Here is a 57,671-nt window from a genome sequence, read left to right as displayed (position 1 = left end):
AGCCAAATTCACGCTATGCCTTAAGCGAGCAGCAACAGACGGAGGTTGGAAGCGATGTGCGGAAGATATACGCTCACAATAACGATAGAAGAGCTAATGGTGCGGTATATGGTAGACGAGACGGGCATTCCGTTCCATCGTCCCAAATATAACGTAGCCCCAAGCCAGCAAGTGCTCGCAGTCATTAACGATGGGAGCGCCAATCGGCTCGGCGAGCTGAAGTGGGGTCTCGTTCCGCCATGGGCCGATGATCCGAAGGTCGGCTTCATGATGATTAACGCGCGAGCAGAGACGGCAGCCGCGAAGGCTGCGTTCAAGAAGCCGCTTCGCAGCAAGCGCTGCCTCATTCCCGCGGACGGATTCTACGAGTGGAAGAAGCTAAGCGGCGGCGGCAAGCAGCCGATGCGGATTACGTTGAAGAACCGCGGGATATTCAGCATGGCGGGTCTGTACGAAACTTGGATCTCTCCCGATGGCGCCAAAATAAACAGCTGTACCATCCTTACGACAGAACCCAATCCGTTAATGGCTCCTATCCACGATCGAATGCCGGTCATTTTAAAGCCAGAGAACGAAGCGTTATGGCTTGATCGCAAGACGCAGGACGTAGAAGCCATTCTGCCGCTCTTGCGCCCATATGACGAGCGCGACATGGTCGCTTACGCCGTCTCTTCCGCTGTAGGCAACGTGCGCAACGACTCCCCCGAATTAGTTGAGCAAATGATGGTGGACGAGCAGTTGCGGCTGTTCTAAGCGAGGGCGTTCACGCATCATCTAGTCCATTTTTAATGCAAGCCAAGCTTGCCCCACAACAAAAAAAATCGCCGACCGGATAGGTCAGCGAAACATGCCCCAAAGCTTGAGCAAATGAAACGTATTGTTCGGATCAATCTTTTGTCCCAGAACGAAGGCGACGATTTGATCCTCCTGCACATCGGTGAGCGGCTCCTGTAAAATAACGGCAGCAGCTTTCACCAGCCTGCGCACCTTCGGACGTTCCTGCAAATCATATTTCGTTACATTGCCCAGCAGCTCTCGAATCCGATCCTTCGTAACCGGATTTTTCAACTTATATTTGACGCGCTCGACCAACTGCGGCTTAATGCCGTACTTTTGGTAACTCACAGTCTAGACACCTCCAACCGGCAGTGTTAACGGTTAACTATATGCCGGAATTAAGGAATTATTGCCTAGTCCAATTGCTCCCCTTGAAAAATTTGATCCTTCTGCAGCAGCGCGCGCAACCTTGCATAGGATGTATTGGTCCAAAAATCGTCTTGTCCCGTGATCTCGCCCGCGTCATCGCGCGCCTCTTCCAGCGTCTCGTAATCAGCCACCATGTCGGCCAGCCTGAACTCGGGAAGCCCGCTCTGCTTCGTCCCGAAGAAGTCGCCCGGTCCGCGAAGCTCCAGGTCTCGCCGCGATACTTCGAAGCCGTCATCGGTATCCGTCATGACCTTCATCCGCTCGCGTCCGGTCTCCGACTTCGGATCGGCGACGAGAATGCAATGCGACTGATGCTCGCCGCGCCCAACGCGTCCGCGAAGCTGATGGAGCTGCGACAGGCCGAAGCGCTCCGCATCCATAATGACCATTAACGTCGAATTCGGCACGTCGACGCCGACCTCGACGACGGTCGTCGCGACGAGCACCTGCGTCTCGTTCGCACCGAAGGCGCTCATGACGGCATCCTTATCGGCTGCCGTCAGCCGCCCGTGAAGAAGCGCAACCTTATACTGCGGGAACGCTTGCTGCATTTGGATATGCAGATCGATCGCGTTCTGCACGTCAAGCTTCTCCGACTCCTCGATAAGCGGACAAATAATGTACGCCTGGCGCCCTTGATCCACTTCCTTGCGAATGAATTCCAGCACGCGGTCCATCATGCTGTGCTTCACCCAATACGTCTTGATCGGCTTGCGCCCATGAGGCCGATCGCGAAGCGTTGACACGTCCATATCCCCGAACGCCGTAATGGCAAGCGTTCGCGGAATCGGCGTAGCCGTCATCGTCAGCACGTCCGGATTCATGCCCTTGCGCCGCAGCACGCTGCGCTGATTAACGCCGAACCGATGCTGCTCATCGGTCACGACAAGACCAAGACTGCGGAAGAATACGTCGTCTTGAATAAGCGCGTGTGTGCCAACCGCGATATCGATCATCCCCATCTGCAAGCCGGCAAGCACGTCGCGGCGCTTCCGCTCCGTCAAGCTGCCCGTCAGCAAGCCGACCTCGATCCCCATCCCGCTGAACAGCTTCTGCAGGGAGCGCATATGCTGATCGGCCAATATTTCCGTCGGCACCATGAGCGCGCCTTGATGGCCGGTCTTGACGGCCCCATAGAGCGCAATAGCAGCAACGACCGTTTTGCCCGAGCCGACATCGCCCTGCAGCAGCCGGTTCATGCTCGATGGACGGCGCATATCCATCAATATTTCGTTGACGACCTTCTTCTGCGCATCGGTGAGCTCGAATGGCAGCGTTGCCGCGAACTGCCGTATCCATTCGCTCTCCACACGCATCGCCAAGCCGTCGCCGCGCTTGCGATTCAGCGCGCGATAAGCTTGCAGCTTGAGCTGGAACAGGAACAGCTCCTCGTACACAAGCCGCCGCCTCGCAGCTTGTCCTTCCTTCGCGTCCTCCGGCAGATGAATATGGCGTACAGCGTCGCGCCTCGCCATAAGCTGATGTCGCTGCACCAGCTCATGCGGCAGCACTTCCTCAATCATCGTCTCGTATTGCGTCAGCGCTTGGCGAATCGTCTTGCGCATCCACGGCTGCGTAATGCTGCCGCCTACAGAATAGACGGGTTGAAGCGTACCGCTCTTAGCCGCCTTGCCTCCTGTAGCCGTGCTGCCGCCATCCTGAAACTCCGAATCGGATACCGTCATCTGCAGCCGATGCTGCTCCCACTTGCCCGTCAGCATCACTTCACGCCCCAGCGTAAGCTGCTCCTGCAAGTAATGCCGATTGAACCAGACGGCCGTCACAAGCCATCCGTCAACCTCGATCTTGCACGTCAGCCGCGACTTCCCTTTACCGTATCGTTGAAGCAGCGGATTACCTCGGATATGGCCAAGCACTGTCACTTTCTCGCCATCCTTGGCATCCGCCAAATTGCGAATGCGATAGTCCTCGTACCGGTATGGAAAATAGTCGAGCAGATCGGCGACGGTTTGAATGCCAAAGGCGTGAAGCTCCTGTTCCTTAGGAGCGCTCACGCCTTTAATTTGTTTAACGGAAACTTGATCTAAACTAATCATCATTCACTCACACCTTGTACATAAATACGGCCGATAGCCCCGGTCCCGTATGCGTTCCGATAACCGCTCCGATTGTCGTGAAGCCTATATGCCGAATATTGAAATGGCCCTTCAAGTATTCACACAGCTCCATAGCCGTGTCTTGACCTGAAGACCAAGCGATCGTCATCGACACGGGCTCCTGCGCATCGAAGCGCTGCTTCAACATCTCAAGCACGCGCGCCATCGCTTTTTTCGTTCCGCGCACCTTATCGACCGGATAGACCGTTCCGTCTGGGTCCAGCGACAGAATCGGCTTAATATTAAGAATCGAACCTATAAGTGCCGAAGCTTTGCCGATCCTTCCGCCCTTCTGCAAATATTCAAGCGAATCCACCAAAAAATAAATTTGCATCTCGCCTTCGAGACGCTGCAGCTCGGCCAGGATGGCATCCTTCGATTCACCGGCCAGCGCCATCTCGGCCGCCCGAATGGCACGCATGCCGAAGCCGTACGAAGCCGACTTGGAATCAATGATCGTAATATCGCCGGCGTCCTCCAGCATCGACTGCGCAATAACCGCCGATTGATACGTTCCGCTCAGCGCTGCCGATAAGTGCAACGAAATAATCGGCCCTTCCGGATCCTCGGCGAGCAGTTTCTCGTACATCTCGGAGAACTCGTTCGGCGACGGCTGCGAGGTCGTCGGCAGAACGGACGACGAGGTCAGCTTCGCGTAGAACTCCTCATTCTGGATCGTCACGCCGTCCAAATACGTTTCTTCCCCGAACAGAACCTTGAGCGGCACCATCGAAATACCCAGCTTCTCTCTTACCTCGAGCGGAATATCAGCGGTACTATCCGTTACAATTCGAACCTTCCCCATAGGAATCCCCTCCCGGACATAATAACGATTGCCAATTATTCAACGGCGAACAAATAAGGGTAAAGAGGCTGACCGCCTTCTTGGACCTCGGTCTCAAGCTCTGGGTACTGCTCGGCAATCCATTCGCACAACGCCGCGGTTACGCTCGGGTCGGCATCCTCGCCTGTTAGCACGGTTACGAGATCGCCGCCGTCCGCCAGCATGCTGGCTAGCAGCGACTGGCACGCGCCCAGTACAGCCGGATCAGAAACAACAATCGTCTTTTCCTTAATGCCGATATATTCGCCTTCGCGAATCGAGACCCCTTCGATCGTCGTATCCCGAACGGCCTTCGTTACTTGGCCGGAAACGACCTGTTCAGCCGCATTCCGCATCCAGTCCGTATTGCGCTCCATCGATTCATCCTCTTTGAAGGCGAGCACAGCCGCCAGCCCCTGAGGAATCGTACGTGTAGCAATAACCGTTACACTGCGTTCGCTAAGCTCGGCAGCTTGTTCGGCAGCAAGAATGATATTGCCGTTATTCGGCAGCAAATAAATATGCTCGGCAGAGAGCGCCTCGATTGCCTTCACGAAATCTTCCGTGCTCGGATTCATCGTTTGTCCGCCGGACAATACGGTATCCACATCATTTTCGAGGAATATGTCGGCAATACCGTCGCCAAGCGCTACTGCGATGATGCCGTAAGGAGCGCGTTCGTATACTTGTCCAGGCGCTACCGCCGCACCCGGCACTTGCCCCGCCAGCAATTCCGCTGCAGCTAAGCTTGCAGTCGCATAATTGGATGTTTCATGCTCCTGCTCCAACAGCTCGCGGTGCTGCTCTCTCATGTTTAAAATATGAATATCGGTCAACTCGCCGTAAGGCAGAGATAAGTTAAGCACATCGCCAGGCTTGCGCGAATGGACATGCACTTTAATAATGTCGTCGTCCGTAATGACGAGGATGGAGTCTCCGTCCTTCTCGAGCGCACGTTTGTAAGCGGATTCATCAAAAAACGCCGCTTTATTGCCGATCAGCTTGCGATTGATAAAAAATTCCATGTCGTATAAAAACTCAATGGCATCCGTCGACAGTCTCGCTTGCGCAGAGCTTGGCTCCTGCTTGCGAATGCTTGGCGCTGAGCCGGGAACGGCCACTTCCTCTGGAGGCGCGGCTTCAGAAGGCAATGTGTAGCCTTCTTGCTCTACGATTCCGGTACCGGCGTTCAAGCTATGCACGAATCCTTCATAAATAAATACGAGCCCTTGCCCGCCGGAATCGACTACGCCGACCTGCTTCAGGACAGGCAGCAGATCAGGCGTGCGCTGCAGCGCTTCATGCGCCTTCGCGTGCACTTCACGCATCAGATCAGCAACATCATTCGTTCTGCGCGCGTACTGAACCGCATGTTTGGCTGCTTCTCTGGCAACCGTAAGTATTGTTCCTTCGACCGGCTTAACAACCGCCTTATAGGCCATGTCTACACCGTGCTGAAGCGCGTTCGCAAGCTGGAGCACTCCCGCTTCTTCCACCCCGCTCAGCGACTTCGAGAAGCCGCGGAACAGCTGCGATAGAATAACGCCGGAATTGCCGCGCGCGCCCATGAGCAGCCCTTTCGAAAGAGCTTCTGCCGCTTTGCCCACCCCTGCGGACGGTTTACTGCGCAGCTCGCGAATACCGGAGGTCATCGTTAAATTCATGTTAGTTCCCGTATCGCCATCCGGCACAGGAAACACATTCAAAGCATTAACATGTTCGGCGTTACGCTGTAAATATTCTGCACCTAGCAGTGCCATTGCGGCAAAATCAGATCCGTTAATAAAGCGCTTACTCAAAGAAAATTCCCCTTCCGCTACCTGGATACCCTCACGTCTTGAACAAATATATGGACTTGTTCCACTTGTAGATCGAATACATTGTTAAGTACATATTTCACTTTTGATTGAATATTATGGGCAACCTCGGAAATCTTCGTGCCGTAGCTCACGACAATATGAAGATCGATATGCAGCTTCTCTTGCTCCCGCCGCACTTCTACCCCGCGCGTATAATTGTCTCTTCCCAATAGCTCGGCGATACCGTCCTTCAGTTGCTTTCTCGAAGCCATTCCGACAAGTCCATAACAATCCAAAGCTGCGGAGCCAGCAATAACGGCAATGCAGTGATCTGTAACGTGAATGGAACCAAGCTCGGTGCTAAGCTGCAGAGGCATAGAACTACACTCCCTTACTGTAAGTATTATGGACTATGTATCATTGTACTATAAACAGCGCCTTTATAGAAGTGTACACGTCAAATACGGTCATAATCAAGCAAAATGCTTAATTATTCATTATATTTTACACGCTGGATCCTTTAGAATTGGGTTGAACAGAAACTTAGTTTATGATACGATGTTCAAGTGTGTTCAAATGCGTTCTAATGAATATCCGCTAACGAACTTAAGTTTTTGCATACGCAAATCTTGAAGGAGGTGTAGTCATGTCCCGCAAATGTTTTCTTACAGGTAAAGCACCGGGCAAAGGGAACAACGTATCCCACGCCAACAACAAAACGCGTCGTACTTGGGGCGTAAACGTTCAAAAGGTTCGCATCCTTGTTGATGGTAAACCGAAACGTGTTTATGTCAGTGCTCGCGCACTGAAATCCGGCAAAGTTACACGCGTATAATCATGGCTTTGGCCATAGATAAAAGCACCTGAGACCTCAGGTGCTTTTTGTTATCCCTTTACGCGATCGCGGTCGTAAGGCGGCAGCCAGGAACACTATTAGCTTTTTTGGAAGGTATTCAATATCGCCTTTACGAAACCGCCCAAAAATTTCGGCAGTTTGATCGTGTAAAATTTCATGCCTCATCCCTCCTCAGACACGCTCATCGAATTGTACCGTGACCAGAACATACGCTTATGTAACCATCCTATGCGTCCCTGGTCTGTCCTATTCCATCGTGAGCATGCTCTGAAAGGGCTGTTATACGTTGTTTATCAAATCCGGATTATCGCGCATATACGTGACGATTGAGACGATGATCGCGACCACGAGATAAAAAAGGATCGCAACAACGAAGAAAGCGATTCGCAGGCCGATGCTATCGTACTTGCGGAAGAAGCGGATGCCTATATATAAGGCCAAGAGCGAGAACAAGTATTTCACAAAACCGGGTGTAAAACTGAACGCAGCCAGCAGTGCCCCAGCCGCGAACGAATAAAGAATCATCCATACAATCGACTTGAATCTATCGTTCATCTTATATCCCCTATCTAAGAGCCGCAATCGCCGCGGCGCGATCGTTCTCGGCGAACACCGCGTTACCCGCCACAAGCACGTTAGCGCCCGCTTCACGGATAAGCGGAGCCGTCTCGCGATTAACGCCCCCGTCCACTTGCACATGCACCCCGTCCAACCCGCGCTCATTCAGAGCCGCTCGCAGCTGGCGCAGCTTGACGAGCGAATACGGAATGAACGATTGACCGCCGAAGCCCGGATTCACTGTCATAATCAACACCAGATCGAGATCCTGTAGAATCGGCTCCAATATGGACACCGGCGTAGCGGGATTAAGAGCAACGCCAACCGGCAATCCTTTTTCTTTAATAAAGTGAACCGTACGGTGAAGATGAACGCACGCTTCCGCATGTACGGTAATTCGATCCGCACCTGCGGCAATATAATCGGATAGCGACAGCTCAGGACGCTCAATCATGAGATGAACGTCGAAAGGCAGCTTCGTTGCGCTGCGAACCGCGGCAATAACCGGCGGGCCGAAGGTTAGGTTCGGAACAAAATGTCCGTCCATGACGTCCACGTGAATCCAATCAGCCCCTGCTCTCTCCGCATCCTTAATCTCGTCGCCAAGCTTGGCGAAGTTGGCCGACAATATAGAAGGCGCAATAATAGTCATAATAGGTTAGTACCTCCGTTTCTTGTCGTTCAATTCATTCATGAACAATACATAGTTGTCATATCTGCTCCGCTCGATCTCGCCTTTATCCACCGCGGCAAGCACCGCGCAGCCCGGCTCATGCAGATGCGTGCAGCCGCGGAACTTGCAGTCGGATGCAAGATGACGCATCTCTACGAAACAGTAGCTTAAATCCTCAATACCCAGCTCAGCAAAGTCTAGCTGGCTGAAGCCCGGCGTATCCGCCACATAACCTCCGCCAATCGCGATCAGTTCAACATGACGCGTCGTATGTTTGCCGCGGCCAAGTCTGTTGCTGATCTCATTCGTCTCGAGCGTAAGGCCAGGTACGATTGCGTTCAGCAGCGACGACTTCCCAACGCCTGATTGACCTGCGAAGACGGCTAAGTGGCCTTTGAGGCGCTCATGCAGCGCTTCGATGCCTTCGCCCTTGCGCGAGCTTGTACCGAATACCTCATAACCGATAGAACGGTAAATACGGTTAACGGAGGAGGCCGCTAGTTGCGCCTCCTCCGTCTCCATACCGTCATTTTCAAGATCTTGCTTGCTTAAGCATAGAACGGGCTCGATGCCCGCATGCTCGATATGGACTAGAAATTTATCCAGAAGCTGCAAGTTAAGCGCTGGCTCCGTCACTGAGAACACGAGAATGGCAAGATCGATATTAGCTACCGGGGGCCGAATGAGCTCCGTGCTGCGAGGCATCACTTCCTCAACCGTTCCTTCGCCGTTATCCGTCATGCTGTAGAGCACCTCGTCTCCGACAAGCGGGGAAATCCCCCGCTTCTTGAATACGCCGCGCGCACGGCATTGGACCGGCGCTGTATCGGTGGAGACTCCCTCCGCGCGAACATAATAGTATCCGCTAAGCGCTTTGACGATCGTGCCTCTCAGCTTATCTGTGCCATTACTATTGTTATTGTTGGTCTTGCTGCTCTTGCTGTTGTTGTTCTTCTTGCTTTGGCTGCTCATTGCCTTCGCCTACCTCCGCTTGGGTCGGCTCCTCGGATGGAGGCGCCTCGTTGCCCGGAATCGTCACGTTCGATGAGGTTGACCCTCCCGCAACTTCATCATACGTAATCGTCATCGTTTCGACGAATTGATTATCGCGGATGATCGTTACTCTCGCTTCGGTATCCGGCGCGACGACAACCGTTACCGCGAATGTCCGCGTGCTGTCAATTTGCCGCGGTTTGTCCCATTCCAAATCTTCGCCGCGCGCATCGGAGTACATGATTCGTATTTGGCTTGTCTTGCCCGCTTCAGCAGGCGAGATAATGAAATTGAACTTATGCTCCTTCGCATCAGCCGGCGGTCCCGAACTTACGGTAATCGAAATTTCCGCACCCTTGGCGACCTTCTGATTCGGTTGATATGGCTCTTGCTTAATAACGTAGCCTTTCTGATGCAGATAGCTCGGCTCATAGAGGATGTCATCATTGTTCAGAACGAGCTCGCTCGCTTTCAACAGATCCTTCGCTTCATCTAGCGATCGATCGATCAGATTCGGCATCGAAACCTCTTCCTTGCCTTTGCTGACCATGAACGTAATCTCCACTTGCTCCGGATCGAAGTCCGTGCCGGCTTCCGGTGTTTGCTTCAGAATCGTACCCTCGGGTTCTTCGCTGAACACAGGATCGGTCTTAATCTGCCCCTCCTCGACACCAAGCGCAGCAAGCGCGTCCTTGGCATCCTGAAGCAGCTGGTCAACGTAATTATCCAGTTTCTCCATCTCAGGTCCGTCACTAACCCACAGCTCGATAAGCGAGCCTTCCTTGACTTTCATATTCGCCTTCGACTGCTGGAATACCTGATCCTTCGGAATATCCTTCTTGAACTCCCGAGTAACCGGATCCTGCACTTTCAGGCCAGCCGCTTCGATCTCCGCCTTGGCGACCTCAAATGTTTTGTCTACGACATAAGGCACTTGTACCTCTGGAACATCAAGTCGGCCGAGCAGTGCTATGAAGCCCCAGATAATGAGCGCCAGCACGACGAGCGTAACGCCAACAATCGTAACCGGCTTCTTCCAGCCCTTCTCTTTGGCCGATAAGCCCTTCTCGTTCCATTGCGTATCCGTATTCGCATTTGCTGCCGCGGCGGATTGCTCCGACCGCTCGCTGCCCCCGATCGGCTTCGACACCTGCATGTCGCGAATCGCGGGCATGACTCTCGTTTCTTCCATATCGCTGTCGCTGTTAAACGTAATTTTCTTCTCTTTAAGCCGATCCGGACGCAAGCATGTATCCAGATCAAGCAGCATTTCGCGAGCCGAGCTATAGCGCTCGCTTTGGTTTTTGCGCATAGCTTTGAGGATGATATTCTCCACGCTTTGCGGAATATGCGGGTTAGCCACGCGCGGCTCCTCGAAGTTGTCCTGAAGATGCTTAAGAGCTACGCTAATCGGGCTTTCCCCAAGAAACGGCAGTCTTGCCGTCAGCATCTGGTACAGAACGATACCCAGCGAATAGATATCCGATTTCTCGCCGGTATTGATGCCCTTGGCATGCTCCGGAGAGAAATAGTGGACGGAGCCGATAACCGAACCCGTCTGCGTAATCGTCGACGAGGTTACTGCGCGGGCAATGCCGAAATCGGTTACCTTAACGCGGCCGTTCTTGCCGATCAATATGTTATGAGGCTTAATATCGCGATGAATAATATGGTTCTGGTGAGCGTGATCAAGCGCATCGCAAATTTGCATGGCAATGCGCACCGCTTCATCAGCTTGCAGCGGCGCTCGCTCTTGAATGACTTCGTTCAGATTATTGCCTTCCACGTATTCCATGACGATGTAATGCGTATCGTCCTCTTGCCCAACATCATAGATGCTTACGACGTTTGGATGAGATAGCGCCGCAGCCGATTGCGCTTCGCGGCGAAAACGGCGGATAAACTCTTCGTCGTGCACGAACTGCTGCCGCAGCACTTTAACGGCCACCTTGCGGTTCAGAAGCACGTCATGCGCCTTATATACGAGCGCCATGCCGCCGCCGCCGATTCTAGTCAGTATCTCATACCGTCCGCCTAGATCATGTCCGATCATCCAACTCGCTCCTCTCGATTCGCGCCAGCCGCATCCTGTAGAAGAACAATCGTAATATTGTCGTCTCCACCTGCATGCAGCGCCAGCGAAATGAGATGCTCCGCCTTCGCGTCCAGCTCTAAATGCTCATTCATTACTGTCTCCAGCATTTGCTGATCGGTAACCATATTCGTGAGACCGTCGCTGCATAGCAGCAATACGTCTCCTTGCAACAAATCAACCGTTTGAATATCAATATCTACATGGGAATCCGTTCCCACTGCGCGCGTCAGCACGTTGCGGCGCGGATGATGAGCCGCTTCCTCGGCGCTTAGCTGTCCCGACTTGACCAACTCATTGACAAGCGTATGATCGACCGTCAATTGCGTGATGTCACCTTCGGCAATCTTATAGGCCCGGCTGTCGCCGACATAGCCGATGATCGCATTGTCGCTCTTCACAAGCGCCGCTACGATCGTCGTGCCCATATTGGAATATTGCTCGTTGCGGGAGGCCAAGTCATAGACAGCCTCGTTCGCAGACGAAATCGCCTGTCGAATAAGCATCTTGCCCTCCTGCAGCGATAGATCGGGTTTGGCTGCGCCATGCTCGACCGTGCTGCGGAAGGCGTCAACCGCCTTCTGACTGGCAACGTCGCCCGCTTTGTGTCCTCCCATGCCGTCGGCCACAATGGCAAGCGTAACTCCGTTATTGAATTGGCTCACCCATGAATAATCTTCATTAACCTGCCGAACTCGTCCAATATCGCTGCGATTTGCAGTCAACAATCGATCTTCACCTACCTCGCTTGGGACTCCATATGTTTGGCTCTTAATTGGCCGCATGCGGCCGCAATATCATGGCCTTGCTCTCTGCGGATCGTCGCGTTAATTTTATTGCGCTCCAAGATGCGTTGGAATTCGAATATATCCTCGCGCGGTGTCCGCACGTAATTGCGCTCCGGCACGTGGTTGACCGGAATTAGATTGACATGACACAACATGCCTTGAAGCACGTCTGCCAGCTCTTGCGCATGCTCAGGACGATCGTTGACGCCGCCGATCAAAGCGTATTCGAACGTAATCCGGCGTCCCGTCTTCGCAATATAGTAATGGCAAGCGGCCATTACGTCTTCGAACGGGAAGCGGCGGTTAACCGGCATCAGCTTCGAGCGAAGCGTATCGTTCGGCGCGTGGATCGAGAGCGCCAGATTGATCTGCGTGTTCTCGTCCGCGAACTTGTACATGCTAGGCACGATGCCGCTCGTGGAGACGGTAATATGGCGTTGGCCAATATTGAGTCCCTTCTCATGAATCATATTACGAAGGAACGTCATTGTTGCTTCATAATTCTCGAACGGCTCGCCAGAGCCCATAATAACGATACTCGATACGCGGTCTCCTGTTGCGTCGAGCATCTGCTGCGCAGTAACAACCTGTGCGATAATCTCGCCTGCAGTCAGATTGCGCTTCAGTCCGCCGAGCGTAGATGCGCAGAACGTACAGCCGATACGGCAGCCAACCTGTGTCGTTACACATACGCTGTTGCCGTAATTATGTCTCATAATTACAGTCTCGATTGCATGGTTGTCATGAAGGCCGAACAGAAACTTAACGGTGCCGTCCTTCGATTCGAACTTCGTAATCTCCGTCAGCGTCACGAATTGGAATTGATCCTCCAGCTTATCGCGAAGCTGCTTCGGCAAGTTGGTCATATCTTCGAAGCTCTTGACCCGCTTCACGTAGAGCCAGTCAAACAGTTGTCCCGCGCGGAACGCAGGCTCACTATTTTCCTTCACCCATTCTTGAAGCTGCTCGAGCGTATAGTCATAAATGAACGGTTTCATCTCATCACACCTGTACCTTAAAGTAGGGCGGCTTCGAACTATTGCGAGCCGCCATCGATTTATTTTACCACAAACGCCCATATTCAGCCATAATCGTCCTAAGCGCGCCGAATCATCCTCGCAATGAAAAATCCGTCACTGCCAAAATGATGCGGAAGAAGCTGTGCCTGCCCGTCAAAATCTTCGCCGATTGCGCGCGCCTCCCGCAGGCTGTCCACGATAGCTTCATTCCAGCCGGCCGCATCGATCTCGAATTCCGGATGACGCTGCAAAAATGCCGCAACCTGCTCCTCGTTCTCTTCCGCCTCCATCGTGCACGTGCTATAGACGAATACGCCGCCTATGCGTACAAGCCCGCATACCGCATCGAGCAGCTTATACTGCACCGCTGCAATCTCTGCTACATCTCCCGCCGTCTTCGTCCACCGGATCTCCGGCTTTCTTCGAATGACGCCGAACCCGGAGCAAGGCGCGTCCAGCAGCACCGCATCCATCGACCCCGGCGCGAACCGCTCGGACAGCTTCGTTGCATCCTCCGTAATCGCTTCGACGTTGCGCAGCTTCAGGCGCTCCGTCTGCGATACGATCAGCTCGCGCTTGTGTTCGTGCAGATCATTCGCCCATACTTTGCCCTTGCCGCCCATAAGCTCAGCAAGATGCGTGCTCTTGCCTCCCGGCGCTGCGCAGCAATCGAGCACCTTCATGCCCGCTTCAGGAGCAACAACTTCGGCGACGAGCATGGAGCTCTCGTCCTGCACCGACCATAATCCGTCACGGAATTCGATCGTATCGGCCAGATTGCCGCCCTTGCCCACGTTAATGCCGGACGGAGCAAGCTTGGACGCTTCGGCGTCGTAACCGCTCTCGCGCAGCAGTTCAAGCGCCGCTTCGCGGGTAGACCGAAGCGTATTGACGCGTATGCTGGAATGCGGCTGTTCATTGCCTGCCGCACATATCGCTTCCGTCGTCTCTGCGCCGTATGAAGCCAGCCACCGTCTAACGAGCCATTCCGGGTACGAATGGCGAAGCGACAGCTGCACAGCCGGATCATCATGCTTAATATGGTCAGGCGTAAGGTCGCTTTTGCCGCGATCCATGCTTCTTAAGACGCCGTTCACCATGCCGGAGATCCCCATATGTCCGCGTTTCTTCGCAATCGTAACCGCTTCGTTCACCGCTGCATGCGGCGGAATCCGGTCTAGATAAAGAAGCTGATAAGCGCTCAGGCGAAGCAGCTGATGCACCCACGGCTGCAGCTTGCGCACGCCTTTGGCTACGAACTTGTCGAGCCAATAATCGAGCGTCAGCTGGCGCTGGATCGTACCGTAGACAAGCTCGGTAACAAGTCCGGCGTCAGCTCGTTCCAGCCTCGCATCCTGCAGCGTACGATTAAGCTGCAGATTGCTGTAAGCGCCGGTTTCGGCTACTTTGACTAGAACGTCCATCGCCAATTCACGCGGCGACTTCGCCTTGCGGGATTGCGTTTGCGGAGCCGCTGATGAAGAGACAGCCGCTCCTTGCGGAGCCTTCCGAGGCGAATGGCCGCCACCTTGCCGTCTGCCTTGCGGCTTGCCGTTCTTTGCACCGGTCATTGCGCACCTCCATCATCAAAGCTGCTGCCAGCCTCGATGCGGGCTCCCTTCAGCCACTCTGCGGCAGCCATAGCCTTCTTGCCTGCTGGCTGGATGTCCGTAAGTAGCAGCTGGCCTTGTCCCGTCTGAACGGTAATTCCCGTATTATCGGTACGAATAATCGTTCCCGGCGTTGCTCCAGCCTTATCCCCGTTCGCTGCGGGCGAGCAAGTCCAAACTTTGAACACCTCGCCGCCCAAATAAGTGAAAGCACCCGCCATCGGCGAGAGTCCGCGCACTTGATTGTATATCGCTCGAGCTGATTTGCTCCAATCTATACGTTCGTCGTCGCGGGTCAAATTGGGGGCGTAGGTCGCTTCTTCGTTATTTTGCGGTACGGCAACTGCCGTACCGTCCACGATGGAAGGCAGCGTTCTGCCCAGCAGCTCTGCTCCTGCCGCGCTTAGCTTCTCGAATAAAGTACCCGAAGTGTCCTGTTCTTCGATAGCTACCTCTACCGAGCTGATCATATCGCCGGTGTCCAGCCCTTCAGCCATATACATGATCGTAACGCCGGTTTTGTCCTCGCCGTTAATGATCGAACGCTGAATCGGCGCTCCTCCGCGGTATTTCGGAAGCAGCGAGCCGTGCACGTTAATGCAGCCGAGACGCGGAACATCAAGCACGGCCTTCGGCAGTATTTGCCCATAAGCCGCCGTAACGATCAGATCAGGCGCCAGCTCGGCAATCGCAGCTGCCGCTTCTGCGCTGCGCATCCTCTCCGGCTGCAGCACAGGCAGTCCAAGCGACAACGCCGCTTCCTTCACAGGCGGCGGCGTAGGCGTTTTTTTGCGGCCCTTCGGCCGGTCTGGCTGCGATACGACAGCAACAACCTCGTAGTTCTGCTCCAGCAGAAGCTTCAAGGAGGGAACGGCAAACTCGGGCGTTCCCATGAATACGATACGCATGAATCTATTCGCCGCCTTTTCTTGGTCTCTCCGAAATGTCGTAAATGCTCTCGGCAAGATCGGTGAACAATATGCCGTTCAGATGGTCGACCTCATGCTGGAAGGCGCGTGACAAGTAGCCGCTGGCTTCTACGGTAAAGTACTCGCCGTCGGAGTTTTGCCCTTTCACGACAATGCGATCGGCGCGCATAACCTCGCCGTTCAAATTCGGGATACTTAGGCAGCCCTCAGGTCCAAGCTGTTCGCCCTCTTGCTCGACGATTACCGGGTTAACCATCTCGATCAGACCCGTCTCATCGCCTATATCTACAACGATTACGCGCTTCGAAATGCCGATCTGCGGCGCAGCAAGGCCAACGCCTTCCGCATCGTACATCGTCTCCGCCATATCCTTGAGCAATTTTTTCAAGTTCGGATTAAACTTCGTTACTTCCTTTGCCTCTTCCCGCAATACAGGATCTGGGTCCTTCACAATGATACGGATACTCATGGTATTCCCTTCCTTTACTCATGTTAATAGTGAGAATATAACGTCTATATGGTATGGACGTAAATCTTGAACATGCTTATGTTTATAAAATAACTTGCGGATCCACATCGACGCTGAATTGCACCTGACGCTGGGGCGGACCGTCGCTAAACGGTGCGAGCGCCTCCTTAATAAGCGCGGAAGCGTCAATGCTACCACGATATTTTATCACACATTGAAAACGGTAGCGATCTTTCATTCTAGAGATTGGCGAGGCGACCGGTCCAAGCACGTCGAAAGCTCTCGGCAAGCCGCTGCTGAGCGGAACGAGAATGCCCTGTTCTTCCGCCAAATCGCGCAGGCGCGAAGCGAATTGTTCGCCTACCGAGGACAGCAGCGTAAGCTGCTCATGCGACATCGTTATGAGGATCAAGCGGCAATAAGGCGGATATCCCATTGCACCGCGATGGCGCAGTTCCTCCGTTATGAACGCAGCATAATCGTGGTGCTGAGCGGTTGCAACTGCATAGTGCTCAGGTGAATACGTCTGAATGACGACCTCCCCGGGCAAATGATGCCGCCCCGCGCGTCCCGCCACCTGCGTAAGCAGCTGGAACGTCCTCTCCGCCGCGCGAAAGTCAGGCAAGTTAAGCGACGTATCGGCTGCGATAACGCCCACTAGTGTAACGTATGGAAAATCCAGCCCTTTGGCTACCATTTGCGTGCCTAGGAGCACATCGGCTTTGCGCTCGCCGAACTGCTTAAGCAGCTTCTCGTGGGCGTTTTTCTCGGTCGTCGTATCCACGTCCATCCGAATGACGCGTATGCCGGGGAACAGCTTAGCAAGCTCCTCCTCGACCCGTTGCGTGCCTGTTCCGAAGTAGCGAATATGCTCGCTCTCGCAAGAAGGACAATTGGCAGGCGCTTGTTCGGCATGGCCGCAATAATGGCAGCGCATGACGCGCGTCTTCTGATGATAGGTAAGAGAAATATCGCAATGCGGACATTGCGCGGTGTAGCCGCAGGAGCGGCACATAACGAAGGTCGAGTAGCCCCTCCGATTAAGCAGCAGCACCGATTGCTCGCCCTTCTCCAGACGATCGGTCAGCAGCTCGTGCAGCTTGCGGCTGAACATCGAGCGATTGCCTTCGCGAAGCTCCTCGCGCATGTCGATGACCTCAACCGGCGGAAGCGGACGTCCGCCTACCCGCTCTGGCATCGGCAACAGCGCCGGCTCCCGGCCGCCAGTTGTACCCGATAGCTGCGCAGAACGGTTCGCCGCCGCGAAAGACTCGATCGAAGGCGTAGCCGAACCAAGCACAACGGCTGCGCCATGCTGCCTCGCCCTGCGCACCGCGACATCGCGCGCGTGGTATTTCGGACTCTCCTCCTGTTTGTAGGAGGATTCATGCTCTTCATCGATAATGATAAGACCGATCGACTCGAAGGGAGCGAAGATCGCCGATCGAGCGCCGATGGCGACCTGCACTTGGCGGCTGCGGATTTTGCGCCATTCATCGTACCGCTCGCCATTCGACAGCCGGCTGTGCATAACGGCTACCGCATCGCCGAAGCGCCCCTTGAAACGCTCCACCATCTGCGGGGTCAAGGATATCTCCGGCACGAGCACGATCGCTTGCTTGCCGAGCTCCAAGCAATATTGAATCGATTGCAGGTAGACCTCTGTCTTGCCGCTGCCCGTTACGCCGTGCAGCAGCATCGTATCCGGCTCGCCCGATTGTACCGAGCGAACAATACGCTCGAACACCGCTTGCTGCCCCGGCATGAGCGGCAACGGCTTCGTGCGCTCGAACTCGCGGCCGGCATATGGATCTCGCTGCTGCTCAACCTCTTGAAGCTCTAGCAACCCTTTGCCCTCCAGTGCCCGAACAGTCGATGCCGAGCCTCCGGTTGCCGCGATTAACGCCTGCAGTTGGAGCGGCTTGCCATGACTGAGCATATAAAGAAGCATATCGCGCTGCTTCGCCGCCCTTGCGGGCAGTTCCTCTGCTGCGGCCCTAATGGCCGCCTCTCCCGCTGCGCCGAGGAAGACGGTTAACACTTTCTTAATAGATAACCGATCTTTAATTGAGGCATGCTCGATGAGCTCGCCAGCTCGAAGTCCGCTCTTCACTTCCTTCGCATAGTGAGGGAACTGCGCGAGCAGCGAATCAAGCTTCGCTGCGCCTCCTTGCGAGTTCAGCCAGTCCACCACTTCATCCGGAAGCTCCCGCTCGTCTTCCTCGGAAGTCTCCCCTAACTCGATTACACGTTCGGCTTTCCCCTTCAGGGCTCCCGGTACCATCGCTTGCAAAGCAGTCGTCCATGAGCAGCAGTATTTATCGCTAAGCCACTTCGCGAGCTCTACTAGATCAGGCAGCAGCGGCGGCATCGGATCAAGCAGCTCAGACACGGCCTTAAGACGCTTCGGATCAATATCCGCCTCACCGGCGAGTCCAACAACGAAGCCTTGCAGCACGCGTCCGCCGAACGGCACGCCGACTCTGCTGCCGACCTCGATCCACGTCTCCATCTCGAATGGGACCAAATAGTCAAACGGCCGATCCGTCTGGCGGCTCGGCACGTCTACGATCACTTTGGCAATCATGACTTTATTCCCCCGCTGCTGCGCGGCAACCGTTCCGCGACAACCTCTAGAAGCCTCCGGGAGATCGACCGTTTCGATTGCAACGGCAACGATTCCACGAGCCCACCGGCATCGAACAGCTTAACGATGTTCGTCTCTCCGTTGAAGCCCGCTCCGCTCTCGCTCACATCGTTCGCTACGATCAGATCACAGTTTTTGCGTTGCAGCTTGTCCATTGCATAATGATCCAGCTGCTCCGTCTCGGCAGCAAAGCCAATAAGAAATTGATGCCGCTTCCTCTCGCCTAACGTCTGCAAAATATCGGTTGTCCTCTCCAGCTCAAGCGTGAGCCGGTCACCGTTTTTCTTAATCTTCTGTCCGCTGACAACGACCGGTCGATAGTCGGCCACAGCCGCCGCCTTCACGACAATATCAGCCTCGTCGTATTCCGCAGTAACGGCAGCCAGCATCTGCTCAGCTGATTCTACTCTAACGAGCTTAACCCCCGCAGGCGGGGCCGCAGACGTTCTGCCCGCTATGAGCGTCACGTCCGCGCCCATCAGCAGGGCAGCCTCTGCAATAGCGAAGCCCATCTTGCCGGAGGAATCATTCGTCAAGTAACGAACGGGATCGAGTCGCTCCATCGTTCCGCCGGCCGTCACGATGACCCGCTTGCCGGCAAGCAGGCTGCCGCTGGAGAGCCAATCTTCAACCGCTGCCACAATATCTTCCGGCTCGGCAAGACGCCCCTTAGCGACATAACCGCAAGCGAGCTGCCCGGTGCCAGGCTCGACGAACATAACGCCTCGCGAGGCAAGCAGCTCCATATTCGCAACAACGGCCGGATGCTCATACATATGCACATTCATGGCCGGAGCAATAACGATCGGAGACGTCGCAGCGAGCAGCGTCGTGCTCAGCATATCGTCTCCATGCCCTCCGGCAAGCTTGGCAATCGCATTCGCGGTCGCTGGAGCAATAATAATAAGATCGGCATGATCGGCGAGGTCGATATGCGAGACGACAGCCGGGTCGCGCTCATCGAACGTATCGATATATACAGGATTTCGCGACAGCGTTTGCAACGTTAGCGGCGTAATGAACTTCGTCGCGGACTCCGTCATGATGACGCGAACGTTAGCGCCAGCCTGCACAAGCTTGCTGCATAGCGCTGCTCCCTTATAAGCGGCGATTCCGCCGGTAATTCCAAGAATAATAGATTTTCCTCTTAGCATGCTTATGTCTCCTGTCACTGCCCATTCGTCCGTTCTTTCGCTATATTGATATGCGCTACATGATGCTTGCCATGCCAGGCTACGAAACCTAGGAAGTAAGCAAGACCGATCTGCTTACCTTCCCCGGGATGATAAAACTGTTTATCGTAATCGGAACGCTCCATTGAACGAAGCAGCAGCACCCAGCGCGCATAAATGCCTTCGACGATTGCCAGGCTAATATCCGGCGATGCGTTCAAGCTATCAGCTGTTTCCGCCCACTGCTCTTCGTCGAATGGCTTAATGGTCGGATTTTTCTCCGTCAAGGCAAGCTTGAAGCGGGAGAAAGAGTTCATTGTGGCGTCTGCAAGATGGTGTGCGACTTGACGGGCTGTCCAGCCTCCGCTTCGATAAGCGGTATCAAGCCCTTCCTCGGACAATCCGGATAAAGCCTCTCTAAGCTGGCCGGGCAATTTTTCCATATCGGAAATCCATTGATCCTTCTGCTTCGTCGTCATACCTTCGTACACATATCTGCCAATCGGGTAACGCAGCTTTTCCATTTGCTTCGCCTCCTGACACCTATTTTCCCTATCATACCATATGCCGATTTAAAATCTAACTGCGCTTTCATCTTTTTTTGGCCGATTACAGACGTCTTTCTGCCTGCCTTAATTGATGCGCCAGCAAGTAAAGTTCGGCGATATCATGTCTCCCGATCTCCTCGAAACGCCGCACGGCTTCATCAATATCTACGACGTCGACGACGGCAATCTGTTCCCCATCCGGCGGGTTCAGCGGCTTGCCGACAAGCTCCACCTCGCCATAGCCGACAAGCCTAATAAAGCTAGGATGCGGAATATGCGGCCGATACGGCTCTGCAGCCGAAGATCGGCATTTGAAGCAGCCAAACCGCGTATACGACTTCAGCTCGGCTCCAAGCTCCTCCCGCACTTCGCGCACAAGCGCATCCTGATAATGCTCGCCGGGCTCAAGCGTCCCCCCCGCGAGCTCCCACCGTCCATCCTCAAGCTGAATGACCGCGTAATACTCACCGACTGTCGGTATGATGCTAATGTTGCTTACAAGCGTTTCATCTATCTCCATATCCAGCGTAAAACAATTTTCTACCGCTCCCCATACAATAGGCTGCGATAAAGCTTTATACTGCTTCAACTCTGTGTACATTCGTTTTTCCTCCTGCCCTCTTTATTACGCGACGACTCTATGAAAATACAAAGAAGCTGTCCGAAGGTCAATGACCATCGGACAGCCTCCATATTCCGTGCCTTATTGCTCGTCTTTGGTGACGTTGGATTCCACTATTAAAATATCGTTATAAATTTCTTCAAGCGCTACGCCAACATATTTGCGGGAACGCGGGTTGCGAAGCTCGGATTTCTCACCGTTGCGAAGCATGCGTGCGCGTCTGGAAGCCGCAACGACCAGCGTGTACTTGCTGTCTACCTTCTTAACCATTTCGTCAATAGACGGATATAACATTATTCATTCTCCTCACTCATGCTTTCTCAATAGCCGCTTGCGCTTCCGCCAGGTAAGGCATAACCCTCTCACTACGGCAATGCTCAGCGACAACAATGCTCTGAATACGATGGCAAGCCGAGTCGATCTGGTCGTTCACGACTGCATAATCATAATGGCGAAGCAGGTTCATCTCTTCCACTGCAACGTTCATCCGATGATTAATCGTATCCTGCGATTCCGTGCCTCGGCCCGTAATACGCTGCTTCAATTCCTCCATGGAAGGAGGCATTAGGAAAATAAATATCCCTTGCGGGAACTTCTCCTTCACCTTAAGAGCGCCTTGCACTTCAATTTCCAGAATGATGTCCTTGCCGCTCGCAAGCGTGCGTTCGACAAAGTCTCTTGGCGTTCCATAGTAGTTGCCTACATACTCGGCATGTTCAAGCAACGCGTCGCGCGCGATCATGTCCTGGAACTGCTCTTTCGATTTGAAGAAGTAGTTGACGCCGTCAACCTCTCCCTGTCTCGGCTGCCTCGTAGTAGCTGACACAGAGTAGACGATATCCGGCATCTTGCTCCGAAGAGCCGTACACACCGTTCCTTTGCCGACACCGGCAGGTCCGGATAAAACAATTAGCAATCCCATATTCTTAATACTCCCCGTACTATTCGTCGTTATCGTCATCCTTGGTGGATAACCGGTGTGCCACCGTCTCCGGTTGTACAGCCGATAAAATGACATGGTCGCTGTCCGTAATAATAACGGCACGCGTCCGGCGTCCGTATGTCGCATCGATAAGCATGTGACGGTCGCGCGCTTCTTGGATGATCCGCTTGATAGGCGCCGATTCCGGGCTTACGATCGAAATAATGCGATTTGCCGATACAATGTTGCCAAACCCGATATTAATAAGCTTTATAGCCAACCCAGGTTCCCCCTTCGCCCCCACTAATCCTTATGCTTCTGCCTCTAATAAACTTCTATTATTAATAATGTGAATACGACGAAGTTTGCGTTCTTGCCAAATACCGACAGAACTACTGCACTATTGTTGACGAAAAAACCTCGGAGCATACGTGATACGATTGCTGCCCGCTTCGTGCTGGGGCATAGATTCGTGCTTGTCTGAATTGGAAGGAGCATGGCAACGGTATCCAAACTTTATTATATTCTAATTGATTTTCCGCTTACGAACAAGGGAAAAAGCGAAAAGAGCACAAAATGCTCATATTCGCTCTCTCTTAGGCAATGGTGCTCATTGTTTCTCCGTTTTGCGCCATACATATTCCGTCAATTGAACCGCCATGTCGTAGAACATGAACGGAGTAATCAAGTAAATGCCGTTAAAATGAGGCAAAGCGCAATCAAGCAGCTCCTTTGCGATCTTAACGCCCTCAGCGCGGCCTGCCTCGCCTTCGAGCCCAGCCATCCGTTGCCGCACCTCGTCGGACAGTTGAATGCCCGGCACTTCGTTATGCAAATATTCGGCGTTCCGTCCGCTGGCCAGCGGCATGATGCCGATGAATACCGGAACGGACAATTGTTTGGTCGCTTCCGCAACCTTCACGATCAGATCGGGATCATAAACAGGCTGCGTCATGATATAGTCGGCGCCGGAAGCAATCTTCCTTTCCAGTCGCTGAACCGCCTTGTCCAAGTGCTTGACGTTCGGATTGAACGCCGCTCCGACCACGAACTTCGCCTTCTGCTTCAGCGGCTTGCCGCTGAAAGCCGTTCCGTCGTTAAGCTGTTTAATCATTCGAATCATCTCGAACGATGTTAAGTCATACACCGAGCTGGAGTCAGGCAGATCGCCGAAGCGTGCCGGATCGCCCGTTACGGCGAGCACATGGTCGATGTCCAGCGCATCAAGTCCCATCATATGCGACTGCGTGCCGATCAGATTGCGGTCTCGGCAGGCAATATGAACGAGCGGACGGATGCCGACCCGCTCTTGAACGAGCGCGGCCAAGGCGATGTTGCTCATTCGCGTAACCGCAAGCGAGTTGTCCGCCATCGTAACGGCGTCCGCGGAAGCCGCCTTAAGCGCCGCCGCACCGTCCATGAACTTGCGAATGTCGAGATCGCGCGGAGGATCAAGCTCCACGATGACCGTATGCCGCTGCTTAACGAGATCTACGATCGAAGGCTCGCGTTCAACCGCCGACTGAACGGCCGGCTGCTCTTGATACGCTCCATCGTTAGCGGTTCGCGGTGTGATCGTTTCTGTTTGCGGCGCCGCAGACGTACGCAGCTGGGCAGAGTTTCCGCTCTGCGGCACATAGCCGTCTAACGCCTGCGAGATAGCGGCGATATGCTCCGGCGTCGTACCGCAGCAGCCGCCGATAATACGCGCGCCGCGGTCCGCGAAGCGAAGCGCCGTCTCGGCAAAGTACTGCGGTCCGGCCGAGTACGTATATTTGCCGTCCACATAATCCGGGAAGCCCGCATTCGGGAATACGGACAAAGGAAGTCCGATCGGACCGTCTATCGTATTGATCGCCCGCATGATCCCGTTAGGGCCGCTTCGGCAATTAAGGCCAACAACGTCTGCGCCTTCCTGGCGAAGCGTCTCATAAGCATCCTTCAAACCGATGCCGTCTTGCGTGCGGCCGATTTCGTCAACTGCGAACTGACAAATAATCGGCAGCTTCGATACGTTTCTTGCAAGCCGCAGAGCAAGCAGCATCTCGTCCAAATCGTAGAACGTCTCGAACAAGAGGCCGTCCACGCCCTCCTCAAGCAAAGCATGGATTTGGCGTTCATAGGATTCGCTTACGATCGCCGTACGCATGTTTCTCAGCTTGCCGTCGCGGATCGAGCCGACAGCGCCGACAACATAAGCATCCGCGCCGACGGCCGAACGCGCGATTCGGACACCTGCGCGGTTAATCGCTTCCATCTCTGCCTCAAGGCCGTATTTCAACAGCTTCTCGGTATTGGCCGAGAACGTATTCGTCTCAATCACTCTTGCGCCCGCTTCATAATAACTGCGGTGAACATGTTCAATGACATCAGGTCTTAGCGTATTGAATTCCTCGTAAGAAACGCCAACAGGGAACCCCATCTGATACAGATAGGTTCCCATCGCGCCGTCTCCGGTCAATATGCGCTCTTGCAGAGCTTGTCGCAAATCCGGCTTCATCTTGTCTCTTTCACCCATCCTGCGCGGACGCCTACAGCGTCCCGCGGAATACTTCCGCAGCAGGTCCTGTCATATATACGTGATTGTCCGCTTCATTCCATTCAATGAACAGATCGCCGCCTTTAAGCGATACGGTTGCCTCGCGGTCTGTCGCTCCGTTAAGCACGGACGCTACGACAGTCGCACATGCTCCTGTTCCGCAAGCGAGCGTTGGACCTGCGCCGCGCTCCCATACGCGCATATCGGTTTGCGTACGCGAATTGACCGTAACGAATTCCACGTTGATCTTGCGCGGGAACATCGGATGCGTTTCCAGCTTCGGTCCCCAAGTATTCAGATCGAAGTTCACCGCATCGTCCACGTAGATCACGGCATGCGGATTGCCCATCGATACGGCAGTAAAGCGGAATTCGCGTCCGTCAACCTCGATCGGGTGCTCGATAACGCGCTCTGCGTCTACCGTCGTCGGCACTTGCAGACCATTCAGGATCGGCTCGCCCATATCGACGCGTACGCTTTGCACTTTAGCGTCGCTAACCGTCAGTTGCACTTTCTGTGCCCCTGCGCCCAGCGTCTCGATCGTAATCTCTTCTTTATTCGTAAGACCGTTGTCGTAGACGTACTTCGCGACGCAACGAATCGCATTGCCGCATTGCTCGGCCTCCGAGCCGTCCGAATTAATGATGCGCATACGGAAATCGGCGATTTCCGATGGCAAAATATAGACGAGACCGTCTGCCCCGATACCGAAAAATCGGTTACATAGCCGGGCAGCAAGTTCAGCCGCGTTGCCCGGAAGCTGCTGCTCGCCTGCGACAACGATAAAGTCATTTCCTAGTCCGTTCATCTTTGTAAAGTTCATCTATTAGCCCTCTCCTTAACCTTACGTATGTCTAATAAGCTATTAATAATGCTATTAGCATACCGTAAAGAAAGGAGAAAGGCTATTCATAATTTGTATCATCATTTGCATTATTCCGTTATCTGGCTGCCGTTTGCGGACGGAATGGCGTCTTCGATTGCGACTTGTTTTTGCGCGTGCCCATGACGCTGCCGATACCCATGAGGAAGGTAGGAATGCCTGCCGCGACGAAGACGAGACACCATTCGCGGAAGCCAAGCGGAACGGTCTTGAAGATCGGCTGCAGCGCGTCGATATAAAGTACGCCTAGCATAAGGATGAGCGACGAGAGCACGGCCAGCACCAAATATTTGTTTTGCAGCGGGTTGCGGTGGAAAATCGAGCGCGAGCTGCGGCAATCGAATACGTGAATGAGCTGGGCCATAACGAGAGTGGCGAATGCGACTGTCTGCGCCTTTATCAAGTGGTCGGCGCTTCCTGGCGCCTCCCTGAGCGTAATCCAGAAAGCGCCCAGCGTACAGACGCCAATCAGAATGCCCCTGCTTATGATCTTCCACCCCAACCTGCGGGCAAATATGCTTTCCTTGGACGTTCTCGGCTTATGCTGCATCAGATCCTTCTCTGCCTGATCGACGCCAAGCGCCATGGCAGGCAGGCCGTCGGTTACGAGGTTGACCCATAAGATCTGGATCGGCACGAGCGGCAGCGGCAAACCCGCCATCATCGCAAGGAACATAACGAGTATTTCGCCGACGTTGGATGCGAGCAAGTAACGAATAAACTTTCTAATGTTCTCATAGATGCCCCTGCCCTCTTCGATAGCAGCCACGATTGTGGAGAAGTTGTCATCGCTCAGGACGAGCGCCGATGCTTCCTTCGATACGTCCGTGCCCGTTATGCCCATCGCAATGCCGATGTCGGCCGCCTTGATTGCAGGGGCATCGTTCACTCCATCGCCGGTCATCGCCACGACATGCCCTTGACGCTGAAGCGACTTAATAATACGCAGCTTATGCTCTGGCGATACTCGCGCATAGACGTAAGTGTTATCGACGAGTCGATCAAGCTGCTCGTCAGTCATCGCTTCAAGCTGCTTGCCGCTCATTGCGATACCTCCGCGCGGCATAATGCCAAGCTGCCCGGCGATAGCTTCCGCCGTCAATTGGTGATCGCCTGTAATCATAACCGTCTTGATGCCCGCGCGGCGGCAAGTCGCAATCGCGTCTTTCACCTCGCGGCGAGGCGGATCGATCATGCCGGTCAAACCAACGAACACGAGCTGGCTCTCGACATCTTGTTCCGAATCGCACTTGTCGGTCGTTCGCAGGTCGCGGTAAGCGAAGCCCAATACGCGAAGCGCCGATTGCGCCATCACTTCTCCCGCATCCGCGCACTTGCGCTTCAGCGTCTGCGTGAACGGCACGACCTTGCCGTCCCACAGTACGTAGCTGCACAGCTCCATCAGCATATCCGGCGCGCCTTTCGTGCATACGAGCCTGCCGCCCTGATGAGATACAACGACAGACATTCGTTTGCGCTCGGAATCGAACGGAAACTCTTGCTCCCTTTTATAGAGCATTTCCAACGATTTCGCCGATGAGCCTAGCTTCGCGGCAAGAACGGCGAGCGCTCCTTCTGTCGGATCGCCCTTCAGAACCCATTCCTCCTGCGGCTCCTTGCTCTTGCGGCGCTTCGTCTCCTCCGCCTCAACCTTCACAACCTGCGCATTATTGCATAACGCGCCAACTTGCAGCAGCCGCTTGACCGACTGGTCATGCTTCACATCAAGCGCCTTGCCGTCCTCGTATATGCTGCCGACCGGCTCATAGCCTTCGCCGCTCACTTCCAATTGGCGGCCTCCAAGCCAGACATGCGTAACCGTCATTTTATTTTGCGTCAGCGTACCCGTCTTATCGGAACAGATGACAGAGGCGCAGCCAAGCGTCTCAACGGAAGGCAGCTTGCGCACGATCGCCTTTCGCTTTATCATCCGCTGTACGCCAAGAGCTAGCGCAATCGTCACGATGGCCGGCAGTCCTTCAGGAATAGCTGCGACTGCTAGACTGACGCCTGCAAGGAACATGCCGTAAGGCTCTTGACCGTGCAAAATGCCTGCAACGACGACCATAATCGTCAGCCCTATGGCGACAATGATAAGCAGCTTTCCAAGCTGCTCCAGCCGATGCTGCAGCGGCGTCTCCATCGACTCCGTCTGCTGGATCAAATCGGCGATTTTGCCCATTTCGGTGTTCATGCCCGTTCGGACGACAACGCCCTTGGCCGTTCCGCGCGTCAGCATCGTGCCCATGAAGCCGATATTTCTCTGATCGCCCAGCGGCAGTTCATCGTCATCAATAGCGCCGGCATGCTTGCCCACCGGAACCGATTCGCCGGTGAGCGCCGACTCCTCCGCATAACAGCTGTTTGCTTCGATCAACCGCAGGTCGGCCGGAATACGGTCTCCGCTCTCAAGACTGACGATATCGCCGACGACAAGCTCCTTAGCCGGTATCGTAACCCATTCGCCGCCGCGCATCGCCTTGGCCGCCGGGGCAGATAATTCCTTAAGCGCGCGCAGCGAACGTTCCGCCCGAAATTCCTGCACGAATCCGAGCACTGCATTAATGACAATAATGGCGATAATCGTAATAGCGTCCAAGTACTCGCCGAGCAGCCCCGATATAAGCGTTGCGCCCATTAACACAAGCACCATAAAGTCTTTGAATTGATTTAGAAATAGAATGATCGGAGAAACGCGTTTTCCCTCAGACAACTCATTGCGCCCGTTCTCCTCCAGCCTCTGCGCCGCTTCGGACGCGGTCAGCCCCTTCTCAGGGGAGATGGACAGCATGTCGACAAGCTCGCTTGTCCCCATTTGATGCCAATTCTTTTGTTCCATGGTATAACTCCCTCCCATATTGTACCCGCTACCCGCTGCAAGCGAAGCAGCGTAATGGCCGACGCCGGCCCCTCGGACAGCCTTTCTAGGGTAAATGTATTCGGACATCCCGGAAATTATCCCAAAAGGGACTTAAGTTTTTGGCTTAACTATGGCATGATAGGAGAAGACTTACGCGAAGGAAGAGAGGAATCACAGCTATGGCTTTAGACGGCATTGTCACCAGAGCAATAACCCATGACCTGCAGCGCTGCATAGGAGCGCGTATACATAAGATCCATCAACCAACCGAGCATGAGCTGGTACTCAGCATCAGAGGCGCGGGCGTGCAAGGCAAGCTGCTGCTGTCGGCGAATCCGACATATCCGAGGGTGCACTGGACGACTTCAAGCTACTTGAATCCGATGGAAGCGCCGATGTTCTGCATGCTGCTCCGCAAATATTGTGAATCCGGCATTATAGAAGGCATTCGCCAAATCGATAACGAGCGCGTCATTCATATCGATGTGAAGCATCGGGACGAGCTCGGCGATATTTCAGTCAAAACGATTATTATCGAAATAATGGGCCGTCATAGCAATATCATCTTAGTGGACCCAGCCACACAAACGATTCACGACGGCATTCATCATGTCACGCCCTCGATCAGCAGCTATCGGATCGTCATGCCGGGCAGCAACTATACACCGCCGCCTGACCAAAGCAAGACAAATCCGTTCGTCATTGACAGCGAGGAACGATTCCGAGAAGCGTACGAACACACAACGGAAGGCTCGGCAGCAGGCAAACGGCTTGTTGAAGCATTCAGCGGACTAAGCCCGCTTATCGCCAAGGAAATCGCTTATCGCGCTGGAACAGAAGCGGAGGACACGGGCGCAATATGGCGCAGCTTCGAGTCGTTTATAGGTGAGATGAAAGCGCACCGATACTCCCCCGTCATCAAGACCGATGAAACGAGCGGCAAACTGTTTTTCTCCGTTACCGAACTAACTCATATTAACGGTGTCGAGGCTTCCTATCCGGCCGTTAGCGAATGTCTGCAGGCGTTCTTTGGAGATAAGGCGCAGCGGGATACTGTCAAGCAACGCGCAGCCGATCTGATCCGCTTCGTACAGAATGAGAAAGCGAAGAACATCTCGAAGATCACGAAGCTGGAAGATACGCTTGTAGAAGCGAAGGATGCGGAGAAATATAGAGTGCTCGGCGAACTGCTGACCGCTTATATGCATCAGATGAAGCGGGGCGATACGACGATCGAGCTTGTCAACTTCTATGACGAGGAGCAAGCCGTCGTTACGATCGAGCTTGATCCGCAGCTCACCCCTTCAGACAATGCTCAGCGCTACTTCAGACGTTATACGAAACATAAGAACAGTCTCACGATCGTCGCCGAGCAAATGGAGATCGCCCAGAAGGAAATTGAATACTTCGAATCGCTTCTCCAACAGCTCGATAATGCGGCCATTACCGACATTGAAGAAATACGCGATGAGCTCGTAGAGCAAGGTTATATGAAGGAACGCGGTCGGCGAGGTCCTAAGAAGAAAAAATCGCTTAAGCCTACGCTGCTGCGCTACACTTCTTCTGAGGGCGTAGAAGTATACGTTGGCAAAAACAACACGCAAAACGAATTTTTAACGAACCGTCTAGCCTCTCCGTCCGACACTTGGCTGCATACAAAGGATATTCCCGGTTCCCATGTCGTCATTCGGGGCGGAGACTTCGGCAATGCGACACTTGAGGAAGCGGCAATGCTTGCGGCGCATTATAGCCAAGCGCGAGACTCGAGCCTGATTCCGGTCGATTACACGTTCATTCGCCATGTCCGAAAGCCGAATGGCGCTAAGCCGGGCTTCGTCATTTACGATAATCAGAAGACGCTGTTTATTACGCCGGATGAAGAGCGGATCAAGAGCCTGGTATCCGTAAGCAGCTAAACTTCCACCATCATCACAAAAAAAAATCACGGACTTGTTCTACTGAACAAGCTGCCGTGATTTTTTTGCGTTATGGCCCCTTCATACGTTCGGTCGACGCAAATATGTAATCGTGCCTGCATCTACTGTACGGCTGCCGACCGCGCCATGGAACACTTTCCCTTGCCGAGAGCCGTGAAAGTCCGAGCCTCCTGTAACGATCAGGTTATATTGAGCCGCCATTGCAGCATACCGGGACTCTTCCTTCTCGCCGTGATCATAGTGAAACACTTCGATTCCGTTCACGCCGTGCTTCACAATAGCTTCAACAAGCTCATCGTCCCCATACAAACCTGGATGTGCGATAACACTCGTTCCGCCTGCTTCACGTATCCAATCGACCGCATCGAAAGGCGTAGGCCGCGGAGGATTGACATAAGCGGCAGCGCCGCTCCCCAAATACTTATCGAACGCCTCACTCATCGAAGAGACGGCACCTAGGCGAAGGAGCACCTCCGCAATATGCGGTCGTCCAATGCTGAACGCCTTTGCGGAGGCCTCGCTTGAAGTCTGCTTGGACCGTGCTGCTTCGCGCACATCGTCCATCGTAATGTCTACACCTAGCTCGTTCAGCCGATTAACGATCATATCATTCCTGCGATTACGGACATCTCTTAAACTTTCCAGCCTCGCGAGCCACTTTGTATCCGATCCATTCGTGAAGTAGCCGAGAATATGAATATCGTTGCCGCTTGCGACGGTGCTTACTTCCACGCCCGGCACGACTGTTATGCCGAGACGCTCGCCTTCGGCCAGCGCTTCGTCTATTCCCGCCACCGTATCATGATCGGTTATCGCGACAGCAGCCAGTCCAGCCGCTTTAGCGAACTGAACAATTTCCGATGGCGAATGCAGGCCGTCCGATGCCGTCGTATGTGTATGAAGATCAGCTAGTCCGCCTTTTATAACCATTGCTGCAAGTCCCTCTCTCTCAGAAACGTCAAAAAAGTAACCGCTGAGATCGGCAGCAAGGCCGATTTCAAATAGATCGAATAAAATTGCCGCTGGAAGTTGGCATCAGGAATTTTTATCATCCGGATAAGTCCAAGCGCTACCTCGTGCTTGACTGACGACGCAGAGAGGAACGAAATGCCAAGACCCGCTTCCACCGCCGACTTCACTGCACCTGTGCTACCGAGCTCCATTACGATCTTCATGCTTGCCGGATCAATCTTCTTCCGCTTCAATTGCTCTTCCATGACAATCCGCGTTCCCGATCCCTGCTCCCGCAAGACGAACGCATACTCCATGACCTCCTCAAGCGCTACCGATTCTCGGTCCGCAAGCGGATGATCTTTCGAGACAATAAGCCGCAGCTCGTCGCTCATTACCGCTTCCATATGCATATCGGGATGATTGACAGGTGCTTCAATTAGTCCGAAATTTAATTGATGATTCAGAATATCTTCCATTATTTGAGAGGTATTCATAACCTTCATGCTGATTGCTATATGCGGATATTCCTGACCGAACGGCCCTAGCAGCCTCGGCAATATATACTCTCCGATCGTTAAGCTTGAGCCTAGCTGCAGTCTTCCTTTCAACTGCTTCGTGAAGGCTGACATCGCCTGATCGGTATCTCGTATCAAATCAATGCTGCGCTCCGCGTAAGGCATAAGCGCTCGGCCGGCCTCGGTCAGATCGATTCGCTTGGTCGAACGCTGCAGCAGCTTCGTCCCGAAGTAATCCTCAAGCGACTGCACCTGCATCGTCACGGCCGGCTGGGTCATATGCAGCGCCTGTGCCGCTGCCGAGAAGCTGCCCCTCTCCGCAACCGTAAAGAAAATATGCAATTGATGAAAATTAAGCGCCATTGGTAAGTCATCCTTCCTTTGTATTCCCGTTATTATACTACAAAGCGTTTGCATAGTCGTATCGTATATGCAAAAAAAGCATGCAATCCATAAAAGATCGCATGCCTAAGGGCTGTACATCTATGTTGTTGCCATTACTTGCGCTTTCTGCTGTTCTTCACTAAAGTCATGCGGCGCGAATGACGCAGCCATGAGTAATAGGACTTAAGGTCACGTAGCTCGATTGTCTCCGACATGCGTCCTAGAAACGTCACAACAATCATCTTCTGCAGCGGGCGGCCCGTAATATCGGTTTCTGTGAAGGAATCCGCGAATTCGGCCACAAATACTAAATCGTCATCAATCAAATAAACGTCCTGCTCGTTGCGGTAGTACGGCTCGATCCGTCCGTTCTTAAGACATTCCCACAAATACTCGGCAATATCTTCAAATCCGGTCTTCTCACTCTCAATACGGTCGATCCAGCGGCTTTTGGCGTGATTCGTAATTACGATATCAGCTACTTTTTTATCGCCAAGACCGACATAAAACGACTCATATGTATTCCATCTTCTCGTCATTTTATCCTTCATTACGCAACCTACTCCTCCTAACGAACCAGGGCTTTTTTACTATGAATTTAATTCCATTCTATCACGCTCGTCCGATTTTTCAACATTAAATTAAAGACGATACATATATGTAATTATATGTAAATCTACCCTAACAAAAAAGAACGCGTCTAGCAACTTTAAGATGCTAGACGCGTTCTATTCTACTTATACCTCATCCACTTACAGGCTATAGGATCTTGTCTTATCTTCGCTATCCTTGCTGTATTCCGTCTTGATCTCATTGCGGTAGGAGCGTTCGATCTTGCGGACATAAGGCAGTCTGTCCATCTGGCGCACCGCTTCCTCTGCCCGTTCGGCATTCATGTACATCACAACGTAATGCATCTTGCGAGACATATAATGAACCGTTCCGAAGCGCTCCAGCGACCTTGCCGCCTTCAAATCACTTACCCATACGATATAACCTGTTCTCTCCGGCAGCATCGCTCGCATACCTCCTGCTTCACATATTAACCGCAGCCGCCGCTTCCGCAGCTGCAAGATCCGCCGCCTCCGCAGCCGCCTCCGGACGACTTCTCGTTGCTAGGCACCTTGATATTCTCGGATACCGATTCTGCAATCATCCGGGATACTTCATACAGCATTTCGTCGACAGCCTGCTCCGCAATCTTGAAGTTGCGTACGCTCTCAATTTCACCTAGGCTTTGCTCGATCTGCTTCACTTTATCCTTAGCGGAATGATAATCCGGGTGAAATCTTCCGAAGCGTTCGGTTTCCTCGAACAGCTCCTTCGCTTTCGCGAATTGCCTGGACATTTGCTTCACTTGCTCATCGGCATTCACAGCCGACTTCCAATATAAATATTCGGCAACTTCCACCGATTCATTGATCCAATCACCTAATTCATAGGCACAAAGCAGCAGCGACGCCATATCGAGCGAAGACACGCCGCTTTCGGGCTGCTCATACAGAGTCTCCTGCACCCCTTCGACAGTTGGCATTCGTCCACCTCTTTTCCACTTGCTTACTTCTACACTATCATATCATAACCGCTTAGCCAATAGGTAGAGTTTATTATGGATATGGACGGCCAGGAATAACGATCCTCATCTCGTCCCACATATCCGGCGTCAGCCTTATCGGCTTATGATCCGTCGCCTTATCGTTCCTGAGTATGCCCACAACCGCCCAGTCTCCGCCCTGCTGCTCGAGACGCTCAGGAACGAATGAATGCAGCTCGCTGTCCATCCGAAGCTGGAGAGGAGATTGCCAGGCTAACGCTCTCTCAATAAGCTCCTTGCGCGTGGAATGATGGTATACGCGCATCTGCTTCGTCCACATTGCAGGCACAGTCTGCTCCTGCGAATGCAATTGATCGTTCAGGCGTACCTTAGCGCTCGCGAGCTCAAAGTGCGCGAGCGTGCTCGGCTCGTATAGAAACGAATACGCGCCAGTGCGTCTTGCTTCAGCATCATCCGCTTCGGCTTCGTTATCCGAACCGGATACTGCCTCGCGAATAACAGGATACAAGGCTGATACGCAAGATGCTGCTGTCTCCTTCGAGCGCAGCGCCTTCTGCGCCGGATAACCGGCACGCTGCAACAGCTTTCTGATATCAGGGACTAGTGATGCATCCACTATGAAATCGGTTGAGCCGATTTCATGCACAAGCATCGGGGCAAGCTCACTGCTCATACGAACCCAATCTGCCATCTGCTTATTATCGCATCGCAGCAGCGTTACTTCTTCGAACCAAGTGCGGCAAGCTCTGCTCGTCCACTCCTCCAGCATCACACCGACGGTTTCGGGCAGCGCCGATTGTCCGCTCTGCTGCTCCAGCCACGCGATCATTGACTGCTTCGTTCGCCCGAACTCCAGCGCACGCGTCACGGAGCTTGCTGTCAATCGATATATGGCAACCGTTTCATCAGCGATCAGCTCAGCGATAAGCCCGAGCTCCCAATGAACCGCCAAGCGGCAACCAGGCTCTACAATGAGTTCACCATTCTGCTGCACGTGCAGCTGGCGATCGCCATAATTGACACTAGCAGCAGATCCCTCCACTGCATCTATATTCCTTGTATTTGCGTTCAGCTTCCATCTAATGAACTCCGTTGTCTTTCCGCTTGACGTTGCTTGGGCTGCTTCCATCCATCCGAATGCTAGCAGCAGCGTCGGCCAATCAAGCGTCTTCCCTCCCGCTTCCTTATCCAGCTTCCATTGAATCTGCAAACCTCGAATATCATCGGTTCGATACCATTTGCCGACTTCCAGCGCACATAGGGCAGATACAAGATGTGCGGATGCGGCATCTACTGGCAGCAGCAGATCCAAGCACCATTGCAGCAGACGCCATTCTCGTTCTTCTTCGTCTTGCCATAGCCAAGCGGCTAAACGATCCTCGCTCCAGCGGACCCTATCATTATCGATTCGAATCAAATTGAATGCCGCTGCTGCTTCTAATAGGAATGCCGCCTTCAAGGAATAGTGCTCTCGCTTAGACCAGCTTAATCCGGAGGCGATCAACGTATGCTCCTCGAACACCGCCTTCTGCACGATAGCGGCAACTGTTTTTTTCGCTAATACGCCTTTTGTGGTCAACGACATACTGTTTTGCCCCATCGCAGCCAGCGCATCCATTAACTGCTTGCCAAGCGATTTGTTGACCGGCATTGCCGTCACTGCGCCTGATAACAGCATATCGCTAGACGAGACCTGCTGCACTTCGGCCGGAAACAACGATTGCTGCCATGGCAGGAAGCTGTCTCTAGGCAGGAAGCATATCCGCTCGCCCCATACTTTAACGACAGCGAACAGAATACCGGCTTGCTCCAGCTCCGCCTGTGCCATATCGCATTCCGCGCCTGACATCATCGTTCGCCTCCGCACTTCTCTTATAAGACGCTCCTCGGTTATCGGCTCTGCCCCGAATGCCCTGATCATTTCTGTAAGCAGCATCGCGGCATGAGAAGACAACTTATCCGCAGCCTCCCCTACTGCTTGAAGATTCGATGCAGCTTCCGCCCAGTCCATCCGCCTTCGATTAGCGTCCGACCAGACGCGATGATTAATGAAGTCCATTTGTTGCTGTCTCGTTAACTTCTTGGACAACTCGCTCAGCTTCACTGGTTTACAACCTCCTTATTGGCATCCAGATCAGAGAGCAGCAGTCGATCGTAGGTATAGCCTTGTTCCAGCATGAACAACTGACGTTTCAACGCGAATTCCGTTTCTTTCGTGTGATCGGTAACGATCGTATAGAACCAAGCCTCGTTCGCGGCGGCCTTGGGACGCAGCAGCCTTCCAATGCGCTGCGCCTCCTCCTGTCTGGACCCGAAGCTGCCCGACAGTTGGATCGCAACTGCCGCGTCCGGCAAATCAACGGCAAAGTTGGCCACCTTGGATACGATCAGCACCCCGATTTCACCCGACTTGAACCGATCATAGAGCTTCTGCCGCTCGACATGCGGTACTTCCCCTGTGAGTAAAGGAGCATTAAGCTTCTGCGATACGTCACGCAGCTGTTTCAAATATTGGCCGATGATAAGCGTCGGCTTGCCTGCGTGCTCTCCCAAAAGCTTCTTCAACGCTTCCATCTTGCCTGGATTTTCCGCTGCAAGGCGCAAGCGCGAACGTGCTCCCGCGATGTTATATTCATCCTCATAGGCTGGCGTCAGAGGTACTCTTATTTCCGCACAGGAGACGGCAGCTATATAATCGTCCCGTTCGGCTGCTTTCCATTGCAGATCGAACTGCTTCTGCCCAATAAGCGAATATACGTCCTCCGCGCAGCCATCCTCGCGCACGAGCGTAGCCGTTAGGCCGAGTCTCCTTGTAGCTTGAATGTCCGCCGTCATCCGGAACACCGGCGCGGGAAGCAGATGCACCTCGTCGTAAATAATGAGTCCCCAATCCCGCTCCGAGAACAGCTTCATATGAGAGAAGGGCTCATCCTTCGACTTTCGATGGGTCAAAATATTATAGGTTGCAATCGTGACGGGACGCACTTGCTTCAATGCCCCGCAATACTGACCGACTTCCGTCTCGCTCAGTGTCGTTTTGTCGATCAGCTCATCCTTCCATTGCTTAACGGACGTTGAATTCGATGTCAGAATAAGCGTGGCGCTGCTCAGCTTCGCAAGCGCGGCAATACCGACAATCGTCTTCCCTGCGCCGCAAGGCAGAACGACAACGCCGCTGCCCCCCTGCGCCGTACCGTCACGATAGAATTGCTCTGCCGCCAGCCTCTGATATGGCCGAAGTCCGAACGCTTTCCCCTGCAGCGTTACGTCTCTCAGCTTCACAGCAAGCGCTTCTCCCGTATGATAGCCGGCCAGGTCAATAATCGGATATCCAAGCCTTGTGAGCTCCTGCTTCAATTCTCCCCGGCAAGCATCGGATAGCTGCCAAGTCTCCTCCGAAAGGCGCTTGGCAACCCACTTATCTATGGCCGACTGAGCAGCAAGTTCTTCCATCAATTCCTTGTCTCCGCTAAGCAGCAGCACGTCTTGATCAGCCGTCAACGTCAGCCTGCCGTACCTTCCGATCAGCCTGCGGATGGATGATTCCGCAGCGAAGGGCAAGTCATAACGTCCAAATGCGTTAAGCCAGCCAATGAGCTCCTCCGCACTATAACCGGCAGCCGCAGCATTCCACAAAGACAACGCCGTAATCCGATAGGTATGCAGCGTTCCAGCCTGCTTCACGGCTTCGGCAAACAGCAGCAGCTTTTCTCTTGCCTGCTCCGCGCCACTACTCTGCTCATCCAGCAATATCGTCAAATCGGATTGGACGATTATCGCTCCTTCTGATTGCTCCAGCATCGATTTCCCTCCTCAAACAGAGTCCTTCTTCTGTCAGTATGAAAGGTTTTTTATGATTTTATGCCATACCGTGACCAATGAATTGCGATTCTTGGTCGTATTTTGTGGTATATTAATTGAAATAGGCTTCATCATTACGACTGATTGGAGGTATGCGAAGGTGAAACGAATAGGAATAACGTTGCTTCTGCTTGGCTGCTTGACGTTAGCCAGCTGCTCTTGGGCAACAACAACCCCTCAGAAACTACAAACGAACGTATGGTATTCCGTATCCGATTACATCGACGGCGATACCTTCAAAATAAATGTCGGAGACGACAACCGTACCATCCGACTGCTCTACGTAAATACTCCGGAAATTGCCCATGAGGATTCGAGTAGACCTGAAGAACCTTTCGGCAGCGAGGCATCCATATATACGAAGCAAGTGTTAACGGAGTCTGCAGAGGTTAGGCTTACTTTCGATAAGGAGCAGATGGACAAGTACGAACGAACCTTGGCCGTGGTTGAGCTGAAAGACGGACGAATATTGAATGAGCTGCTGCTTAAGGAAGGGCTTGCCAAGGTCATGATCGTCGAGCCGAACGTCAAGCTTGAGAACGTGTACAAGCAGATCGAGCAAACCGCGAAACAAGCGGAGCTAGGCCTTTGGGGAACCGATCGCGAGAAATTCAAAAATGCCTATCCGGTCAAGACAGCTGAGCAAACCGGAATCTTGCTTACCGTCGATAAGCAAGACGAACTTGCCACGATAAGCAATGAATCCGGACAGGACATAGAGCTGGCCGGTTGGAAGCTCGTGAGCGTCCGCGGCAATCAAACGTATGAATTCGAAAAATACATGCTTGCCGCGGGCGAGAACGTTACGATCTCTTCTAACAGCGGCAATGAGCTGTTGCCTGACAAAACGCTGCGTTGGGGCAAGGAAAGCGTGTGGAGCAATAGCGAGACGGATCCCGGCGAACTGTACAACGCGAGTAATGAGCTTGTCACCGTGTGGGAAGATAAGTAGTGCAAAAAAAAGGCTGGCGAGAGGCATATGCAATGCCCCCGCCAGCCTTTTATTATTTAATGCAGATGGCCGCTATGACTGTGCTCGGAAATAGCGCTAAGAGCAGCCTCGGCTTCATTGGCATAAATATCCCTTACAGCTAGATCGCCTATGGCGATTACGCCAACGAGCATCCCTTCCTGAACGACCGGCAGCCTTCTAATTTGATGCTCCGCCATTAATGCCGCCGCATCGTCAGCGGAAGACGAAGGCTCGATCGTGATTGGAGAAGGCGTCATCACCGTCTCTACAGCTTCCGAGCCTGGGTTTTTCTCGGCATATCCTCGCACGACCAGATCCCGGTCCGTTACGACACCGATCAGCTTATTTCCATTAACAATCGGTATAAATCCGATATCATGCTGCTTCATCTTCACCGCAAGCTCGTAGACGTTATCGAGCAGCGTCGCAGTAACACAATTCGTTGACATTAATTGTTCGACTGTATGATTACTCATTCCTTTATCATCCTTCCTTGAACGTGCATCGGCGATTAGCTTGCCCTTCGGCCGCAGCGTTCATACGAAGTCTAAATAACGGGATATTCATGATTAGCCTGCAAATTCACTTGCATAATGCTCTGCCATGCCAATTAGCAGCGAAGCGGATTTGCTCATCGCCCGCTCGTCGATATCGAATCTTGGATGGTGATGCGAAAACGTTGCTCCGCATTCCTCATTGCCGGCGCCGACAAACATGAAGCAGCCCGGCACCTCGTTCAAATAATAAGAGAAGTCCTCGGCAACGGTTAGCGGCTCTGAACGCTGAACCGACTCTTCGCCGAATAAGGTTGCTCCTACTTGGAAGAAGCGCTCCGCTTCCTTGTCGTCATTGACGACCGGCGGGTAGCCGATGCGCATATGATATTCATACTTCGCTCCGTGCATCTCGCAAATATGCCGGATCACGGCCTCCAGGCGCTCGTGTATAAGCGCTCTCGTATGCTCATCGAACGTTCTTACCGTGCCTTTCATGCGGCATCTCTCCGCCACAATATTGTTCGTCGTTCCGGCTTGGAACGATCCGATCGATACGACAGCCGGGTGCAGCGGATTAACGCTGCGGCTCACGATCGTCTGCGCGGCTTGCACGATCGCCGAACCGACAACGATCGCGTCAATCGTTTGGTGCGGCAGTCCGCCATGACCTCCGCGACCGATAATATCGATAACGAATTCATCCGCAGCCGCCATGAACGCCCCGGGTCTCGAGGCAACTATTCCATAGGGAATCGGTGTCCATAAATGTACGCCGTAAATTGCATCTACACCATCAAGCGCCCCGTCTTCGATCATCGGCTTCGCTCCGCCAGGCGTCTGTTCCTCGGCAGGCTGGAACAGTAAGCGGCGTTCACCGGCAATCTGACCGCGATTCGCCGAATAATAAGCGGCTACGGCCAGCAAAGCCGCCGTATGGCCGTCATGTCCGCACGCATGCATCACATTCGGCACCTTCGATGCGTATGCGCATTCCTTTTCATCTTGAATCGGCAATGCGTCTATATCTGCCCGCAGCGCCACTACGGGGCCGGGCTTATCTCCTTTTATCGTAACCATCAATCCATGTCCGCCTACGTCGCTCCGCACTGTGCAGCCAAACTCTGCAAGTCTGGTCGCAATCCATTGCGACGTCACTCTCTCGTGAAAGGATAATTCCGGAAACTGATGAAGATGTCTGCGCCACCGTACCATATCGGGATAGAGACGCTGCATCGCATGCTCTATTTCTTTGTAATTGTGCATATCTCGAATCTCCCTCTCCGCACGAACTTTTTTCATCTATTTTAACAGATAACCGCAGCTTTAAGGAAGCTTATTAAACGAGCCGCTATACCTTCCGCTACTGTTCTCAAAAATGTCACTATTAAGGTAATGATGACTAAGGAGTAAGGGTTGCGCTAGCTGGGGAAACATACTATCATGAGTAAAGAATGGACAACTTATGTCCGATGATTGGAAGCAGTAGCTTGCAGAGCCAGGTTTGCTTCAACAAAACCTTTAGGAGGAACTACCATGATTATTGAAAATACCGGATTAAACGGTGTTAAGAGCGAACTGTACCATTTGGACGAATCCGCCGAGAAAGTTGGCTTTGTTCGTTGGCAATGGGAATACTATCGCGCTACATACGATTTGAAGCTTGAGGATCACGTGAACGGCAACGAATACTTCCTGCGCATCAACACGCGCGCCGTTGAAGGCAAGCTGGAATCGCCGCATGCTGTGCTCGCTATCGAGGCTGTCTATATTGGACGAGCCACTTTCCCGCACGGAATGGAATATGAATCGCCGATTCCGCAAGCAATCATGAACACGGCAACGCAACGCATCGAGCAATTGAAACAACTGTTGGCTTAGGCGGTCGCAATATGAAGCAACCGCAGAACGGTGGCCGTGGAAGACCAGACTTTCTGCTTCTCGTAATGACGCTTCTGCTCGTCGGCTTCGGACTTGTCATGGTCTACAGCGCTAGCTCCAGCATTGCGCTCGTTGAGCATAACGATGCACTGTACTTTACGAAACGCCAGCTCGTTTGGGCTGGCCTTGGTATATTCGCGTTGCTATTCAGCATGAACATCCGCTATCAAGTATACAAGAAGCTGTTTTTGCTATACTTCATTCCGGTCATGCTGCTGCTTGTTTTAGTGCCTTTCATCGCTCCCGATATTAACGGAGCAAAGAGTTGGATTCAGATCGGCCCTTTCACCATCCAACCTACGGAACCGGCGAAGCTTGCCGTCATTCTATATCTTGGAGCGCTTATTTCCAAGAAAGGCGACAAGTTCCGGGACTTCAAGAAAGGACTTCTGCCAGTCATCATTATCGTTGGAGCCGTATGCGGCATTATTATGATGCAGCCCGATCTGGGCTCCTGTCTCGTTCTTGCAGCCAGCGCGATCGTAATGATTTTCGCTGGCGGAGCGAACTTGAAGCAAGCGGCAACGTCGGGACTTGCCGTCGTACTGCTGGTCGCCGTCGTATTCAGCATTTCGATGGCGATCGACCCTGATAAGTGGGAATACCGGATTGCTCGTTTCACAACGTATGCCGATCCGTTAGCCGATGCACAGGACTCGGGTTGGCAACTGGTATCGTCGCTTCAAGCTTTCGGACATGGCGGCATAAGCGGTGCCGGTTTTGGCGAAAGCGTCCAGAAGCTGCATTATTTGAAATTTGCATACAACGACTTCATCTTTGCCGTTATCGGCGAGGAATTTGGTTTTATCGGCGGCACGCTGTTCCTGCTCTTCTACTTATGCTTCCTATGGCGCGGTCTTATCATAGCGTTGCGATGCTCGGATGAATACGGTACCGTCGTTGGCGTCGGCATTGTCGGCCTGCTCGCCATCCAAGCGTTCATCAACATTGGCGGCGTTACCGGCGCCATACCGCTTACCGGCGTAACTCTGCCGTTCATTAGCCACGGGGGCTCCTCACTGCTCGTGTGTCTCATGAGTATGGGCGTCCTGCTTAGCATATCGAGAGAATCGAATCGAATCGAGAAAGCGAGCACCACCCGCAGCACAGCTGCTACGACTCGCTCAAGCCAAAAAACGGTATCCATCCGCTAAGATGGATACCGTTTTATTTTGGAATGCTTTATTTAAGTCTTTGAGCCTCTTCAAGCTCTTCCTCTTTGAACGCGACGCCTTCGACCTTCACGTTCACCTCGACAACATGTAACCCCGTCATATTCTCAACCGACTCACGAACGTTCAGTTGAAGCTGACGGCATACCTCTTGAATCGGAATGCCATAGTGAACGATTATCCGAAGATCGATTGCTGCTTCAACTTGGCCAACCTCGACGGAAACGCCTTTTTGAACGTTTTTGCCGCTTAGACGTTTAGCCAAACCTTCCGAGATGCCGCCCGACATCGCTGCAATGCCCGGTGTCTCAAGTGCCGCAAGTCCCGCTATCGTAGCTACTACATCATCAGAAATACGAATAATACCTGTTTGAAGGTCTTCGGTCATGTGATTCACTCCTCGTTTTTGCCATATATGAACATTGTAATAGATGGATACGATGTAATCAAGGAGGCTAAGCTTTGAATATACCCGCGAATGTTATTATATTGGTAAAAGTTTACTTCTCCCTTTTTTTTCGCTATATTATTAGCAGGATTTCAGCAAAGTCAAGAAGAGGTGGAGCTATTGAATCAGAAGTTGTTTTTCTCGGGGCTTATTGTCATGTTCGTTCTCAGCGCAGTAGGCCATTACGCTCATTGGGACATGACGGTGCAGTTCGTCATATCGGCAATTGCGATTATATTTGTAGCGGGCTTCCTAGGCAAAGCTACGGAAAGCGTCGCACATTATGCAGGACAACGGCTTGGCGGCTTTCTGAACGCCACGTTCGGCAATGCGGCCGAACTCATTATCGCCATCTTCCTCGTCAAGGAAGGTTTGTTCGATATGGTGAAGGCAAGCTTGACGGGCGCCATTATCGGCAACCTGCTGCTTGTGCTTGGACTTAGTATTTTGCTTGGCGGCTTGAAGTACAAGGAGCAGCGGTTCAACAACCGGCTCGCCGATCATAACTCTACGCTCATGATTATGGCCGTCATCGGTCTGTTCGTCCCGGCTGTATTCGTCGTATCCGAGAAGTTCACCTTCGACAAGGACCAATTCCTAAGCCTTGCGGTAGCAGGCATTCTCATAATCTCGTATGTGCTTTGGCTTCTCTTCTCGATGGTTACGCACAAGGATATGCTTGCCGACGTCGATATGAATGCCGATCACGGCGAAGAGCCAGCTTGGTCGAAAATGAAATCAATCCTCTTCCTCGTTCTAGCTACCGTAATGGTCGCATTCGTCAGCGAATGGCTCGTACATACGCTGGATACGTTCTCGGAGCGCTTCGGACTGTCAGAACTGTTCATCGGGGCATTCGTCATTGCCATCGTCGGCAACGCGGCAGAGCACAGCGCTGCGGTCATTCTCGCAATGAAGAACAAGATCGGGGCAGCCGTGGAGATCGCCATCGGCAGCAGCTTGCAGATCGCTTTGTTCGTTGCTCCAGTGCTCATTATCGTCAGTACGCTATTCGGCAATACGATGGATATCGTATTCACCCCGATCGAGCTAACCGCGATCGGCGTATCGGTCTTTATCGCCAAGTCTGTCTCCAGGGACGGCAATACGAACTGGTACGAGGGCGTACTTCTGCTTATGGTATACGTCATACTAGGGATTGCGTTCTATCTCGTCTAACGTTGCGCATGACAATCATATAGGCAAAAAAAAGGAGTAGTCTCCCGAATCGGGGGACTACTCTTTGCGATCTAACGCTTCATACAGCATGGCAAGATTTCTCTCAAGCCTGCTGACGATTTCTTTCCCAGCCAGCTCGGCAATTAATCCGGCGCGAACGGCAAAGTCGACCTCTCTCGAGAAACCGTACATTTGCGTATCTAGAACTTCCTCGTACAGCGGACATTGACGAGTCGTCAAGTTCTCCATCTGAACTTCGATCAACTTTTCTATTTTACTCGCATCTTCCTGAAGGAGACGAAGCGCTTTCTCATGCAATTGAACAGTTATTTCCGGTGAAGACATCGTTTTCCCCCCTGTGCGCGTACCGCCGTCTTCTATACCTTTTATATTAGACGAAAAAGGACGAATACACAAGGACAAAACAGAAAAGCACTCCTTCGCAAAAGCGAGGAGTGCTCCGGTTGGAAACAATCGTACAATTATTCCGTAATTACAGATACATTAAGGTTATGCTTAGCGAATACAGCTGCCATTGCAGCCTTCGCTTCTTCAGCATCAGGTCCGTGAACGTGAAGCTCGTAAGCGTGGCCTCCCACAAGCGTCGTGAATAGTCCGAGAATGCTCTTTACATCGATATATTTACTCTCGGCTTGTAGAACGATGGATGAGCGGAATTGGCCAGCCGTTTGGGAAATTTCAACTATTGCAGCATTATTGGACATGGGAGATCCCTCCAGTTATTTTAGTAAAGCTTACCTTTGACACCATGATAACCCGAAATCTCACATCCATCAAGAGGAAAAATGAAAAACGCTTTATTTTCCAATTTTCATAGCCTGAGATCCCCCGTTAGAACACATCATATTTGGAGTTAGAAGCTATTATTACTCGCCTTTAAGGTTCTCCGGATTGAGCGCTTCAAGCTCTGGAATAACGAATCGACCGTCTTTGCGAATCAATACGTCATCGAAGTAAATTTCACCGCCGCCGTATTCCGGTCTCTGAATGAGTACCAAATCCCAATGCACAGACGAACGATTGCCATTGTCCGTCTCTTCATACGCTTGACCCGGCGTAAAATGCAAGCTGCCGGCGATTTTCTCGTCGAACAGGATGTCGTTCATCGGATGCAAAATATACGGATTGAAGCCGATCGCGAACTCCCCGATATATCTAGCTCCCTCATCTGCATCCAATATTTCGTTCAGACGTTTCGTATCATTGCTTTCGGCTTTGACGATCTTGCCATTCTCGAACGTAAAGGAAATGTTCTGGAACGAAACGCCGGAATACACGCTTGGCGCGTTGTACGTAATCGTTCCCTGTACGGAATCGCGAACCGGGGCAGAGAACACTTCGCCGTCAGGAATGTTCCGATGTCCGGAGCATTTCTTCGCTCCAATGCCCTTGATTGAGAAAGTAAGGTCGGTTCCTGGCGCGACAATACGGACACGGTCCGTCCTCTTCATCAGCGCTTGCAGCGGATCCTGCGCCTTATCCATATTCGCGTAGTCAAGATTGCATACGTCAAAATAAAAGTTCTCGAACGCTTCTGTGCTCATGTTAGCAAGCTGCGCCATGGACGGATTCGGATAGCGCAAAATAACCCATTTCGTCTTCTTGACACGTTGCTCCATATGTACGGGGTTACGATAAATTTGCTCGTATAAGCGCATTTTCTCTTCGGGAACATCGGAAAGCTCATTCGCGTTCTCGCCGGAACGAACGGCAATGTAACCCTGCATGTTTTTCATGCGCTCCAGATCGAGCGCTGCCCATAGTTCAAGCTGCTCTTTTGTTGCATGATGAAGCATTGTCCTCAGTACCGTGCGGTCGCTCGTCTCGATGAACGGTCTGCCGCCGCGCTTAGCCACCTCCTCGATCAAGCTTTTGGCAAGCTCACGCTCTGAACCGATTATATCGATCAACACATTTTCGCCAGGCTGTACGTCAATGGAGTAACAGACTAGATTTTGTGCAAGTTTCTGAATTCTTGGATCGCGCATACGTTCGTTCATCTCCTTTAAGTGTTCAATTGCTTAATTAGCATTAGCGCCTTCCCTAATATCGTACCATAAGGTGAAACGGCTGTCGCCGTTCTTACGGCTCAATGTCATTGAAAGGCGGCGCTTGAGGCTCCGTCGAAGGCGTGAAATCGGATAGTTGTATGGCGCGCCTCCGAAGCCTTCTTACCGCCATATTCATACTGAAAATCCGTCTGCTCATCCAGCCTGAGCGGAAGCAGCCGGTTCTCGTCAATAACGAGCTCATAGCTCGTCTTCGTACTCATCGACCTCAGCATCGCTTCTAGCTGCTCGCGAGAACGCTCGGCCTCCTGCTCCCACTCTTTCTTATAAGGCGCAGAGTCAGGCGGCTCATTCACCATAAGCGCCTCAAGCTGCTGCCTAAGACGCTGCTCCCATTTCTCCTTTGCTGAAGCGGCGTCCTCGGCAATTTGCAGCGTGATCGTATCCGGGTCGGACGAATCGCTTACAACGATTTTTATGTTGTCGGATTGCGCAAGCGACTCCAGAACATGGGCTGGGTTAATATGGAGCTGATCACCGCTGTTCGTTTGGAGCGTTAACTGTTTATGATCGGCGACTTTTCCTTGGAACGTCTGCGGGCTGACTGGCATTCCCCCGTCCAAGCTCATGTCCATTGATCCTGTGAACGCATATTGATCCATAGCCGCAAGACCCGAATAAGATAACGACAGCCACTGCTCAGGCTCTCTCTGCACATTCATGCCGCCACAGCCCCCTAAAGCGATGCTAGCGCATAATAGGATACAAGCGGCATTCTTCTTACGTTTGTCTCTCATAAGCTCTCCTTCCGCATTACAGACCTTCTACGTAGACTCCCCTCACGTATCCCCGTCTTATTCCTCATGCCGAAGAGAAAACAAAAGAAAAGAGCGTCGATAACGACGCTCCCCTAACGAATTACGCTAATCTGTCTATGTCACGACCCTTTAATTCTGTCCGACAAAAATGCAGTTTCTTCCGTTGTTCTTCGCTTCGTACAGCGCCATGTCCGCACGATAAAACAACGATTCCACGCTAATTTTCTCGTTCTCGAACGTCCATTCCGATACGCCGCAGGATACGGTGACGACCGGATCGGTCTCCGCTTCCACATGCATCCGTATGCGCTCGGCAATCCGATATGCTTGCTCCGCTCTAATGCCCGGCAAATACACCGCGAGCTCCTCGCCGCCCCAACGGGCTGCTATATCGCCTTGCCTGATCGATGCGTTAATAATATTGCTCACTTGGATCAATATTTGGTCGCCTACTTGATGGCCGAACGTATCGTTCACTTTCTTAAAGTAATCAATGTCGACGAGAATAAGAGCTCCGAACGGGTCCTTCCGCTGGCGGTTCTGAATTTGCTCATTCAAATAATGACGCGCATGCAGACCTGTCAAATTGTCGGTAATGACCATTCGACGCACCTCGGCATGCAAAGAGGCATTCGTAACGGCAAGACCTATATGCGTGCTCATCACTTGCAGCAGCTTATAATTATCATACGAGAAGAAGTTCGGCACCTTGTGCGTGACTAGAATAACGCCTACCACTTCGCCATCCACCATAATCGGCGCAGCGATAAGCGAACGCGAACCCGTATTGTCCATCAGCTTCGACGTCACGACTCTCGTATGCCAATAATCGGATATGATGAGCGGTTCTCTTGTCCTGTATACCATGCCGCAGAACCCGTATTCCGGCGAGAAATGCTCGCTCGCCAATGCCGGAAAGTTGCTCGACATAACAACGAACTGGTCCTTCTCCTTATTCATCTGCAGAACGCAGCAATAATCGGCATCGAATATCGTAAGCAATTCGCTTGTCGCGAATTGAAATATTTCTTTGAGGCGCAGCGACTGATTAAGACGCTTCGTGAGTTCATTAATAAGCCTCAGCTCGTTAATGAGCAGATTGGACTGCTCGTATAGCTTGGCGTTCTCGAACGCCGAACCAGCCGTGTCGGCGAGCAGCAGAAACGCCGGCAAGTCGGCCTCGTCCCATTTGCCCGGTCCAATCGTCATACACAAGACGCCATATGCTGCTTGTTTGCCCGTCATCGGAACCGCCAGGCGAATCGTGCCGTCACGATCGTGCTCGCTTGCGGATTGTCCGTCGAGGAACGCTTTCGCAACGAGATCATGCGCCGCATTCTTGAATACGAGCGGCTTCACACGCTCGTCTCCATTGAGATGGTCCTGCGATAAGTAAAGATGAACCTCGGAGCTTGGATAGAGCTGTTCAAGACTGCTCAGCATCTCTGACAGCACCGACGATACATCGATCTGATCATAAAGCCGCTTCGCGGCAAGAAACAGCGCATCTCTTCTCTTTGCTTCCTTCTCCGTCTGCTTCTGTTGCACGAGCAGATCCTGAACATAAAGCTGCTCGAACCTTCTGTAGAAGCAACTGCGGAAATGATAAGCGCATATCTCTACATTCTGCGCATGGTTCGCTGATGAGGCATCTGCTTCCGCTTCGGTCACATAACATAAGACCGAGAACACCAGATCCTCCGTACGCTTCCTCACCGGAACGCCAACCACATGCAGTTCGTCCAAGTTCATTGCAACCGTCAACCTCTGTTCGAACACGGAGGAAATAACGGTATTCACTATAGCGGTTAAACCATCCGGCCGATCCATGCTGAGTTGCCCGGTAACGGCAATTCGCTGGCAATCAGCACCGAATAATGAAAATTCACCAGACTGGAACAAAGGGAGTCCTTCCGCCTCGTTGATCCACTGGTGAAAGCTGTCGTCTAGTAAAGGCGGCAAATAGGGCTCGTCCGCTTCCGTAATATCTTCGCTGGCAAACCAAACGGCTTCAGTACTTGTTGATGCGCGATCTTCCGTTAACGATTCACTATAAGCAGCATCGCTGTTAATCCGATTAACCATACGGCACCCAACCCTTCCGTCTGTATAGCCAGGAGATGAGGTTACATTATATGATAGGCATAAAGTTAAGCTCAGCTTATACCGTAGCTTATTCAATAAGCAGAAGGCATTTCAAGAGCCGACCTAAATCCGGTGCGGCAACCAATAATTCCTTCTTGTAATAGTTATTATCTTACTTCATTTTTGATATTTTTGCACTACTCTCCCCAAAATTTATAGGACTTTAGATGCTTATTACAAAGTTTTAATTTTATGAAGTACAGCTTGACATTCTGGGTGAATTTCATATAATATTTATTGTTGAATACATGGGCGTACGGTTTTGTGTCACCCTCAATGATTACGTACACTGATAGGCCAGCGGCTGAAGTGCAGATCAGGGACGAGCGAGCTCGGACATTGGACGTAAACGGCGAAACACAACCCCATTCTCAAAATTTATTTGATGAAGGAGTTAACACGACGCATGTCACGTTATACAGGACCTAAATTTAAACTAAGCCGCCGCCTAGGCATTTCTTTGAGCGGTACAGGAAAAGAATTGAAACGCAACTTCCCTCCGGGTCAACACGGCCCTAACCAACGCAAAAAAATGAGCGGTTATGGCGTTCAGTTGCAAGAGAAACAAAAGCTTCGCCACATGTACGGTTTGAACGAAAAGCAATTCCGCAACTTGTTTGACAAAGCGGCAAACATGAAAGGTAAAGCCGGTGAAAACTTCATGGCTCTCCTTGAAAGCCGTCTTGACAACCTTGTATACCGTCTTGCACTTTCCAACTCCCGTGCTGGAGCGCGCCAATTGGTAGCTCACGGTCACGTAACAGTTAACGGCAAAAAAGTCGACATCGCTTCCTACACGGTTGCTGTTGGCGACGTAATCGGCTTGCGCGAGCGCAGCCGCAGCCTAAAAGCTGTTAAAGAAGCTATGGAAGGCCGTCATCACCTTCCTAACTACCTTGAGTTCAGCGAGCAAGCAATGGAAGGCAAGTACGTTCGCCTGCCAGACCGCGGCGAGCTGTCCCAAGACATCGATGAGAAACAAATCGTCGAGTTCTACAGCCGTTAATAAGACGAAGCCGTATGAATGCAGCTGCATTCATACGGCTTTTCTTTGTTTCAGCGCCCCACCACCTGCTCCCCGCCCAATTTGTATATAAACGACAGCCTCCCGTAACAAATACCCAATCAAACCCCACTAGACATTCATACAGTAAAGAGTACTCAACACGTAAGGAGGTGCATTGTATAATGTCCGGTTACGTAGGTGGTGCTTCCAACAACATTGGCTTCATTTTGGTCCTCTTCATCCTGCTCGTGATTATAGCATGTAGCTGTGGAATCTTCGGCGGTGGCGGCGGAGGCTGGGGTTACTAAATGACTGCTCTGTACGGTTGCCTCCATGCACAATCAATCATTTAACACTATATCTGCATAGACAAACAGCCAAGAGGCCTGCTGAGCGGGCTTCTTGGCTGTTTGTCTACCATTCAATCAAATCTTTAATCCTGCTCTGTCATTCGGCTTAGCGCGGATGAGGCAGACGAGGTTGACGCTGCCGCTCGTGAGGTGAGCCCTTTGATCAACCCGTTTACATCGATGCCGGACACACTCTTAAGCATTTCAGGAGCGGTTGCCATTAGATCGGTTACATAATTGCTTAGACGCGCTGCGCCTTCCCCTTTGCCGGTATCTACGACAGTGAGCGTATCGATCGCCCCAATCGGTGCCGCGATCTGACTCGCGAGCTCCGGCAACATTTTCACGATGATATCGAGAACCGCCGCCTCGCCAAACTTCTCGAACGCTTCGGCAAGCTTCTCCTTCGCTTCCGCTTCTGCCAGACCGCGCAGCCTTATCACGTCTGCTTCCGCCGTACCTTTGGCTCGTTCCGCTTCGGCGACCGCAAGGCCGTCCAGCCGCTTCTGCGCGGCGAGGGCTTTCGCCTCGGCTTCAATGCGGTATTGCACCGCGTCCGCCTCGCGCAGGCGCTTCGCTTTGTCTGCCTCCGCTGCCTGCTCTACGGCGTACCTGTCGGCATCCGCCTTCTTCTTCACTTCCGCGTCGTATTGCTTCTCGCGGCGCAATATTTCCTTCGCTTCGAGATCGATCTCGCGTTCCTTTCTGACGAGCTCGACCTTCATCTGCTCCTCGACGACGCTTTGCTTGGCACGCGCCTCTTGAATCGAATAGGCTTGATCCGCTTCGGCCTTCGCCGTATCCTGATCGCGTTTGAACGAAGCCACCTTCATCTCCTTGTCCTTCTCCGCCTCGGCAATATTCGTATCGCGCAGCAGTTCCGCCTTCTGCCCCGCCTCGGCCGCTAAAGCCTTCTGAATACGCGCATCGCGGACCGCTTCCGCCTCTGCTATCTCCGCATCACGCTTCACCGCCGCTATTCTCGGCTTACCCAGCGCATCCAGATAACCATGCTTGTCGCGCAAGTCCTTGATCGTGAATGATACGATCTGCAGCCCCATTTTCTTAAGATCCTTGGCGGCTACTCCCTGTACCTCTTGGGCGAACTTATCGCGGTTGCGATACACTTCCTCCACCGTCATCGATCCTAGAATCGCTCGCAAATGCCCCTCCAGCACCTCTTGGGCCTCGCCCTTAAGCGCTTCGGTCGGCTTGCCTAGAAACTGCTCGGCAGCCGTTGCAACATCCTCTACAGCTCCGCCGATCTTAATAATCGCGACACCGTCGGCCATTACAGGAACGCCTTGCTCCGTATACACCTCCGGGGTTGATACGTCCAGCTTATGCGAAAGCAAAGATAGAAACTCAGCCTTTTGGAAGATCGGCAGGATGAAGGCGCCTCCGCCGCGAATGATTTTTACTTTTCTTCCAGAGTCATCGGTCAGCGCATTACGGCTGCCTAAGAATGACCCCGTAACCAGCATTGCCTCATCAGGACTAACGGTTCGATAACGAGCCCAGAAGGCAAGCCCCAGCACAACAAGCACTCCAACAACAATGATCGGTATTAACAAATGTTCCGGCATATCGAATGACTCCTCTCTCACGCTTGGATTTAGGATAAGTCCACTTCGGATACAAATAATGTACGGTCCTTCACTTCGACGACGACGACACGGGAACCGGCAGTAATCGGGACGCCTTCATAGCTCGCCGCGATCTGATTCGTAAACCCCGCCCCTACTTTAACGAGCACTTCGCCATATCCTTTATCGGGGATTGAGACAAGCACCTCTGCGAGCGATCCCGACAAAGCATTCATGGAGAAAGCTATGGAATTCTCGCTTCGTTCCATCGGTCGAACATATAGAAAGAACACGCCGACGCCAGCGGCTAAAGCAATGAGCAACGCAAGCGCCAATACAACGCCTATACTTAGCGAAGTATATCTGGTAAGCATGATGCCGGCGCCGCCAAATACGGTAATGCTTCCAACAAGCGCGGTTGGCTGCAGCCATGAATGGCCGTCAAACGATAGAAAATCAAGCACGCCGTCCAAAGCCAGGCTAAGCCAATCTCCGAATATGACGCTGACGATCGCATACAGAATGCCGCCGATCAGACAGGCTAAGTACAGCGTTTCCACTTTCCCTCACCCTCTTTCTATAACCATATTTTCCAACTATTCCCCAATAAGTATTACGCCATAAAACCCAATATGTTTCAAAATCGTCGAAAAATAAGCAAAAAAGTTGTAAATCGCTTCGTTTTCAGCAGTTTTTACGGTCTCAGGCTGATTATTGCTGAATTTCACGTTTAAGCAAAACATTTTAGCCCCCCGATACGTCAATGAGATAACGAATATATATGACCATACGGTTAGTACCTGCTTCTATTGGTGTTTTATGTTATAATGGACTTGCTATTTTGGAGGGGGAATTAAAAAGATGCAAGAAGATCGTCAGCCGGCGCCAACGAAACGAAGCAAATGGCGAACATTCGGAATCGTAACTTTTATAACTGTAAAATGGATGGTATACTTCGGCATATTCATCGGCTTGTTAGCAGGCGGAGCCGTAACCGGCTATGTGGCTGCTCTCGTCAAAAACGAGGAGGTCCGGCCCCGTACCGTCATCGAGGAGAGAGTCGGGGAGAACTCGCTCACCGGTTATGTTTATTTTAATGATGATTCGCTTGTCGGACAGCTTCGTACCGACGAAGACCGTATGATCGTCGAATATGAGGATCTGCCTCCGCAAGTAATAGACGCCCTGCTCGCTATTGAGGACAACAACTTCTTCGAGCATTACGGCGTGGATATTAACGGCCTCGGCCGTGCGGTCAAGCAGAAGCTTCTGAATGAGGAAACGCAGACAGGCGGCAGTACGCTGACGCAGCAGCTCGCACGACGCGTATTTCTGAGCTTGGACAAAACCGACAGCCGGAAGATCAAAGAAATCTTCTTGTCGCTCCGTATGGAAAGATATTTGACGAAACCGGAAATATTGGCCGCTTACTTGAACAAGATGCCTTTCGGCAACGGTTCGAGCGGTTATCAAGTATTCGGGATTAAGGCTGCAGCCAAAGGAATATTCAACATTACCGATCTGAATCAAATTAATATCGCGCAGGCCGCCTATCTCGCAGGCTTGCCGCAGCGCCCGTCCGCTTATACGGCCTACACGGGCAAAGGGCAATACAACGAAGAAGGCATCAAGCTAGCCATCGAGCGCCAGCAAATGGTGCTTCGCCGCATGCTTGAAACTGGACGCATCGATCAGCAGCAATATAATGAAGCGCTCGCCTTCGACGTTCGCAAGACACTTGCGGCGCCAAGCGAGAAAGCTTACACGACTTATCCATATCTCATGCTGGAAGCCGAGCGCCAAGCCGCGGAAATTATGCTTATGCAGCAAGACCCGGACTTGACGAAGGCAGACCTGAAGGAAAACCCGCAATTGCTTGAAGAAGCAAGAGATCATTTGCTTCGCGGCGGGTACAAAGTATACACAACGATCGATAAAGATATTTACAAGTTTATGCGCGAGATCGGCTCCAATGAGGAGAACTTCACGCCTTATAGCGAAGAGAAAGGACTTGAGCAAGTTGCTGCCGTCATGCTGGATCATAAGACCGGCGCCATTCTCGGCATGCTTGAAGGTCGCGATTTCTACGAAGAGCAAATGAACTACGCTACCCAAATGACTCGCCAGCCGGGTTCAACGATGAAGACCATCGCTGCTTACCTGCCTGCGATTGAGCAAGGCATCATTCAACCGGCCAGCATTATCGATGACTCGCCGATCGTCATGAAAGACTATCAGAAGGGTTTCCATATCCCGATGAACGTCGATAAGAAGTTCTCCGGACTTGTGACGGCGCGCGAAGCGCTTAACAAATCGATGAACATACCAGCGCTAAAAATATTCAACGAAGAGCTTAAGATCGAGAACGCTTGGGCGTTCGTCAAGAAGCTTGGCATTACTACGCTTCAGCCGGAGGACGCTGGCGCTCAGACAGGCGTAATCGGCGGTCTCAGCGTCGGTGTCTCGGTGGAAGAGCTTACGAACGCTTACGGCTCTATCCCGAACAACGGCATATACAATGATTCATACATGATTGAGAAAATTACCGATGCTGAAGGTAAAATCGTTTATGAGCACGAGGCAAAGCCTGAACGCGTATTCTCCGAGCAAAGCGCGTTCCTTATTACGGATATGCTGTCGACCGTCATTTCCAGCCCATCGGGTTCAGGTCATGGACTGACCTCTCAGTTCGAGCATTACGGTGACATTCCGATTGCCGGCAAAACAGGCTCAACGCAAAGCTACGGCGATGTATGGTTCATGGGCTTCTCGCCGGACGTTACGCTCGGCGTGTGGGCAGGCTACGAGGAGCAGATCAACTCTCTCTCGACCGAAGGCAAGAAACGCGCTCGGGCAATCTGGGCAAAGATTATGGATCAGCTTGTAGAAAAGAAACCTGAGTTGCTCGTTACGGATAAGTTCAATAAACCGGACGGCATTGTGAAGGCAACTGTATCCAGCGCAAGCGGATTGCTTCCTTCTCAACTGACGAAAGAAGCAGGCATGCTTGTAACCGACTGGTTCAACAAGAAATATGTGCCGAAGGCGGTTGACGAATCACTTGTGAAGATGGCTTTCATAACCTATGAAGGCGTCAACTATGTGCCGAATCCGGCTACTCCGCTCGATATGCTGAAGGAGCAAATCGTTGTCAAGCGCAAGAAACCGCTTGATGCGCTAATGGATGAGATCAACGCAGCGCAAGCGAAGCTTCCTGCGAAGAGCAGACGGCCGATGTCGGTCTACTTGCCGAAGGATGCGGCTAATGACGCGCCATCCAAGCCCGATCCTCGTGTAGACGATGGCGCAGCGCCTCCGCCTCCGAGCAATGTAAGGCTGAATCAAGCCGACGGCGTACTCATTCTAACGTTCACCGATAGTGCAGCTAAGGATGTTGTTGGCTACCGTGTGTACAAAGCAATTGACGGAAACGCGCCTACGAAAGAAGGCGAATCGATACCTGCCGGCAACGAATACAAGGCGAAGCTATACGCGTCGAACGCGCATAGCTACAGCTTCTATGTTACCTCTGTCGATGTCGTAGGCAACGAATCTCAGCCTAGCTTGATGGTTCAATACGGTGACGCCCCAATCATTCCTGAGCTGCCTACTGGCCCAGGGGAAGGCGGCGAAGAGCCTGGCGGCGGTACAGAGCAGCCTAGCGGCAATGCCCCAGCTGCTCCTGAAGGCTTGCAAGCTAACAAGAACGAAGTTAGCGTCACGCTCAGCTGGACGCCGAACTCCGTATCGGATCAAGTTACGCAGTACCATATCTACCATAGTCCGGGCAACAACGGACAGTATTCCTTAATCGGCTCCACTAGCGAATCGCAGTTCGAGTATATCGATGTACTCGTAACTGGCGCATTCTACGTAACCTCTGAGAACGCAAGCGGTCAATCCGCACCTTCTCAAGTCATCGTTGTTAATAACTAATAACGATAGTAAACGGTATCCCCTCGGCCATTGGCTTGCAGCGGGATACCGTTTTTTCTTTAATCATACAATCCCGACTTGACAGCTTAGAAATAGATCGATAACATAGAGCAGAATTAATTCGAATAACAAATGAAAGGAATGATCGTTTTGACTAATAAACGTATCGATCATGTAGGCGTAATGGTCAAAGATATCGAAGCCTCCATCCGATTCTATACGGAAGTAATCGGATTTGAGGAGAAGGGCCGCGTGCCGCATACAAATGGCGTAATCCAGCTTGCATTCCTGGGGTTCGGACATTCGGATGAAACCGATCTGGAGCTCATTCAAGGCTACAACGGCGATCTTCCGATCGAAGGCAAGGTGCATCACTTTGCGGTCAAGGTGGACGATATTGAGGCGGAGTTCGAGCGTCTGAAGCTGCTGGAAGTTCCATTCGTTGATGAGGATATTACGACTTTGCCTAATGGTTACCGCTACTTCTTCGTCAGCGGCCCTGACAACGAGCGGATCGAGCTGTTCCAGCGGTAAACTGTACAGAACAAATGAAGGCGGCGCAGGATCTTTCCTGCGCCGCCTTCGTTCATTAATAGATTAGTCCTCTATTGTAGATAAATCGCCAGTCGGCAAGTTGAGCTCCCACGCCTTCAGCACACGGCGCATAATCTTGCCGCTTCGCGTCTTGGGAAGCTTATCCTTGAATTCAATCTCGCGCGGCGCCGCGTGAGCGGACAAGCCAACCTTAACGAATTGCGAGATTTCTTTCTTAAGCTCTTCGGAAGCGACGTAACCTTCGCGCAAGGCGATAAACGCTTTAATAATCTCGCCGCGCATCGGGTCAGGCTTACCAATTACGCCTGCCTCCGCTACCGCAGGATGCTCGACCAGCTTGCTCTCGACCTCGAAAGGCCCTACCCGCTCGCCGGACGTATTAATAACGTCATCAATCCGTCCTTGGAACCAGAAGTAACCGTCTTCGTCCATATACGCGGAGTCTCCTGATACATACCAGTCTTCCAAGCGGAAGTATTCCTCGTATTTGGACGGGTTGTTCCAAATCTTGCGCATCATCGAAGGCCATGGCGTGCGTATAGCCAGATTACCCATGCGATACGGCGGCACTTCATTGCCGTTGTCGTCAATGATCGCGGCTGACACACCTGGAATTGGCTTGCCCATGGAGCCCGGCTTAATATCCATGCTCGGGTAGTTGCAGATTAGCTGACCGCCTGTTTCCGTCATCCACCACGTATCATGAATACGCTGGCCGTATACTTTCATCCCCCAGCGGACAACCTCTGGATTCAGCGGCTCGCCAACGCTCAAGACATGACGCAGGCTTGATAGATTGTATTGTGTTACGACGTCATCGCCAGCCCCCATAAGCATCCGGAAGGCCGTCGGAGCGCTATACCATACGGTTACGCCATACTTCTGAATGACGCCGTACCAGTCGCCAGGGCTGAAACGGCCGCCGCGAATGACGATTGTAGCGCCATTCAACCACGGAGCGAAGATGCCGTACGAAGTGCCCGTTACCCAGCCTGGATCCGCTGTACACCAATAGACATCGTTTTCTTTCAAATCAAGTACGATCTTGCCCGTATAATAATGCTGAATCATTGCGTTCTGAACATGACATACACCCTTCGGCTTGCCGGTTGATCCGGATGTATAATGCAGGATCAGACCATCTTCTCGATCAAGCCATTCGATCTCAGCTTCCTCCGAGGCTTGGCCCATCTCAGCGGCAAAATCCTGTATGCCGTCTTCCGTCTGTACGTCGTTGCCGAATACGAAAATATGTTTAAGCGCAGGCAGCTCCTCGCGTTTGATCCGCCCAAGCAAGGAAGGAGTCGTAACGATTGCCGTTGCTCCGCTGTCTTGCAGTCTATCTTTTACAGCTGTCTCCATAAATGCTTCGAACAGAGGCCCAACGATTGCGCCAACCTTCAGCGCGCCGAGCACGCTGAAATATAATTCAGGCGTTCGCGGCATGAAAATAAAAACACGCTCGCCTTTCGTTATACCATGCTTCCGAAGCACATTCGCGAATCGATTCGACTGCTTGCTAAGATCCTCATACGTATAGGACTCATCGCGGTCGTTGTCGCTGTAGTGAAGCGCGATTTTGCTTCCTTTGCCCTGCTCCACATGACGATCTATCGTTTCATAACCCATGTTTACTTTGCCAGTTGAATACCAGCTGAATTGACTTTCGATTTGTTCCCATTTAAAGTTAGCTGCCGCATCCTCATA

The 57,671-nt window shown here is 52.4% G+C and carries 53 protein-coding genes (1 of these 53 running past the window's edge); 10 read left to right on the top strand and 43 right to left on the bottom strand.

The annotated features are described in order from the left end of the window. Positions 1 to 54: 54 nt before the first annotated feature. Positions 55 to 753 carry an SOS response-associated peptidase gene (locus tag AC0YN0_RS06440; RefSeq protein WP_475820494.1) on the top strand — a complete coding sequence of 233 codons (699 nt, stop codon included), beginning with the start codon at positions 55 to 57 and terminating at the stop codon, positions 751 to 753. 84 nt (positions 754 to 837) lie between these two features. Here AC0YN0_RS06440 and AC0YN0_RS06435 read toward each other — a convergent pair whose 3' ends face one another. The 5 genes from AC0YN0_RS06435 to AC0YN0_RS06415 form a co-directional block, all read right to left on the bottom strand. Continuing rightward, on the bottom strand, positions 838 to 1,125 hold the full coding sequence (locus AC0YN0_RS06435; RefSeq protein ID WP_442051604.1) for a stage VI sporulation protein F: 288 nt from the start codon (positions 1,123 to 1,125) through the stop codon (positions 838 to 840). A 65-nt stretch (positions 1,126 to 1,190) separates the two neighbouring features. After that, positions 1,191 to 3,266, bottom strand: coding sequence for an ATP-dependent DNA helicase RecG (recG, locus tag AC0YN0_RS06430; protein ID WP_475820493.1), 2,076 nt, complete (start codon positions 3,264 to 3,266; stop codon positions 1,191 to 1,193). A gap of 4 nt (positions 3,267 to 3,270) precedes the next feature. After that, entirely contained in the window at positions 3,271 to 4,128 is an 858-nt protein-coding gene (locus AC0YN0_RS06425; RefSeq protein WP_475820492.1) for a DegV family protein, read from the bottom strand. Between the two features lie 35 nt (positions 4,129 to 4,163). Further along, positions 4,164 to 5,906: a DAK2 domain-containing protein gene (locus AC0YN0_RS06420; RefSeq protein ID WP_475820913.1), complete on the bottom strand. Its 1,743-nt coding sequence runs from the start codon at positions 5,904 to 5,906 to the stop codon at positions 4,164 to 4,166. A gap of 56 nt (positions 5,907 to 5,962) precedes the next feature. Continuing rightward, on the bottom strand, positions 5,963 to 6,322 hold the full coding sequence (locus AC0YN0_RS06415; RefSeq protein ID WP_337098771.1) for an Asp23/Gls24 family envelope stress response protein: 360 nt from the start codon (positions 6,320 to 6,322) through the stop codon (positions 5,963 to 5,965). A 269-nt stretch (positions 6,323 to 6,591) separates the two neighbouring features. Between AC0YN0_RS06415 and rpmB the strand changes: the two genes are divergently transcribed. Further along, a complete protein-coding gene (gene rpmB / locus AC0YN0_RS06410; protein ID WP_337098770.1) occupies positions 6,592 to 6,780 on the top strand; it encodes a 50S ribosomal protein L28 in 189 nt (62 codons plus the stop codon). A 98-nt stretch (positions 6,781 to 6,878) separates the two neighbouring features. Here rpmB and spoVM read toward each other — a convergent pair whose 3' ends face one another. From spoVM to AC0YN0_RS06310, 20 genes are all read right to left on the bottom strand, one after another. Next, a complete protein-coding gene (gene spoVM / locus AC0YN0_RS06405) occupies positions 6,879 to 6,959 on the bottom strand; it encodes a stage V sporulation protein SpoVM (RefSeq protein ID WP_040711006.1) in 81 nt (26 codons plus the stop codon). Between the two features lie 121 nt (positions 6,960 to 7,080). Beyond that, positions 7,081 to 7,356 carry a hypothetical protein gene (locus AC0YN0_RS06400; protein WP_475820491.1) on the bottom strand — a complete coding sequence of 92 codons (276 nt, stop codon included), beginning with the start codon at positions 7,354 to 7,356 and terminating at the stop codon, positions 7,081 to 7,083. Positions 7,357 to 7,366: 10 nt separating this feature from the next. After that, positions 7,367 to 8,011, bottom strand: a complete 645-nt coding sequence (gene rpe, locus AC0YN0_RS06395) for a ribulose-phosphate 3-epimerase (RefSeq protein WP_475820490.1) — start codon at positions 8,009 to 8,011, stop codon at positions 7,367 to 7,369. 6 nt (positions 8,012 to 8,017) lie between these two features. Continuing rightward, positions 8,018 to 9,004, bottom strand: coding sequence for a ribosome small subunit-dependent GTPase A (gene rsgA / locus AC0YN0_RS06390; RefSeq protein WP_475820489.1), 987 nt, complete (start codon positions 9,002 to 9,004; stop codon positions 8,018 to 8,020). Then, entirely contained in the window at positions 8,949 to 11,078 is a 2,130-nt protein-coding gene (pknB, locus tag AC0YN0_RS06385) for a Stk1 family PASTA domain-containing Ser/Thr kinase (RefSeq protein WP_475820488.1), read from the bottom strand. The genes rsgA and pknB overlap by 56 nt, the downstream gene beginning before the upstream one ends. Continuing rightward, positions 11,075 to 11,845 carry a Stp1/IreP family PP2C-type Ser/Thr phosphatase gene (locus tag AC0YN0_RS06380; RefSeq protein ID WP_442051596.1) on the bottom strand — a complete coding sequence of 257 codons (771 nt, stop codon included), beginning with the start codon at positions 11,843 to 11,845 and terminating at the stop codon, positions 11,075 to 11,077. The genes pknB and AC0YN0_RS06380 overlap by 4 nt, the downstream gene beginning before the upstream one ends. 11 nt (positions 11,846 to 11,856) lie before the next feature. Further along, positions 11,857 to 12,903 (bottom strand): dual-specificity RNA methyltransferase RlmN, encoded by a 1,047-nt coding sequence (rlmN, locus tag AC0YN0_RS06375; protein ID WP_475820487.1) that lies wholly within the window; start codon positions 12,901 to 12,903, stop codon positions 11,857 to 11,859. A 98-nt stretch (positions 12,904 to 13,001) separates the two neighbouring features. Continuing rightward, positions 13,002 to 14,495 carry a 16S rRNA (cytosine(967)-C(5))-methyltransferase RsmB gene (gene rsmB / locus AC0YN0_RS06370; protein WP_475820486.1) on the bottom strand — a complete coding sequence of 498 codons (1,494 nt, stop codon included), beginning with the start codon at positions 14,493 to 14,495 and terminating at the stop codon, positions 13,002 to 13,004. Beyond that, on the bottom strand, positions 14,492 to 15,442 hold the full coding sequence (gene fmt, locus AC0YN0_RS06365) for a methionyl-tRNA formyltransferase (RefSeq protein WP_475820485.1): 951 nt from the start codon (positions 15,440 to 15,442) through the stop codon (positions 14,492 to 14,494). The genes rsmB and fmt overlap by 4 nt, the downstream gene beginning before the upstream one ends. A gap of 4 nt (positions 15,443 to 15,446) precedes the next feature. Then, complete coding sequence (gene def, locus AC0YN0_RS06360) at positions 15,447 to 15,932, bottom strand: peptide deformylase (RefSeq protein WP_442051592.1); 486 nt, start codon at positions 15,930 to 15,932, stop codon at positions 15,447 to 15,449. An 82-nt stretch (positions 15,933 to 16,014) separates the two neighbouring features. After that, on the bottom strand, positions 16,015 to 18,519 hold the full coding sequence (gene priA, locus AC0YN0_RS06355; RefSeq protein ID WP_475820484.1) for a primosomal protein N': 2,505 nt from the start codon (positions 18,517 to 18,519) through the stop codon (positions 16,015 to 16,017). After that, on the bottom strand, positions 18,516 to 19,733 hold the full coding sequence (gene coaBC / locus AC0YN0_RS06350; protein WP_475820483.1) for a bifunctional phosphopantothenoylcysteine decarboxylase/phosphopantothenate--cysteine ligase CoaBC: 1,218 nt from the start codon (positions 19,731 to 19,733) through the stop codon (positions 18,516 to 18,518). The genes priA and coaBC overlap by 4 nt, the downstream gene beginning before the upstream one ends. 14 nt (positions 19,734 to 19,747) lie before the next feature. After that, positions 19,748 to 20,275 carry a YfiT family bacillithiol transferase gene (locus AC0YN0_RS06345; RefSeq protein ID WP_475820482.1) on the bottom strand — a complete coding sequence of 176 codons (528 nt, stop codon included), beginning with the start codon at positions 20,273 to 20,275 and terminating at the stop codon, positions 19,748 to 19,750. Positions 20,276 to 20,360: 85 nt separating this feature from the next. Beyond that, positions 20,361 to 20,900, bottom strand: a complete 540-nt coding sequence (locus tag AC0YN0_RS06340) for an NUDIX hydrolase (RefSeq protein ID WP_475820481.1) — start codon at positions 20,898 to 20,900, stop codon at positions 20,361 to 20,363. Positions 20,901 to 21,002: 102 nt separating this feature from the next. Next, positions 21,003 to 21,215 carry a DNA-directed RNA polymerase subunit omega gene (rpoZ, locus tag AC0YN0_RS06335; protein WP_442051587.1) on the bottom strand — a complete coding sequence of 71 codons (213 nt, stop codon included), beginning with the start codon at positions 21,213 to 21,215 and terminating at the stop codon, positions 21,003 to 21,005. Positions 21,216 to 21,231: 16 nt separating this feature from the next. Next, a complete protein-coding gene (gmk, locus tag AC0YN0_RS06330) occupies positions 21,232 to 21,843 on the bottom strand; it encodes a guanylate kinase (protein WP_442051586.1) in 612 nt (203 codons plus the stop codon). A 19-nt stretch (positions 21,844 to 21,862) separates the two neighbouring features. Next, entirely contained in the window at positions 21,863 to 22,123 is a 261-nt protein-coding gene (remA, locus tag AC0YN0_RS06325) for an extracellular matrix/biofilm regulator RemA (RefSeq protein WP_005548256.1), read from the bottom strand. Positions 22,124 to 22,453: 330 nt separating this feature from the next. Continuing rightward, positions 22,454 to 24,343, bottom strand: a complete 1,890-nt coding sequence (locus AC0YN0_RS06320) for a bifunctional homocysteine S-methyltransferase/methylenetetrahydrofolate reductase (protein ID WP_475820912.1) — start codon at positions 24,341 to 24,343, stop codon at positions 22,454 to 22,456. A 31-nt stretch (positions 24,344 to 24,374) separates the two neighbouring features. Then, positions 24,375 to 25,205: a diaminopimelate epimerase gene (dapF, locus tag AC0YN0_RS06315; protein WP_475820480.1), complete on the bottom strand. Its 831-nt coding sequence runs from the start codon at positions 25,203 to 25,205 to the stop codon at positions 24,375 to 24,377. Positions 25,206 to 25,323: 118 nt separating this feature from the next. After that, positions 25,324 to 28,104, bottom strand: a complete 2,781-nt coding sequence (locus tag AC0YN0_RS06310) for a calcium-translocating P-type ATPase, SERCA-type (RefSeq protein ID WP_475820479.1) — start codon at positions 28,102 to 28,104, stop codon at positions 25,324 to 25,326. 200 nt (positions 28,105 to 28,304) lie between these two features. Between AC0YN0_RS06310 and AC0YN0_RS06305 the strand changes: the two genes are divergently transcribed. Continuing rightward, positions 28,305 to 30,041: an Rqc2 family fibronectin-binding protein gene (locus AC0YN0_RS06305; protein ID WP_475820478.1), complete on the top strand. Its 1,737-nt coding sequence runs from the start codon at positions 28,305 to 28,307 to the stop codon at positions 30,039 to 30,041. A gap of 81 nt (positions 30,042 to 30,122) precedes the next feature. Here AC0YN0_RS06305 and AC0YN0_RS06300 read toward each other — a convergent pair whose 3' ends face one another. From AC0YN0_RS06300 to AC0YN0_RS06270, 7 genes are all read right to left on the bottom strand, one after another. After that, the gene (locus AC0YN0_RS06300) at positions 30,123 to 30,992 is read right to left on the bottom strand and encodes a PHP domain-containing protein (protein WP_475820477.1); all 870 of its coding nucleotides are present in this window, start codon (positions 30,990 to 30,992) and stop codon (positions 30,123 to 30,125) included. Further along, positions 30,983 to 31,894, bottom strand: a complete 912-nt coding sequence (locus tag AC0YN0_RS06295; RefSeq protein WP_442051581.1) for a selenium metabolism-associated LysR family transcriptional regulator — start codon at positions 31,892 to 31,894, stop codon at positions 30,983 to 30,985. The genes AC0YN0_RS06300 and AC0YN0_RS06295 overlap by 10 nt, the downstream gene beginning before the upstream one ends. Positions 31,895 to 32,028: 134 nt before the next feature. Further along, positions 32,029 to 32,466: a hypothetical protein gene (locus tag AC0YN0_RS06290; RefSeq protein ID WP_337098749.1), complete on the bottom strand. Its 438-nt coding sequence runs from the start codon at positions 32,464 to 32,466 to the stop codon at positions 32,029 to 32,031. Positions 32,467 to 32,667: 201 nt separating this feature from the next. Continuing rightward, positions 32,668 to 32,931, bottom strand: coding sequence for a YlbG family protein (locus AC0YN0_RS06285; protein ID WP_475820476.1), 264 nt, complete (start codon positions 32,929 to 32,931; stop codon positions 32,668 to 32,670). A gap of 26 nt (positions 32,932 to 32,957) precedes the next feature. Continuing rightward, complete coding sequence (locus tag AC0YN0_RS06280) at positions 32,958 to 33,449, bottom strand: YlbF/YmcA family competence regulator (RefSeq protein ID WP_475820475.1); 492 nt, start codon at positions 33,447 to 33,449, stop codon at positions 32,958 to 32,960. A 73-nt stretch (positions 33,450 to 33,522) separates the two neighbouring features. Continuing rightward, positions 33,523 to 35,574, bottom strand: coding sequence for a helicase-associated domain-containing protein (locus AC0YN0_RS06275; RefSeq protein WP_475820474.1), 2,052 nt, complete (start codon positions 35,572 to 35,574; stop codon positions 33,523 to 33,525). Beyond that, positions 35,571 to 37,271, bottom strand: a complete 1,701-nt coding sequence (locus AC0YN0_RS06270; protein ID WP_475820473.1) for a DNA repair helicase XPB — start codon at positions 37,269 to 37,271, stop codon at positions 35,571 to 35,573. Before AC0YN0_RS06270 ends, AC0YN0_RS06275 begins: the two co-directional genes overlap by 4 nt. 160 nt (positions 37,272 to 37,431) lie before the next feature. Between AC0YN0_RS06270 and AC0YN0_RS06265 the strand changes: the two genes are divergently transcribed. Further along, positions 37,432 to 38,283: a thermonuclease family protein gene (locus AC0YN0_RS06265; protein WP_475820472.1), complete on the top strand. Its 852-nt coding sequence runs from the start codon at positions 37,432 to 37,434 to the stop codon at positions 38,281 to 38,283. A gap of 56 nt (positions 38,284 to 38,339) precedes the next feature. Here AC0YN0_RS06265 and AC0YN0_RS06260 read toward each other — a convergent pair whose 3' ends face one another. Both AC0YN0_RS06260 and AC0YN0_RS06255 read right to left on the bottom strand, forming a co-directional pair. Continuing rightward, positions 38,340 to 38,780 (bottom strand): CBS domain-containing protein, encoded by a 441-nt coding sequence (locus tag AC0YN0_RS06260; RefSeq protein ID WP_442051218.1) that lies wholly within the window; start codon positions 38,778 to 38,780, stop codon positions 38,340 to 38,342. A 93-nt stretch (positions 38,781 to 38,873) separates the two neighbouring features. Continuing rightward, positions 38,874 to 40,064 carry an amidohydrolase gene (locus tag AC0YN0_RS06255; protein ID WP_475820471.1) on the bottom strand — a complete coding sequence of 397 codons (1,191 nt, stop codon included), beginning with the start codon at positions 40,062 to 40,064 and terminating at the stop codon, positions 38,874 to 38,876. A gap of 270 nt (positions 40,065 to 40,334) precedes the next feature. On the opposite strand from AC0YN0_RS06255, the gene AC0YN0_RS06250 reads away from it, so the two are divergent. Then, positions 40,335 to 40,679 carry a YugN family protein gene (locus tag AC0YN0_RS06250; RefSeq protein ID WP_442051216.1) on the top strand — a complete coding sequence of 115 codons (345 nt, stop codon included), beginning with the start codon at positions 40,335 to 40,337 and terminating at the stop codon, positions 40,677 to 40,679. Positions 40,680 to 40,690: 11 nt separating this feature from the next. Beyond that, positions 40,691 to 41,893: a putative lipid II flippase FtsW gene (gene ftsW / locus AC0YN0_RS06245; protein WP_475820470.1), complete on the top strand. Its 1,203-nt coding sequence runs from the start codon at positions 40,691 to 40,693 to the stop codon at positions 41,891 to 41,893. Between the two features lie 28 nt (positions 41,894 to 41,921). Here the strand turns inward: ftsW and AC0YN0_RS06240 are convergent, their stop codons facing one another. Continuing rightward, positions 41,922 to 42,299, bottom strand: coding sequence for an Asp23/Gls24 family envelope stress response protein (locus AC0YN0_RS06240; protein WP_337098739.1), 378 nt, complete (start codon positions 42,297 to 42,299; stop codon positions 41,922 to 41,924). A 180-nt stretch (positions 42,300 to 42,479) separates the two neighbouring features. Here AC0YN0_RS06240 and cax point away from each other — a divergent pair, with 180 nt between their 5' ends. Beyond that, complete coding sequence (cax, locus tag AC0YN0_RS06235) at positions 42,480 to 43,538, top strand: calcium/proton exchanger (RefSeq protein ID WP_475820469.1); 1,059 nt, start codon at positions 42,480 to 42,482, stop codon at positions 43,536 to 43,538. Positions 43,539 to 43,595: 57 nt separating this feature from the next. On the opposite strand, the gene AC0YN0_RS06230 is transcribed toward cax, so the two are convergent. The 5 genes from AC0YN0_RS06230 to AC0YN0_RS06210 all read right to left on the bottom strand — a co-directional run bounded on the left by AC0YN0_RS06230 (position 43,596) and on the right by AC0YN0_RS06210 (position 48,471). Next, the gene (locus AC0YN0_RS06230) at positions 43,596 to 43,883 is read right to left on the bottom strand and encodes an Fpa/YlaN family protein (protein WP_307203900.1); all 288 of its coding nucleotides are present in this window, start codon (positions 43,881 to 43,883) and stop codon (positions 43,596 to 43,598) included. Positions 43,884 to 44,020: 137 nt separating this feature from the next. Then, positions 44,021 to 44,263, bottom strand: a complete 243-nt coding sequence (locus AC0YN0_RS06225) for an HPr family phosphocarrier protein (protein WP_337098736.1) — start codon at positions 44,261 to 44,263, stop codon at positions 44,021 to 44,023. Positions 44,264 to 44,425: 162 nt separating this feature from the next. Beyond that, complete coding sequence (locus tag AC0YN0_RS06220; RefSeq protein WP_475820468.1) at positions 44,426 to 45,547, bottom strand: aminopeptidase; 1,122 nt, start codon at positions 45,545 to 45,547, stop codon at positions 44,426 to 44,428. A gap of 107 nt (positions 45,548 to 45,654) precedes the next feature. Beyond that, positions 45,655 to 46,290: a hypothetical protein gene (locus AC0YN0_RS06215; RefSeq protein WP_475820467.1), complete on the bottom strand. Its 636-nt coding sequence runs from the start codon at positions 46,288 to 46,290 to the stop codon at positions 45,655 to 45,657. A 225-nt stretch (positions 46,291 to 46,515) separates the two neighbouring features. Next, positions 46,516 to 48,471 (bottom strand): diguanylate cyclase, encoded by a 1,956-nt coding sequence (locus tag AC0YN0_RS06210; RefSeq protein WP_475820466.1) that lies wholly within the window; start codon positions 48,469 to 48,471, stop codon positions 46,516 to 46,518. Between the two features lie 466 nt (positions 48,472 to 48,937). Between AC0YN0_RS06210 and rpsD the strand changes: the two genes are divergently transcribed. Continuing rightward, complete coding sequence (gene rpsD / locus AC0YN0_RS06205; RefSeq protein WP_337098904.1) at positions 48,938 to 49,537, top strand: 30S ribosomal protein S4; 600 nt, start codon at positions 48,938 to 48,940, stop codon at positions 49,535 to 49,537. Between the two features lie 433 nt (positions 49,538 to 49,970). Here rpsD and AC0YN0_RS06200 read toward each other — a convergent pair whose 3' ends face one another. Together AC0YN0_RS06200 and AC0YN0_RS06195 are read right to left on the bottom strand one after the other, a co-directional pair. Continuing rightward, on the bottom strand, positions 49,971 to 51,473 hold the full coding sequence (locus AC0YN0_RS06200) for a flotillin family protein (RefSeq protein ID WP_475820465.1): 1,503 nt from the start codon (positions 51,471 to 51,473) through the stop codon (positions 49,971 to 49,973). A 29-nt stretch (positions 51,474 to 51,502) separates the two neighbouring features. After that, the gene (locus tag AC0YN0_RS06195) at positions 51,503 to 52,033 is read right to left on the bottom strand and encodes an NfeD family membrane protein (RefSeq protein ID WP_475820464.1); all 531 of its coding nucleotides are present in this window, start codon (positions 52,031 to 52,033) and stop codon (positions 51,503 to 51,505) included. A 301-nt stretch (positions 52,034 to 52,334) separates the two neighbouring features. Between AC0YN0_RS06195 and AC0YN0_RS06190 the strand changes: the two genes are divergently transcribed. Further along, positions 52,335 to 55,409: a transglycosylase domain-containing protein gene (locus AC0YN0_RS06190; RefSeq protein ID WP_475820463.1), complete on the top strand. Its 3,075-nt coding sequence runs from the start codon at positions 52,335 to 52,337 to the stop codon at positions 55,407 to 55,409. Positions 55,410 to 55,550: 141 nt separating this feature from the next. Beyond that, positions 55,551 to 55,943, top strand: coding sequence for a VOC family protein (locus tag AC0YN0_RS06185; RefSeq protein WP_475820462.1), 393 nt, complete (start codon positions 55,551 to 55,553; stop codon positions 55,941 to 55,943). A gap of 63 nt (positions 55,944 to 56,006) precedes the next feature. On the opposite strand, the gene acsA is transcribed toward AC0YN0_RS06185, so the two are convergent. Beyond that, positions 56,007 to 57,671, bottom strand: partial view of an acetate--CoA ligase gene (gene acsA, locus AC0YN0_RS06180; protein WP_475820461.1) — the 3' portion only. The gene runs 60 nt beyond the window's last position; the window shows 1,665 of its 1,725 coding nt (coding positions 61-1,725); its start codon lies beyond the right edge, outside the window — the gene reads right to left on this strand; the stop codon is at positions 56,007 to 56,009.

The sequence above is a fragment of the Paenibacillus sp. J22P218 genome, assembly GCF_056269195.1.
The sequence above is the reverse complement of the archived record's forward strand: the minus strand, read 5'-3'. Positions and strand labels throughout refer to the sequence as shown.

What these genes read in the sequence shown, in the direction of transcription:
- AC0YN0_RS06310 (WP_475820479.1), bottom strand. Translation starts at nt 28,104, where the DNA reads ATGGAACAAAAGAATTGGCATCAAATGGGGACAAGCGAGCTTGTCGAC.
- rsgA (WP_475820489.1), bottom strand. Translation starts at nt 9,004, where the DNA reads ATGAGCAGCCAAAGCAAGAAGAACAACAACAGCAAGAGCAGCAAGACC.
- AC0YN0_RS06300 (WP_475820477.1), bottom strand. Translation starts at nt 30,992, where the DNA reads ATGGTTATAAAAGGCGGACTAGCTGATCTTCATACACATACGACGGCA.
- rpmB (WP_337098770.1), top strand. Translation starts at nt 6,592, where the DNA reads ATGTCCCGCAAATGTTTTCTTACAGGTAAAGCACCGGGCAAAGGGAAC.
- AC0YN0_RS06220 (WP_475820468.1), bottom strand. Translation starts at nt 45,547, where the DNA reads ATGCGCGATCCAAGAATTCAGAAACTTGCACAAAATCTAGTCTGTTAC.
- coaBC (WP_475820483.1), bottom strand. Translation starts at nt 19,733, where the DNA reads ATGCTAAGAGGAAAATCTATTATTCTTGGAATTACCGGCGGAATCGCC.
- AC0YN0_RS06290 (WP_337098749.1), bottom strand. Translation starts at nt 32,466, where the DNA reads ATGAAGGATAAAATGACGAGAAGATGGAATACATATGAGTCGTTTTAT.
- AC0YN0_RS06230 (WP_307203900.1), bottom strand. Translation starts at nt 43,883, where the DNA reads ATGTCTTCACCGGAAATAACTGTTCAATTGCATGAGAAAGCGCTTCGT.
- rsmB (WP_475820486.1), bottom strand. Translation starts at nt 14,495, where the DNA reads ATGACCGGTGCAAAGAACGGCAAGCCGCAAGGCAGACGGCAAGGTGGC.
- AC0YN0_RS06190 (WP_475820463.1), top strand. Translation starts at nt 52,335, where the DNA reads ATGCAAGAAGATCGTCAGCCGGCGCCAACGAAACGAAGCAAATGGCGA.
- fmt (WP_475820485.1), bottom strand. Translation starts at nt 15,442, where the DNA reads ATGCGTATCGTATTCATGGGAACGCCCGAGTTTGCCGTTCCCTCCTTG.
- AC0YN0_RS06285 (WP_475820476.1), bottom strand. Translation starts at nt 32,931, where the DNA reads ATGCTGCCGGAGAGAACAGGTTATATCGTATGGGTAAGTGATTTGAAG.
- AC0YN0_RS06400 (WP_475820491.1), bottom strand. Translation starts at nt 7,356, where the DNA reads ATGAACGATAGATTCAAGTCGATTGTATGGATGATTCTTTATTCGTTC.
- AC0YN0_RS06200 (WP_475820465.1), bottom strand. Translation starts at nt 51,473, where the DNA reads ATGCCGGAACATTTGTTAATACCGATCATTGTTGTTGGAGTGCTTGTT.
- def (WP_442051592.1), bottom strand. Translation starts at nt 15,932, where the DNA reads ATGAGTATCCGTATCATTGTGAAGGACCCAGATCCTGTATTGCGGGAA.
- dapF (WP_475820480.1), bottom strand. Translation starts at nt 25,205, where the DNA reads ATGAACTTTACAAAGATGAACGGACTAGGAAATGACTTTATCGTTGTC.
- AC0YN0_RS06240 (WP_337098739.1), bottom strand. Translation starts at nt 42,299, where the DNA reads ATGACCGAAGACCTTCAAACAGGTATTATTCGTATTTCTGATGATGTA.
- AC0YN0_RS06345 (WP_475820482.1), bottom strand. Translation starts at nt 20,275, where the DNA reads ATGGAAAAGCTGCGTTACCCGATTGGCAGATATGTGTACGAAGGTATG.
- AC0YN0_RS06280 (WP_475820475.1), bottom strand. Translation starts at nt 33,449, where the DNA reads ATGCCAACTGTCGAAGGGGTGCAGGAGACTCTGTATGAGCAGCCCGAA.
- AC0YN0_RS06295 (WP_442051581.1), bottom strand. Translation starts at nt 31,894, where the DNA reads ATGGCGCTTAATTTTCATCAATTGCATATTTTCTTTACGGTTGCGGAG.
- AC0YN0_RS06420 (WP_475820913.1), bottom strand. Translation starts at nt 5,906, where the DNA reads ATGGCACTGCTAGGTGCAGAATATTTACAGCGTAACGCCGAACATGTT.
- AC0YN0_RS06270 (WP_475820473.1), bottom strand. Translation starts at nt 37,271, where the DNA reads ATGCTGGAGCAATCAGAAGGAGCGATAATCGTCCAATCCGATTTGACG.
- AC0YN0_RS06415 (WP_337098771.1), bottom strand. Translation starts at nt 6,322, where the DNA reads ATGCCTCTGCAGCTTAGCACCGAGCTTGGTTCCATTCACGTTACAGAT.
- AC0YN0_RS06340 (WP_475820481.1), bottom strand. Translation starts at nt 20,900, where the DNA reads ATGTACACAGAGTTGAAGCAGTATAAAGCTTTATCGCAGCCTATTGTA.
- priA (WP_475820484.1), bottom strand. Translation starts at nt 18,519, where the DNA reads ATGATTGCCAAAGTGATCGTAGACGTGCCGAGCCGCCAGACGGATCGG.
- ftsW (WP_475820470.1), top strand. Translation starts at nt 40,691, where the DNA reads ATGAAGCAACCGCAGAACGGTGGCCGTGGAAGACCAGACTTTCTGCTT.
- rpsD (WP_337098904.1), top strand. Translation starts at nt 48,938, where the DNA reads ATGTCACGTTATACAGGACCTAAATTTAAACTAAGCCGCCGCCTAGGC.
- pknB (WP_475820488.1), bottom strand. Translation starts at nt 11,078, where the DNA reads ATGATCGGACATGATCTAGGCGGACGGTATGAGATACTGACTAGAATC.
- AC0YN0_RS06260 (WP_442051218.1), bottom strand. Translation starts at nt 38,780, where the DNA reads ATGAGTAATCATACAGTCGAACAATTAATGTCAACGAATTGTGTTACT.
- AC0YN0_RS06250 (WP_442051216.1), top strand. Translation starts at nt 40,335, where the DNA reads ATGATTATTGAAAATACCGGATTAAACGGTGTTAAGAGCGAACTGTAC.
- AC0YN0_RS06225 (WP_337098736.1), bottom strand. Translation starts at nt 44,263, where the DNA reads ATGTCCAATAATGCTGCAATAGTTGAAATTTCCCAAACGGCTGGCCAA.
- AC0YN0_RS06320 (WP_475820912.1), bottom strand. Translation starts at nt 24,343, where the DNA reads ATGAAGCCGGATTTGCGACAAGCTCTGCAAGAGCGCATATTGACCGGA.
- AC0YN0_RS06215 (WP_475820467.1), bottom strand. Translation starts at nt 46,290, where the DNA reads ATGAATGTGCAGAGAGAGCCTGAGCAGTGGCTGTCGTTATCTTATTCG.
- rpoZ (WP_442051587.1), bottom strand. Translation starts at nt 21,215, where the DNA reads ATGTTATATCCGTCTATTGACGAAATGGTTAAGAAGGTAGACAGCAAG.
- AC0YN0_RS06440 (WP_475820494.1), top strand. Translation starts at nt 55, where the DNA reads ATGTGCGGAAGATATACGCTCACAATAACGATAGAAGAGCTAATGGTG.
- recG (WP_475820493.1), bottom strand. Translation starts at nt 3,266, where the DNA reads ATGATGATTAGTTTAGATCAAGTTTCCGTTAAACAAATTAAAGGCGTG.
- AC0YN0_RS06255 (WP_475820471.1), bottom strand. Translation starts at nt 40,064, where the DNA reads ATGCACAATTACAAAGAAATAGAGCATGCGATGCAGCGTCTCTATCCC.
- AC0YN0_RS06305 (WP_475820478.1), top strand. Translation starts at nt 28,305, where the DNA reads ATGGCTTTAGACGGCATTGTCACCAGAGCAATAACCCATGACCTGCAG.
- AC0YN0_RS06425 (WP_475820492.1), bottom strand. Translation starts at nt 4,128, where the DNA reads ATGGGGAAGGTTCGAATTGTAACGGATAGTACCGCTGATATTCCGCTC.
- AC0YN0_RS06185 (WP_475820462.1), top strand. Translation starts at nt 55,551, where the DNA reads ATGATCGTTTTGACTAATAAACGTATCGATCATGTAGGCGTAATGGTC.
- spoVM (WP_040711006.1), bottom strand. Translation starts at nt 6,959, where the DNA reads ATGAAATTTTACACGATCAAACTGCCGAAATTTTTGGGCGGTTTCGTA.
- rlmN (WP_475820487.1), bottom strand. Translation starts at nt 12,903, where the DNA reads ATGAAACCGTTCATTTATGACTATACGCTCGAGCAGCTTCAAGAATGG.
- gmk (WP_442051586.1), bottom strand. Translation starts at nt 21,843, where the DNA reads ATGGGATTGCTAATTGTTTTATCCGGACCTGCCGGTGTCGGCAAAGGA.
- rpe (WP_475820490.1), bottom strand. Translation starts at nt 8,011, where the DNA reads ATGACTATTATTGCGCCTTCTATATTGTCGGCCAACTTCGCCAAGCTT.
- AC0YN0_RS06210 (WP_475820466.1), bottom strand. Translation starts at nt 48,471, where the DNA reads ATGGTTAATCGGATTAACAGCGATGCTGCTTATAGTGAATCGTTAACG.